The sequence below is a fragment of the Pseudomonas sp. 20P_3.2_Bac5 genome, from assembly GCF_025466035.1.
Lineage (GTDB): Bacteria > Pseudomonadota > Gammaproteobacteria > Pseudomonadales > Pseudomonadaceae > Aquipseudomonas.
In genome coordinates, this window is record NZ_JANLOA010000109.1 from 1 (window position 1) to 54,988 (window position 54,988).

At 63.7% G+C, this 54,988-nt stretch carries 55 protein-coding genes, 1 tRNA gene and 1 pseudogene (1 of these 57 cut by a window edge); 31 read left to right on the plus strand and 26 right to left on the minus strand.

Annotation, left to right across the window (positions count from 1 at the left end):
- Positions 1 to 96: 96 nt before the first annotated feature.
- The 5 genes from NTD88_RS20185 to NTD88_RS20205 form a co-directional block, all read right to left on the minus strand.
- Positions 97 to 2,802 carry a helix-turn-helix transcriptional regulator gene (locus NTD88_RS20185; protein WP_262155618.1) on the minus strand — a complete coding sequence of 902 codons (2,706 nt, stop codon included), beginning with the start codon at positions 2,800 to 2,802 and terminating at the stop codon, positions 97 to 99.
- A 264-nt stretch (positions 2,803 to 3,066) separates the two neighbouring features.
- Positions 3,067 to 4,431, minus strand: coding sequence for a DUF1329 domain-containing protein (locus NTD88_RS20190; protein ID WP_095158611.1), 1,365 nt, complete (start codon positions 4,429 to 4,431; stop codon positions 3,067 to 3,069).
- A 30-nt stretch (positions 4,432 to 4,461) separates the two neighbouring features.
- Positions 4,462 to 6,342, minus strand: a complete 1,881-nt coding sequence (locus tag NTD88_RS20195) for a DUF1302 domain-containing protein (protein ID WP_262155619.1) — start codon at positions 6,340 to 6,342, stop codon at positions 4,462 to 4,464.
- Positions 6,343 to 6,667: 325 nt separating this feature from the next.
- Positions 6,668 to 8,350 (minus strand): fatty acid--CoA ligase, encoded by a 1,683-nt coding sequence (locus NTD88_RS20200; protein WP_262155620.1) that lies wholly within the window; start codon positions 8,348 to 8,350, stop codon positions 6,668 to 6,670.
- 139 nt (positions 8,351 to 8,489) lie between these two features.
- Positions 8,490 to 9,119 carry a LysE family transporter gene (locus NTD88_RS20205; RefSeq protein ID WP_110971885.1) on the minus strand — a complete coding sequence of 210 codons (630 nt, stop codon included), beginning with the start codon at positions 9,117 to 9,119 and terminating at the stop codon, positions 8,490 to 8,492.
- A 158-nt stretch (positions 9,120 to 9,277) separates the two neighbouring features.
- Here NTD88_RS20205 and NTD88_RS20210 point away from each other — a divergent pair, with 158 nt between their 5' ends.
- From NTD88_RS20210 to NTD88_RS20230, 5 genes are all read left to right on the plus strand, one after another.
- Positions 9,278 to 9,853: an NAD(P)H-dependent oxidoreductase gene (locus NTD88_RS20210; RefSeq protein ID WP_262155621.1), complete on the plus strand. Its 576-nt coding sequence runs from the start codon at positions 9,278 to 9,280 to the stop codon at positions 9,851 to 9,853.
- Positions 9,854 to 9,864: 11 nt separating this feature from the next.
- Entirely contained in the window at positions 9,865 to 10,224 is a 360-nt protein-coding gene (locus NTD88_RS20215) for a MerR family transcriptional regulator (RefSeq protein WP_095158616.1), read from the plus strand.
- Positions 10,225 to 10,249: 25 nt separating this feature from the next.
- Positions 10,250 to 11,206 carry a 2-hydroxyacid dehydrogenase gene (locus NTD88_RS20220; protein WP_095158617.1) on the plus strand — a complete coding sequence of 319 codons (957 nt, stop codon included), beginning with the start codon at positions 10,250 to 10,252 and terminating at the stop codon, positions 11,204 to 11,206.
- Between the two features lie 51 nt (positions 11,207 to 11,257).
- On the plus strand, positions 11,258 to 12,256 hold the full coding sequence (locus NTD88_RS20225) for a class I SAM-dependent methyltransferase (protein WP_095158618.1): 999 nt from the start codon (positions 11,258 to 11,260) through the stop codon (positions 12,254 to 12,256).
- 248 nt (positions 12,257 to 12,504) lie between these two features.
- Complete coding sequence (locus NTD88_RS20230; protein ID WP_262155622.1) at positions 12,505 to 13,092, plus strand: TMEM165/GDT1 family protein; 588 nt, start codon at positions 12,505 to 12,507, stop codon at positions 13,090 to 13,092.
- A gap of 62 nt (positions 13,093 to 13,154) precedes the next feature.
- Here the strand turns inward: NTD88_RS20230 and NTD88_RS20235 are convergent, their stop codons facing one another.
- Entirely contained in the window at positions 13,155 to 13,973 is an 819-nt protein-coding gene (locus NTD88_RS20235; protein WP_095158620.1) for a M48 family metallopeptidase, read from the minus strand.
- 1,241 nt (positions 13,974 to 15,214) lie between these two features.
- Between NTD88_RS20235 and NTD88_RS29330 the strand changes: the two are divergent.
- Positions 15,215 to 15,415: pseudogene (locus tag NTD88_RS29330) on the plus strand (HAMP domain-containing protein); the annotation flags it as partial.
- A gap of 114 nt (positions 15,416 to 15,529) precedes the next feature.
- Positions 15,530 to 16,273 (plus strand): methyl-accepting chemotaxis protein, encoded by a 744-nt coding sequence (locus tag NTD88_RS29335; RefSeq protein ID WP_410017299.1) that lies wholly within the window; start codon positions 15,530 to 15,532, stop codon positions 16,271 to 16,273.
- A gap of 21 nt (positions 16,274 to 16,294) precedes the next feature.
- Here the strand turns inward: NTD88_RS29335 and NTD88_RS20245 are convergent, their stop codons facing one another.
- Genes NTD88_RS20245 through NTD88_RS20255 form a run of 3 tightly spaced genes read right to left on the minus strand, consistent with a single transcriptional unit; the run spans position 16,295 to position 17,369 of the window.
- The gene (locus NTD88_RS20245; RefSeq protein ID WP_095158622.1) at positions 16,295 to 16,915 is read right to left on the minus strand and encodes an SOS response-associated peptidase; all 621 of its coding nucleotides are present in this window, start codon (positions 16,913 to 16,915) and stop codon (positions 16,295 to 16,297) included.
- Positions 16,916 to 16,926: 11 nt separating this feature from the next.
- Positions 16,927 to 17,187, minus strand: a complete 261-nt coding sequence (locus NTD88_RS20250) for a putative signal transducing protein (RefSeq protein WP_095158623.1) — start codon at positions 17,185 to 17,187, stop codon at positions 16,927 to 16,929.
- Positions 17,187 to 17,369 (minus strand): CPXCG motif-containing cysteine-rich protein, encoded by a 183-nt coding sequence (locus NTD88_RS20255; protein ID WP_095158624.1) that lies wholly within the window; start codon positions 17,367 to 17,369, stop codon positions 17,187 to 17,189. The genes NTD88_RS20250 and NTD88_RS20255 overlap by 1 nt, the downstream gene beginning before the upstream one ends.
- 110 nt (positions 17,370 to 17,479) lie before the next feature.
- Between NTD88_RS20255 and NTD88_RS20260 the strand changes: the two genes are divergently transcribed.
- Positions 17,480 to 18,646 (plus strand): 1-acyl-sn-glycerol-3-phosphate acyltransferase, encoded by a 1,167-nt coding sequence (locus NTD88_RS20260; protein WP_095158625.1) that lies wholly within the window; start codon positions 17,480 to 17,482, stop codon positions 18,644 to 18,646.
- A gap of 45 nt (positions 18,647 to 18,691) precedes the next feature.
- Here NTD88_RS20260 and NTD88_RS20265 read toward each other — a convergent pair whose 3' ends face one another.
- Positions 18,692 to 18,952, minus strand: coding sequence for a hypothetical protein (locus tag NTD88_RS20265; RefSeq protein WP_095158626.1), 261 nt, complete (start codon positions 18,950 to 18,952; stop codon positions 18,692 to 18,694).
- Positions 18,953 to 19,115: 163 nt separating this feature from the next.
- Between NTD88_RS20265 and NTD88_RS20270 the strand changes: the two genes are divergently transcribed.
- Positions 19,116 to 19,322 (plus strand): hypothetical protein, encoded by a 207-nt coding sequence (locus NTD88_RS20270; protein WP_095158627.1) that lies wholly within the window; start codon positions 19,116 to 19,118, stop codon positions 19,320 to 19,322.
- Positions 19,323 to 19,427: 105 nt separating this feature from the next.
- Here the strand turns inward: NTD88_RS20270 and NTD88_RS20275 are convergent, their stop codons facing one another.
- Positions 19,428 to 20,012 carry a YajG family lipoprotein gene (locus NTD88_RS20275; protein ID WP_095158628.1) on the minus strand — a complete coding sequence of 195 codons (585 nt, stop codon included), beginning with the start codon at positions 20,010 to 20,012 and terminating at the stop codon, positions 19,428 to 19,430.
- 170 nt (positions 20,013 to 20,182) lie between these two features.
- Here NTD88_RS20275 and NTD88_RS20280 point away from each other — a divergent pair, with 170 nt between their 5' ends.
- On the plus strand, positions 20,183 to 20,416 hold the full coding sequence (locus NTD88_RS20280) for a hypothetical protein (RefSeq protein ID WP_095158725.1): 234 nt from the start codon (positions 20,183 to 20,185) through the stop codon (positions 20,414 to 20,416).
- A gap of 606 nt (positions 20,417 to 21,022) precedes the next feature.
- Positions 21,023 to 22,528, plus strand: a complete 1,506-nt coding sequence (gene mqo / locus NTD88_RS20285; protein ID WP_095158629.1) for a malate dehydrogenase (quinone) — start codon at positions 21,023 to 21,025, stop codon at positions 22,526 to 22,528.
- Between the two features lie 54 nt (positions 22,529 to 22,582).
- Here the strand turns inward: mqo and NTD88_RS20290 are convergent, their stop codons facing one another.
- The 4 genes from NTD88_RS20290 to NTD88_RS20305 form a co-directional block, all read right to left on the minus strand.
- Positions 22,583 to 22,873, minus strand: coding sequence for a PA4642 family protein (locus NTD88_RS20290; RefSeq protein ID WP_095158630.1), 291 nt, complete (start codon positions 22,871 to 22,873; stop codon positions 22,583 to 22,585).
- Between the two features lie 72 nt (positions 22,874 to 22,945).
- Complete coding sequence (locus NTD88_RS20295) at positions 22,946 to 23,416, minus strand: hypothetical protein (protein WP_095158631.1); 471 nt, start codon at positions 23,414 to 23,416, stop codon at positions 22,946 to 22,948.
- Positions 23,417 to 23,502: 86 nt separating this feature from the next.
- Positions 23,503 to 23,976: a WbuC family cupin fold metalloprotein gene (locus NTD88_RS20300; RefSeq protein WP_262155625.1), complete on the minus strand. Its 474-nt coding sequence runs from the start codon at positions 23,974 to 23,976 to the stop codon at positions 23,503 to 23,505.
- A 4-nt stretch (positions 23,977 to 23,980) separates the two neighbouring features.
- Complete coding sequence (locus NTD88_RS20305; RefSeq protein ID WP_095158633.1) at positions 23,981 to 24,538, minus strand: hypoxanthine-guanine phosphoribosyltransferase; 558 nt, start codon at positions 24,536 to 24,538, stop codon at positions 23,981 to 23,983.
- A 165-nt stretch (positions 24,539 to 24,703) separates the two neighbouring features.
- Between NTD88_RS20305 and upp the strand changes: the two genes are divergently transcribed.
- Both upp and NTD88_RS20315 read left to right on the plus strand, forming a co-directional pair.
- Positions 24,704 to 25,342, plus strand: coding sequence for a uracil phosphoribosyltransferase (gene upp / locus NTD88_RS20310; protein WP_095158634.1), 639 nt, complete (start codon positions 24,704 to 24,706; stop codon positions 25,340 to 25,342).
- Positions 25,343 to 25,344: 2 nt separating this feature from the next.
- Positions 25,345 to 26,619 (plus strand): uracil-xanthine permease family protein, encoded by a 1,275-nt coding sequence (locus tag NTD88_RS20315; RefSeq protein ID WP_095158635.1) that lies wholly within the window; start codon positions 25,345 to 25,347, stop codon positions 26,617 to 26,619.
- 257 nt (positions 26,620 to 26,876) lie between these two features.
- On the opposite strand, the gene hemH is transcribed toward NTD88_RS20315, so the two are convergent.
- Both hemH and NTD88_RS20325 read right to left on the minus strand, forming a co-directional pair.
- Positions 26,877 to 27,890, minus strand: a complete 1,014-nt coding sequence (hemH, locus tag NTD88_RS20320; protein ID WP_262155626.1) for a ferrochelatase — start codon at positions 27,888 to 27,890, stop codon at positions 26,877 to 26,879.
- 12 nt (positions 27,891 to 27,902) lie between these two features.
- The gene (locus NTD88_RS20325) at positions 27,903 to 28,805 is read right to left on the minus strand and encodes a TIGR01777 family oxidoreductase (protein ID WP_262155627.1); all 903 of its coding nucleotides are present in this window, start codon (positions 28,803 to 28,805) and stop codon (positions 27,903 to 27,905) included.
- 193 nt (positions 28,806 to 28,998) lie between these two features.
- Between NTD88_RS20325 and NTD88_RS20330 the strand changes: the two genes are divergently transcribed.
- From NTD88_RS20330 to NTD88_RS20350, 5 genes are all read left to right on the plus strand, one after another.
- Entirely contained in the window at positions 28,999 to 29,985 is a 987-nt protein-coding gene (locus tag NTD88_RS20330) for an NAD(P)/FAD-dependent oxidoreductase (RefSeq protein WP_095158638.1), read from the plus strand.
- A 109-nt stretch (positions 29,986 to 30,094) separates the two neighbouring features.
- Positions 30,095 to 31,051 carry a YbgA family protein gene (locus NTD88_RS20335; RefSeq protein WP_262155628.1) on the plus strand — a complete coding sequence of 319 codons (957 nt, stop codon included), beginning with the start codon at positions 30,095 to 30,097 and terminating at the stop codon, positions 31,049 to 31,051.
- On the plus strand, positions 31,041 to 31,940 hold the full coding sequence (locus tag NTD88_RS20340) for a MerR family transcriptional regulator (RefSeq protein ID WP_262155629.1): 900 nt from the start codon (positions 31,041 to 31,043) through the stop codon (positions 31,938 to 31,940). Before NTD88_RS20335 ends, NTD88_RS20340 begins: the two co-directional genes overlap by 11 nt.
- Positions 31,940 to 33,379 (plus strand): deoxyribodipyrimidine photo-lyase, encoded by a 1,440-nt coding sequence (gene phrB / locus NTD88_RS20345; protein ID WP_262155630.1) that lies wholly within the window; start codon positions 31,940 to 31,942, stop codon positions 33,377 to 33,379. The genes NTD88_RS20340 and phrB overlap by 1 nt, the downstream gene beginning before the upstream one ends.
- A complete protein-coding gene (locus NTD88_RS20350; protein ID WP_262155631.1) occupies positions 33,369 to 34,067 on the plus strand; it encodes an SDR family NAD(P)-dependent oxidoreductase in 699 nt (232 codons plus the stop codon). Before phrB ends, NTD88_RS20350 begins: the two co-directional genes overlap by 11 nt.
- 48 nt (positions 34,068 to 34,115) lie before the next feature.
- On the opposite strand, the gene NTD88_RS20355 is transcribed toward NTD88_RS20350, so the two are convergent.
- The 6 genes from NTD88_RS20355 to hemA all read right to left on the minus strand — a co-directional run bounded on the left by NTD88_RS20355 (position 34,116) and on the right by hemA (position 39,479).
- Positions 34,116 to 34,634, minus strand: a complete 519-nt coding sequence (locus NTD88_RS20355) for an acyloxyacyl hydrolase (protein WP_262129252.1) — start codon at positions 34,632 to 34,634, stop codon at positions 34,116 to 34,118.
- Between the two features lie 115 nt (positions 34,635 to 34,749).
- On the minus strand, positions 34,750 to 35,550 hold the full coding sequence (murI, locus tag NTD88_RS20360; RefSeq protein ID WP_262155632.1) for a glutamate racemase: 801 nt from the start codon (positions 35,548 to 35,550) through the stop codon (positions 34,750 to 34,752).
- On the minus strand, positions 35,543 to 36,298 hold the full coding sequence (locus tag NTD88_RS20365) for a molybdopterin-synthase adenylyltransferase MoeB (protein ID WP_262155633.1): 756 nt from the start codon (positions 36,296 to 36,298) through the stop codon (positions 35,543 to 35,545). The genes murI and NTD88_RS20365 overlap by 8 nt, the downstream gene beginning before the upstream one ends.
- Positions 36,292 to 37,122: a peptide chain release factor N(5)-glutamine methyltransferase gene (gene prmC / locus NTD88_RS20370; RefSeq protein ID WP_262155634.1), complete on the minus strand. Its 831-nt coding sequence runs from the start codon at positions 37,120 to 37,122 to the stop codon at positions 36,292 to 36,294. Before prmC ends, NTD88_RS20365 begins: the two co-directional genes overlap by 7 nt.
- Entirely contained in the window at positions 37,123 to 38,205 is a 1,083-nt protein-coding gene (prfA, locus tag NTD88_RS20375) for a peptide chain release factor 1 (RefSeq protein WP_095158647.1), read from the minus strand.
- Positions 38,202 to 39,479: a glutamyl-tRNA reductase gene (gene hemA, locus NTD88_RS20380; protein WP_262155635.1), complete on the minus strand. Its 1,278-nt coding sequence runs from the start codon at positions 39,477 to 39,479 to the stop codon at positions 38,202 to 38,204. Before hemA ends, prfA begins: the two co-directional genes overlap by 4 nt.
- Before the next feature lie 177 nt (positions 39,480 to 39,656).
- Between hemA and NTD88_RS20385 the strand changes: the two genes are divergently transcribed.
- The 8 genes from NTD88_RS20385 to ychF all read left to right on the plus strand — a co-directional run bounded on the left by NTD88_RS20385 (position 39,657) and on the right by ychF (position 46,470).
- Positions 39,657 to 41,384, plus strand: a complete 1,728-nt coding sequence (locus tag NTD88_RS20385) for a tetratricopeptide repeat protein (protein ID WP_262155636.1) — start codon at positions 39,657 to 39,659, stop codon at positions 41,382 to 41,384.
- A gap of 3 nt (positions 41,385 to 41,387) precedes the next feature.
- Complete coding sequence (gene lolB / locus NTD88_RS20390) at positions 41,388 to 42,005, plus strand: lipoprotein insertase outer membrane protein LolB (protein WP_095158650.1); 618 nt, start codon at positions 41,388 to 41,390, stop codon at positions 42,003 to 42,005.
- A gap of 1 nt (position 42,006) precedes the next feature.
- Positions 42,007 to 42,852, plus strand: a complete 846-nt coding sequence (gene ispE, locus NTD88_RS20395; RefSeq protein ID WP_262155637.1) for a 4-(cytidine 5'-diphospho)-2-C-methyl-D-erythritol kinase — start codon at positions 42,007 to 42,009, stop codon at positions 42,850 to 42,852.
- Positions 42,853 to 42,886: 34 nt separating this feature from the next.
- Positions 42,887 to 42,961 (plus strand) — tRNA-Gln (locus NTD88_RS20400).
- A gap of 48 nt (positions 42,962 to 43,009) precedes the next feature.
- The gene (locus tag NTD88_RS20405; protein WP_009405962.1) at positions 43,010 to 43,951 is read left to right on the plus strand and encodes a ribose-phosphate pyrophosphokinase; all 942 of its coding nucleotides are present in this window, start codon (positions 43,010 to 43,012) and stop codon (positions 43,949 to 43,951) included.
- Between the two features lie 139 nt (positions 43,952 to 44,090).
- Positions 44,091 to 44,687: a 50S ribosomal protein L25/general stress protein Ctc gene (locus NTD88_RS20410; protein ID WP_262129244.1), complete on the plus strand. Its 597-nt coding sequence runs from the start codon at positions 44,091 to 44,093 to the stop codon at positions 44,685 to 44,687.
- A 76-nt stretch (positions 44,688 to 44,763) separates the two neighbouring features.
- Positions 44,764 to 45,348 (plus strand): aminoacyl-tRNA hydrolase, encoded by a 585-nt coding sequence (gene pth, locus NTD88_RS20415; protein ID WP_095158653.1) that lies wholly within the window; start codon positions 44,764 to 44,766, stop codon positions 45,346 to 45,348.
- A gap of 21 nt (positions 45,349 to 45,369) precedes the next feature.
- Entirely contained in the window at positions 45,370 to 46,470 is a 1,101-nt protein-coding gene (gene ychF, locus NTD88_RS20420) for a redox-regulated ATPase YchF (RefSeq protein ID WP_095158654.1), read from the plus strand.
- Between the two features lie 72 nt (positions 46,471 to 46,542).
- Here ychF and NTD88_RS20425 read toward each other — a convergent pair whose 3' ends face one another.
- Positions 46,543 to 47,562, minus strand: coding sequence for an LLM class oxidoreductase (locus tag NTD88_RS20425; protein ID WP_262155638.1), 1,020 nt, complete (start codon positions 47,560 to 47,562; stop codon positions 46,543 to 46,545).
- Between the two features lie 14 nt (positions 47,563 to 47,576).
- A complete protein-coding gene (locus NTD88_RS20430) occupies positions 47,577 to 48,200 on the minus strand; it encodes a glutathione S-transferase family protein (protein ID WP_262155639.1) in 624 nt (207 codons plus the stop codon).
- A gap of 144 nt (positions 48,201 to 48,344) precedes the next feature.
- Here NTD88_RS20430 and gcvA point away from each other — a divergent pair, with 144 nt between their 5' ends.
- Both gcvA and NTD88_RS20440 read left to right on the plus strand, forming a co-directional pair.
- On the plus strand, positions 48,345 to 49,235 hold the full coding sequence (gene gcvA / locus NTD88_RS20435; protein ID WP_262155641.1) for a transcriptional regulator GcvA: 891 nt from the start codon (positions 48,345 to 48,347) through the stop codon (positions 49,233 to 49,235).
- A gap of 102 nt (positions 49,236 to 49,337) precedes the next feature.
- Positions 49,338 to 50,237, plus strand: coding sequence for a sterol desaturase family protein (locus NTD88_RS20440; protein WP_262155642.1), 900 nt, complete (start codon positions 49,338 to 49,340; stop codon positions 50,235 to 50,237).
- Here the strand turns inward: NTD88_RS20440 and NTD88_RS20445 are convergent.
- Complete coding sequence (locus NTD88_RS20445; protein WP_262155643.1) at positions 50,214 to 50,900, minus strand: helix-turn-helix domain-containing protein; 687 nt, start codon at positions 50,898 to 50,900, stop codon at positions 50,214 to 50,216. The two genes, NTD88_RS20440 and NTD88_RS20445, sit on opposite strands and share 24 nt — an antisense overlap.
- A 236-nt stretch (positions 50,901 to 51,136) precedes the next feature.
- Between NTD88_RS20445 and NTD88_RS20450 the strand changes: the two genes are divergently transcribed.
- From NTD88_RS20450 to NTD88_RS20460, 3 genes are all read left to right on the plus strand, one after another.
- Entirely contained in the window at positions 51,137 to 51,646 is a 510-nt protein-coding gene (locus tag NTD88_RS20450) for a sigma-70 family RNA polymerase sigma factor (RefSeq protein ID WP_262155644.1), read from the plus strand.
- The gene (locus tag NTD88_RS20455; RefSeq protein ID WP_262155645.1) at positions 51,643 to 52,602 is read left to right on the plus strand and encodes a FecR family protein; all 960 of its coding nucleotides are present in this window, start codon (positions 51,643 to 51,645) and stop codon (positions 52,600 to 52,602) included. The genes NTD88_RS20450 and NTD88_RS20455 overlap by 4 nt, the downstream gene beginning before the upstream one ends.
- Positions 52,603 to 52,704: 102 nt before the next feature.
- Positions 52,705 to 54,988, plus strand: the 5' portion of a protein-coding gene (locus NTD88_RS20460) for a TonB-dependent receptor (protein ID WP_262155647.1). It continues 485 nt past the right edge of the window; only the first 2,284 of its 2,769 coding nucleotides appear in the window; its start codon is at positions 52,705 to 52,707; its stop codon lies beyond the right edge, outside the window.

Below are 54,988 nucleotides of genomic sequence, written 5' to 3' on the forward strand. Positions count from 1 at the left end.
TTTTTGGGGTTTTGGGTTGATTGGACGTTCCTCGGTTAGGAGCGAGGTTGCCCGCGATGGGTCATGAAAGCAGCCCACTCACCCGAATATACCCTGTTACAAAAGTCCGAGCGACTTGGCCCGCGCCACCGCCTGGGTGCGGCGCTCGACGCCGAGTTTGCTGTTGATGTGGCTCGCGTGAGTCTTGACGGTATGCAGCGAGATGAACAGTTGCTCGCTGATTTCCTGGTTGGAACAGCCCTGGGCGATCAGCTTGAGTACCGCCTGTTCGCGGACGCTGAGGGTTTCGCCGCTGCCGTTGGCTTCCTGGTTGGGCAAGAAGCCCAGCAGGCTGACCTGGGCCGGGCTGGCCGGTTGCGTCTGGAGTTGTTCACGCAGCCAGTCGGGGTGTTCGTTGAGCAGACGCTGATAGGGTTGCAACACCCCGCCCCGCGCGGATTCGAGGCTCGACACCAGACGCTCGCGGGCACCAGACAGGTCGCCCTGAGCCAAGAGCAAACCCACCTGCTGGCACAGCGCGATAACGCAGAGCAATTGCCCGCCGCTGGCCTGACCACGGCTGACCAGCGCCTGCAGCCGTTGCCCGGACTGGGCCAGCCGTCCCTGCGCCTGCTCCAGCAGGGCTTGCTGCAATTCGATGTGCAACGGCAGCAGCGGATGGAACTCCGGCGCGGCCGCGGCTTGTTGCCCGCCATAGGTCTGGCTCAGGCGCAGTAGCCAGGATTCGGCCAGGTCGTTGCGCCCCTGGGCCAGCCAGAGTTCGCATTTGACCAGGGTAATCATCGCCAGATAGAAGATCGGCGGCACGTCCCAGATGTGCATCAGGCGCTCGGCCTCGGCCAGCTCGGCAAAGGCTTCGGCGAAGCGTCCTTCGCGACCGTCCAGGGTCGCCAGGGCGCAATGGCCGATCAGCACGCTGATATCGCGACAGGCCCGCGCCTCGATCAACCCGGCACGCAGGCGACTACGCCCGGCTTCGGGTTGCAGGCGACTGACCAGCAAGTAACCCTCGTAAAGCATCAACCGCGCGCGCACCGCATACAGCCGCTGCGCCGACAGACCGTGCAGGCGTTGCAGGCCCTGACGCACCTCCTCCATCGAACGCAGCGTCTCGCCGCGGGCATGCAGCACCCGCGCCCGGTCGTAATGGGCCAGGGCCTCGAACAACGGATTGCCGACCCGCTGCGCCAGCTCAAGGGCTTCGCGGTTCCAGCCCCGCGCGCGCCAGAAATCGGCATCGGCGATGGCCAGGTTGGACAGCGTCGACAGGCACATCAGGCGCTGCCCATAGCGTTTGTTCGGCAGGCTTTGCAGGGCCTGCTCGCAATAAGAGCGGGTGCGTTCGCGATCACCCCGGCCGCGGGCGATGATTCCGCTCAAGGCCAGCCACTGCGCGAGCATGGACTTCTGCGCGGTGGCCGAAGGCGCCGGCAGGAAGCGGCTGAGGTGGCTGGCCAGTTCCTCGGCGGCGTCCAGTTGGCAGGCCAGGCCCAGCGCCCAGCTGTACAGCACGATCAGCCGCGGCGTGCTGATCAGCAGGCTGTCGGGCAGGTCCATCTTCCAGCGCAGCAGCATGCCGACGTTCTGTTCGGCCAGCAGTTGTTCTTCAGAGAGGTTCTGCACCAGGTTGGCCGCCACATCCAGGTGCCCGGCCCGCAGCGCCTGCTCCACGGCTTCGTCCAGCAGACCCTGGCCGTGGAACCAGCGACAGGCGCGCAGGTGCAGGCTCGACAGCGGCAGGCTGGCCTGGCGGGTGCGCAGCAGGTCGGAGAACAGGTGGTGATAGCGGAACCAGTAACCGTGCTCGTCCAGCGGCACGAGGAAGACCTGGTGGGATTGCAGGTAACGCAGGATTTCGTCGCTGTCGTGGCTTTCCCGCAGGGCGTCGCACAGGTCGGCGCAGAAACGCTCCTGGCAGGCGGTGTCGTTAAGGAAGCTCTGGACCTCGGCCGGCAGGCAGTCGATGACTTCTTCCAGCAGGTAATCGCGGATCAGCCCTTCGCCGCCGTGCAAGGCCTGGGGCAACGGGCTGTCGGCACCGGACTCGGTGGCCGCCAGCAGCCAGAAACGCAGCCCGGCAACCCAGCCGTCGCTGCGCTGGATCAGGTTGTCCAGCGCCTGCCCGCGCACCGACGGGTGCTGGCCGAGCACGGCGAGGGATTCGTCGGGGGTCAGGCGCAGGTCCTGTTCGTTGAGTTCGAGCAATTGCCGCGACAGCCGCAGCCGCGCGAGGTGCCAGTCGGGACGCTGGCGGCTGGTGACCAGCAGCACCAGGCCAGGCGGCAGGTGATTGAGGAAGAATTGCAGGCAACGGTCCAGCACGGGCCCTTGGGCCAGGTGATAGTCATCCAGCACCAGCAGCACCGGGGACGTGCTCAGCAAATGCTCGGCCAGTTCATCGAGCAGGCCGTCGAGCCATTCCTCGAAGGCGAACGGCTGGTGGCGCTGGCGCATTTTCAGCAGGCCCAGTGCCTGGCCGCCGAGGCTCGGGCAGTACTGTTGCAGACCTTCGAGCAGGCGTTCGAGAAAACGCCCGGGATCATTGTCACGTCGGCTCAGCCCCAGCCACAGGCTGCGCCAATGCGGCGGCAGGCTTTGGCAGAACTCCACCGCCAACGAACTCTTGCCGAATCCTGCGGGTGCATTGACCAGCAACAGACGCCCACCCAGCCCGGCCTGCAAACGCTGGCAAAGGCGTGCCCGCGGCACATGCCCGTCGGGCAGCGGTGGCCGGTAGAAACGCCCTTCCAGAACCGACACGGTCTGTTGGGTGAACCCTTGCGTGCTGGACAGATCGGTCATGGCCGGCTCGTTTTAGTTGAAATCTTCGGCAACAGGGATTGGCGCAGACTAGCGGTTTAACCGGCACATTTGAAGGCGATTGCCGCAAGTACGGAAAAAAGACTACAACAAGAAGCAACAGAGACAACATTGACAGGGCGCAACGGACTACCAGGTTAGCGGTAAAAACGGCGGGGCCAGCGGAAATAGTCGATGGCTGCGACGGAAATCAAAACGCCCCGGCAAGCCGGGGCGTTCTGGGGATCACACGGAGGGTTTGAAGCGTTAACGCACGCCCGACTGACGCAGGGCGGCTGGCTGGAAGTCAGCCTTGCTGGCGGTGAAGCCGAAGTCGTAGGCCTTCTTCTCTTCGTTCTTCATGCCCAGCGCCAGGTAACGGCCCGATTGCAGGTCGTAGATGGCTTCCAGGGTGTACCACGGCACTTCCACGTTGTAGTAGTCCTGGGAGTGGGCCTCGGAGACGCGCCACAACTGGTCACGACCGTCGTACTGGTCGATCACCGCCGCTTGCCAGGTGTCTTCGTCGATGTAGAAGTCACGTTTGGCATAGATGTGGCGCTGGCCCGGTTTCAGGGTCGCGACCACATGCCAGACGCGGCGCAGCTCGTAGCGGGTCAGGTCCTGATTGATATGGCCCGCCTTGAGGATGTCGGCGTACTTCAGGGTTGGCGAGTCCAGCTTGTAGCTGTTGGAGGCGATGAACAGCTCTTTCTTGCCTTCCAGTTTCCAGTCGTAGCGGTCTGGCGCACCGTTGAACATGTCCAGGTTGTCGGAAGTCCGCAGACCGTCGGCAGCGGTACCCGGACCGTCATAGGACACCTGCGGCGCCTGGCGCACACGGCGCTGACCAGCGTTGTAGACCCACGCCTTGCGCGGTTCCTTGACCTGGTCGAGGGTCTCGTGGACCAGCAGCACGGTACCGGCCAGACGTGCCGGAGCAGTCACTTCCTGCTTGAAGTAGAACAGCACGTTGCCTGGCTCTTGCGGGTTGTAGTCCTTCATCTTGTCGCGGAAGACGAACTGGTCCTGGAAGTACACCAGGCTGTAGCTGCCGTTGGGCTGCGGCGTGGCCTGGGTCACCAGGCGGGTCACGCTGCCGCCACGGTAGCGGGTGATGTGGTTCCAGATCACCTCGACGCCGCTTTTCGGAATCGGGAAAGGCACGGCGGTATCGAAGTTTTCCAGGCCGTTGCCACCCCCTACCAGCGTGGTGGAGGTGGCGTTCTTCTTGATAGCGGCGAAAACGCTGTCCGGCACGGTAGAGCCGCGGTGGGTCGGGTACACCGGGATCTTGAAGGTCTCGGGGTAGCGCTTGAACATCGCGACCTGGCCAGGCGAGAGCTTGTCCTTGTACTGGTCGACGTTCTGCGCGGTGATGGTGAACTTGGGCTTTTCACTGCCGTAAGGGTCGGACAGGAAGCCCTTGGCGTCGACAGTACCGGCAGTCTTCGACAGCGGCTGCCAGGCCGTGATGGAACCGTCGGCGTTACCGGCCTTTTCCGCGCCCATCGGGGTCAGCGTCGAGCCCAGTTTGGCCGCTTCGTCGGCGGAAACGGCAGCCATTACGCTGGTCGCCAGCAGGGACAGGCCCAGCACGCCGGCTTTCAGCAAAGTCTTGGTGGTTTTCATTGTCATGTTCTTCTTCCTGAATCAATGCGCTTAGAAGTTCACGCCGAAGCTGAGGGCGACAAAGTCGCGGTCATCCACGGTGGTGTACTTGCCGTCGAAGAAGTTGGTGTACGACAGGCTGGCGGTGTAGGTGTTCTGGTATTCGGCATCCAGACCGAGGCTGACGGCCTTGCGACCTTCCTCGAAGTTGCCGCCAGGACCAGGCGAGTAGCCTTCCACGTCGTGGGACCAGGCCACGCTCGGTTTGAGGTTCACGCCGGCGAACACGTCCGGGTAGTCCCAGATGGCGCGGCCGCGGTAGCCCCAGGAGGTGCGAGTGGTGTAGCCGTCGTCTTCGCAATTGCGGTCGAGGTTGGCGGACGAGGCACCGTTGGCGGCACCACCGATGGTGCTGGTGTTGAGCACCACGCAGGTATTGCGGCCCGCGGTGGCTGGCAGAGGGCCTGGGCCGTATACCGGGTCACGGCCGTAACGGACCTTGCTGCTGCTTTCCAGCCCGCCGACCACGGTCACACCGACTTCACCCACCAGCGTCAGGCGGCTGGCGCCCATGACCTGGTCGAAGAAGTGCGTGAAGGTGGTTTGGAACTGAGTGACTTCCTTGCGGCGATAGCCGTGCAGGTCTTGGCCTGGAGTGCCTTTGAGCAACGAAGCGTTGCCCAGGCCGAAGGCCGGAGGCAGCGCGGTGACACCCGCGTAGAGAATGTCAGTGGTATTGAGCTGCACCGGAGCATTCGGGCGATAGCTGACTTCACCGCTCCACGCGGTACCGGTTGGCAGCGTGGTGGAGAAGCTCAGGCCGTAGAGGCGGATATCTTCCGGATACTCGACGAAGTACTTCGAGTTGCCCGCCACGATGATCGGTGCGGCGGTGCCCGCGCCGGCCGCAGCCGTGTAGGCCGCCTGAGGCGCGCCGGTGGCGCTGAAGATCGGCGCACGGCTGTGGTAGTTCATCGCGTACAGACCGAACTCGGTGTTCAACGGCTCGTACATGTAGCGCAGGGCTACACCGAACTGGCCGCTGTCGCGGGCATCACGGTCCGGGCCGCGAGCAACCTTCACGCCTTCGGCATTGACGTCGATGCCCAGGGCCCTGAAGGTCGCCTGCTGTACCGGGGTCAGCGCACGGTTGCTGGCCAGTACGCGCAAGTTGTCCGAGCAACCATCCGCGATCACGTCCGGCTGCGAGAAGAACGTTCCGCAGTTATCCACCACGGTCTGGTCCCACTCGAGCTGGTAGAAGGCTTCGGCCGACAGGTTGTCGGTCAGGCTCTGGGAGATGTAGAACATGTTGACCGGGATCAGGCCTTCCTTGATCTCCGAGCCAGGACGGCGGAACGCGGATACGTCAATCGGGTTGATAGCGTTGATACCGCTGCCGATGAAGGTACTTTCACCCCAGCTCACCACCTGCTTGCCGAGGCGAACGCTACCCGGCAGATCGGCGATGGAATAGTTGTGGTACACGAATGCGTCGAGAATCTGCGCGCCGGAGGACTTTGCGCCTTCCTTGCGGTTCGAGTCGCTGATGTCCTTGAACTCGCGGCCCTCATCCTTCAACTCGAAGTCATACCAGTACTTGCCCCGGACGAAGACGCCGGTGTCGCCGTACTTGAGTTCGAGGTCATGGATGCCCTTGAAGATCTTCGAGAAGGTCTCGCCCTTCTTGAAGTTCAGGTGACCGTCGTCGGAGGTCTGCGACAGACCCTTGCCGCCGTTGTTCACCCCGATCAGGTTCTTGTTCGGGTTGGCGGTGGACCAGCTCGCACCGACCGACAGCGACGAGTCGAAACTCCCCTCGATCTCACCGATGTTGAAACTGACGGCGAATGCTGGACTTGCAAGCGTAGAAGCGAGGCTGACGGCCAGGGGCAGTTTCGCCCGGCGCCAGAACAGATTTACTGATGTCATCGACGCTACTCCATGTACTTTATTTTTATGGCAGTGAGTCCTTCAATGAAACGGAGGCCGATCGGTCGCCAGACTGGCAGGGCGTATGTCGGTGCGCTGCATGCGCATTCCCCATTCCTCAAAATCCCCTGACCCGACTATAGCCAGCAGGTAGTAGTGCTTGATCCCTCTAAAGTGTGATTTGCACATCACACCCGCTCATGGCAGGGCCGGAGCGGGTGAGCTACAGGCTGGCTGGGCAAGAATGGCTGATATTTTCCATTTCACAAGGCAGCGGGGCCTCTGGAATGCGGCCCGCGTCAGTCAAGACGCGGGCCGGTGCGGCTTACAGGGTGGAAAGAAAAGCGCTGTTGCTGGCCTGCCACTCGACGATGTCGATGCGGATACGCTTCTTGTCGAGCTTGCCGACACTGGTCTTGGGAATTTCGGTAACAAGCGCGATCTGGCTGGGGATTGCCCACTTGTTGATGTGGCCCAGCTCGACAAACGGCTTCAAGTGTTCCTTCAATACCCGCGCATCGATGCTCGCTCCTTCCCGCACCACCAGCAGCGCGAACGGCCGCTCGCCCCACTGCGGATCGGCGATGCCCACCACGGCCACTTCGCGGACCGCCGGGTGGCGGCTGATCAGGTCTTCCAGGTCGAGTGACGATACCCACTCGCCGCCGGTCTTGATCACGTCCTTGATGCGGTCGCGGATGTCGATCACGCCCATGCTGTCGAGGGTTGCCACATCGCCGGTGTGCAGCCAGCCGCCGGCCCACAGCTCCTCGCTCTTGGCCTCTTCGCGGTAGTAACCCATGGTCAGCCACGGCGCACGCAGGACCAGTTCGCCCTGGGCTTCGCCATCGGCCGGGAGGAATCTGCCGTCGCCGTCGACGATCGCCGCTTCCACCAGCGGCACCGGCACGCCGGCCTTGATCCGATAGGTGACGCACTCGTCCTCGCTGCCGGCCAGCAGTTCTTCGTTGAGGTGGGCGCAGGCCACCAGCGGGCAGGTCTCGGACATGCCGTAGGCGGCGGTCAACTGGATGCCGCGGGCCTTGGCCGCCTCGTACAGCGCACGGTTCAGCGCGCTGCCGCCGATGATGATCTTCCAGCCGCCGAAGTCCTCGTTCTGCGCGCCCTTGGCGTTGAGCAGCATCTGCAGGATGGTCGGTACGCAGTGGGAGAAACTGACTTTCTCGTCGCGCCACAACTTGACCAACAGTTCCGGATCGTAACGCCCCGGGTACACCTGCTTGAGGCCGAGCATCGTCGCGACGTACGGAATGCCCCAGGCGTGAACGTGGAACATCGGCGTGATGGGCATGTAGACGTCGTCGGTGCCGAGCAGGCGGATGCTGTCGATGCTACCGGTAACAGTGGCCACCCCCATGGTGTGCAGCACCAGTTGGCGGTGGGTGAAGTAGACGCCCTTGGGGTTACCGGTGGTGCCGGTGGTGTAGAAGGTGGTGGCGACGGAATTTTCGTCGAAATCCGGGAAGTCGTAGTGCGGGCTGGCGGCGGCCAGCAGTTGCTCGTATTCGCCGACCAGGCCAGGCAGCTCGGCGGTTTTCTCGGGACCATCGGTGAGCAGGATGGTTTTTTCCACCGTGGTCAATTGCCCGGCAATCGCCTGGTAGAGCCCGACGAACTCGCTGTTGACCAGCACGAAGCGGTCGTCGGCGTGGTTCATGGTGTAGAGGATCTGCTCCGGCGACAGGCGCACGTTGATGGTGTGCACCACCGCGCCGATCATCGGAATGGCGAACATGCACTCCAGGTAGCGATGGCTGTCCCAGTCCATCACTGCCACGGTATCGCCGGCCTTGACCCCGGCTTCGGTGAGCACGTTGGCCAGGCGCGCAATGCGCTCGTTGAGGGTCAGGTAGCTGTAGCGCAACTGGTCGCGGTAGACGATCTCGCGGGTTTTCTCGTAGCGGCTGCCAGACATGAGCAGGCGCTTGATCAACAGCGGAAACTGATACGCACCCTCGGCGGGGGCGATGATACGGGTCTGCAACATGGGAGTCCCTTTTCTGGAGTTGCACGGGGCATGGACAAAGCTGTCCTTACTCTAGAACGGGCCAGCGGCGGTCAAATCAGCCAAAGGAATGATTTGACCGCCATTCGACCGAACGGTCATACCGTCCGGCCGCCTCTGTTCAGCGTATTTCGCTGAACGCGATCTTTATCCCGAGGGCGATCAGCACAGCGCCCATGGTGCGGTCGAACCAGTGCCCCATGCGGGCAAAGCCGGCGCGCACGCGGGCCTGGCTGAACAGCATCGCCACCAGGCAGAACCACAGGCCGGTGGCCAGCGCCAGGTACACGCCGTAACCGGCCTGGACCAACAGCGGTGTATGCGGGTTGATGACCACGGTGAACAACGACAGGAAAAACAGCGTCGCCTTGGGGTTCAGGCCATTGGTCATGAAACCGGCGACGAAGGCCGCGCGCGGTGTGCGTTCGACGGTGGAAACCTGGATCGCCTCGCCGCCCGCGCCAGCCGGCTTGGCGCGCAGGGCCTTGAAGCCGATGTACACGAGGTAGGCGGCGGCAGCCCATTTCAGCGCGTTGAACAGCATGATCGACTGCGACACGATCAGGCCGATGCCCAGCAGCGAATAGCCCACATGCAGGAAGATCGCCGTGCCCACGCCGAAGGCGGTCCAGGTCCCGGCACGGCGGCCGTGGGTCACGCTTTCGCGCACGACCACGGCGAAGTCCGGGCCGGGGCTGGCGACGGCCAGCAAGTGAATCAGCGCGACCGTGAGAAATTCTGCCCAATACATGAAAAGCGGCTCCTGGTAAAAATGAGGGGCGTACCTTAACGATTCATAACTTGTTACAACAGGTACAGTTGGGTGTGGTCTTCAGTGCCCTACAGGCTTGACCCTCCCCCAAGGGTCAACCCCTACCCTGCGCCCTTTTCCCAAGGGCCCCGCCACACATGACCCAACGCATCCTGATCATCCTCGGCCACCCCGCCTCCGACAGTTTCTGCGCCACCCTAGGCCAGCACTACTCCGACGCTGCGCGCGAGGCCGGCCACGACGTCCGCCTCCTCAAACTGGGCGACCTCGCTTTCGACCCGATCCTGCGCCTGGGCTACCGCCAGGAGCAGCCGCTGGAACCCGACCTGCTCGAAGCCCAAGAGCACATCACCTGGGCCCAACGCCTGGTGCTGGTCTACCCGGTCTGGTGGGGCGGCGTGCCGGCGCTGCTCAAAGGCTTCCTCGACCGGACCCTGCTGCCGGGTTTCGCCTTTCGCTACAAAAGCGGCTCGCCCTTCCCGGAAAAACTCCTGGCCGGGCGCACCGCCCACCTGCTGGTGACCCTGGACACTCCGCCCTGGTACTTTCGCTGGATCTACGGCGCGCCCGCCCTGCACCAGATGCGCCGCACCACCCTGGCCTTCTGTGGTATCCGCCCGGAAAAGACGCTAACGTTCGGCCCGGTTCTCCACTCCACGCCGCGGCGCCGCCAGTCCTGGCTACAGCAGGTCCGCGCCCTGGCCCTGCATTGAAAGGATGTTCGATGTACATCGGCGAAGCCGCCCGCCTCTCCGGCACCACCATCAAGTGCATCCGCCACTACGAAAGCATCGGCCTGCTGCCCCCGGCGAAACGCCAGGGCAAGTACCGCATCTATGACCCGCACGACGTAGAGCTGCTGGCGCTGATCAAATGCGCGCAGCGGCTCGGCTTTACCCTCCGCGAGATGCAGGCTCTAATGGCCGACGGACAGATTTCCCTCGAGCGCGCCCGCCAGGCCATCGCCGGCAAGAGCACGCAACTGCGCCAGCGGATCGACGACCTGCAACGGCAATTCGATGAATTGCAGGCGTTCGACGCCAATCTGCAGCAGATTACCGACACCTGCTTTCCCCCTCTCTAATCCGCCACCGATCCAGGAGCCCTTCATGACCCACGCCGTCTTTCTCGATCACAGCTCGCTGGACCTCGGTGATCTCGACCTGAGCGGTCTGCGCGACTGTTTCGACAGTTTCGACGTCCACCCCGCCACCGCCCCCGAGCAGGTCGCCGAGCGCCTGCGCGGTGCCGATGTGGTGATCAGCAACAAGGTGGTGCTGGACGCCGCCGCCCTCAAGGCCAGCCCGGACCTGAAGTTGATCCTGGTGGCCGCCACCGGCACCAACAACGTCGACCTGCAGGCCGCCCGCGCCCAGGGCATTGTGGTCAGCAACTGCCAGGGCTACGGCACGCCGTCAGTAGCCCAGCACACCCTGACGTTGCTGCTGGCACTGGCCACTCGCCTGCCGGACTACCAACAGGCGGTCGCCGCCGGCAAATGGGGCCAGGCCAAGCAGTTCTGCCTGCTGGATTTCCCTATCGTCGAGCTGGAAGGCAAGACCCTCGGCCTGCTCGGCCACGGCGAGCTGGGCAGCGCGGTCGGGCGACTGGCCGAGGCCTTCGGCATGCGCGTCCTGCTCGGCCAACTGCCCGGCCGCCCGCCGCGTGAAGATCGCCTGAGCCTGGACGAGTTGCTGCCCCAGGTCGACGCCCTGACCCTGCACTGCCCGCTCAACGACAGCACCCGCCACATGATCGGCGCGGCGCAACTGGCGTTGCTCAAGCCCGGCGCCTTTATCGTCAACACCGCCCGCGGCGGCCTGATCGACGAACAGGCGCTGGCCGACACCCTGCGCGCGGGCCATCTGGGCGGTGCGGCGACCGACGTGCTTTCGGTCGAGCCGCCCGTCAACGGCAACCCGCTGCTGGCGCCCGACATCCCGCGCCTGATCGTCACCCCGCACAGCGCCTGGGGCGCGGTGGAAGCGCGGCAGCGGATCGTCGAGCAGTTGAGCGAAAACGCTCGTGCGTTCCTGAGTGGCAGCCCACGGCGGGTGGTCAGCTAAGCCAAGGCGGGTTCTGTTAGACTTCGCCACTTTTTTCAGGAGCCGCCGTCCATGGACCCGCGCAGTGAAGTGTTGCTTCGTCAGGCCGATCTGTTCACAGGCCCGCTGTTGCTCGCCGGGTTGCCGGCCGACAGCCTGCTGGGCACCTTCAGCCAGGCACTGGGCTGGTCCTGGCATGCCGGCGACCAGGCAACGCTGGACGCCCGTTACAGCGGACGCAGCCACTACGGCGTCGACGTGCCGGAGGTGCCGTTCGACGGCGCCGTGCTGTTCCTGCCCAAGTCCCGTGACCTGGCCAACTACCTGCTCAACGCCCTCGCCTCGCGCCTGGGCGGCCGCGAGCTGTTTCTGGTCGGGGAAAAACGCGGCGGCATCGAGGCGGCGGCCAAGCAACTTCACGCCTTCGGCAAACCGCGCAAGCTCGACAGCGCCCGCCACTGCCAGTTGTGGCAGGTGACCGTGGAACACCCGCCCGTCGCGCAGCCGCTGGAAAGCCTCGCGGAACGCTTCGAACTGCCGCTGGCCGATGGCCCGTTGCAGATCGTCAGCCTGCCGGGCGTGTTCAGCCATGGCCGGCTGGACCGCGGCACTGCGCTGTTGCTGGAGCATCTGGACGGTCTGCCCTCGGGTCATGTGCTGGACTTCGGCTGCGGCGCCGGGGTGCTGGGCGCGACGATCAAACGACGTTATCCACAGAGCCGGGTCACCCTGCTCGACGTCGACGCCTTCGCCGTCGCCAGCAGCCGCCTGACCCTGGCGGCCAACGGTCTGGAAGGCGAGGTGATCAGCGGCGACGGGATCGACGCCGCACCTCGCGGACTGGACGTCATTCTGAGTAATCCGCCGTTCCACACCGGGGTCCACACCAATTACCAGGCCTCGGAAAACCTGCTGAAAAAATCCGCCGAACATCTGCAAAAAGGCGGCGAAATGCGGCTTGTCGCCAACAGCTTCCTGCGCTATCAGCCGCTTATCGAGGGCGCGCTGGGCAACTGCGAAGTGCGTGCTCAAGGCCAGGGATTCAAAATCTACCGGGCGTTGCGGTCGTAAAAACTTCGCTTGCCGAAACGGTTTTGCGAAGGCAGAATCCGCTCCGTCCTAGGGGAGTAGTCTCCCGCGAGCGCCCTGCTCGCCTGGTGCGACGTCAACATACTTGGTCCACAGACCATGGCGCGCACGACCCACGGTCCGCATAGACGGATCCAGGGTTTGACAAGACCTATGACACGCACACCTTACCCGGGGCGGGAAGGCTGTACGTGTCATAGCCGTGTCGACCCGCCCCCGTAGGAATCCTGATGCTGGAATCGTTGCTCGTCCCCACCGCAATCGTTGCGCTCGCTGAAATCGGCGACAAGACGCAGTTGCTGGCCCTCATTCTCGCCGCACGCTTTCGCAAGCCCTGGCCAATCATCGCCGGCATCGTCGCCGCAACCCTAGCCAACCACGCCGCTGCGGGTGCCGTCGGGGCCTGGTTCGGCAGCTTCTTCAGCGAAGCGACGTTGCACTGGATTCTGGCCGCGAGCTTCCTCGCTACCGCCTTGTGGACGCTGGTTCCGGACAAGATGGACGATGACGAAGCCAGCACCGCGCGGCGCTTCGGGCCGTTCCTGACCACGCTGATCGCGTTCTTCATCGCGGAAATCGGCGACAAGACCCAGGTCGCCACGGTGATGCTGGCGGCGCAGTATCCGCACCTGATCATGGTGATTATCGGCACCACCCTGGGCATGCTGATTGCCAACGTGCCGGTGGTGCTGGCGGGCAACTTCGCCGCCGAGAAACTGCCTCTGACCCTGATCCGCCGCCTGGCAGCGAGCGCCTTCGTGGTGCTGGCGTTGGTCGCGGTGTATTCGGCGATGAAGGTGAGTGGCTGGGTAGGCTGAGCCTGATCGGGTATTGCTGATGGCCAGATCGCCGGCAAGCCGGCGATCAGGCTTACAACCTCTTACTTCTTCGCCTGCTCATACAACGGCATCACCTTCGGAATCGCCGCCTGCAACGACGCGATGCGGCTGTCCGAAGCCGGGTGAGTGCTCATGAACTCCGGCGGCGAGTTGCCACCCGAAGCCTGGGCCATCTTGTTCCACAAGGTGATCGCGGCATTCGGGTTGTAGCCGGCACGGGCCGACAGTTCGAGGCCGATCAGGTCGGCTTCGTTCTCGTTGCCACGGCTGTTGGGCAAGGTCAGGCTGTACTGCACAACGGTATCAGCCAGGGCCAGGCTGTCTTCACCCAGCCCCAGCAAGGCGCCAGCGCCCTGGCGGGCAATCTGGATGCCATAGGCCTTGGACATCGCTTCACGACCATGCTCGCGCAGGGCGTGGGCGATTTCATGGCCCATCACCGCGGCGATTTCATCGTCGGTCAGTTTCAGTTTGTCGATCAGGCCGGTGTAGAAAATGATCTTGCCGCCAGGACCGCAGTTGGCGTTGAGCTCGTCGCTCTTGATCAGGTTCACTTCCCACTTCCACTGCGCAGCATCCGGGCGGAACTGCGGCGCCTGGGCAATCAGCCGGTCAGCGATGGCCTGCACACGTTTGGCCGCAGCGCTGGTCTTGTCCAGTTGGCCCTTGGTGGACGCTTCGCCCAGGGTCTGCTGATAAGACTGGGCGTACATCTGGTTGACCTCATCGGTCGACAGCATGCTGAACATATATTGCTTGCGTTCAACACCCACCGCTCCGCCGTTGGTGGTGTTCACCGCCTGGCAACCCGCCAGCAGCATCGAGGCGCTCAAGGCGCCAATAACAACCGATCTACGCATCAATAAAACTCCCTTCTAACGTGGGCCGTATCCTAGGCCGGCACGATTCATCGCGCCACAACCGTTAGCAAAGATTTCTGTCCGACAGTCTCATGATTTAGCGGCGGCACGCCGATAACACCGGGGCAAGGCGACTTTTCCCTGCGCTCGGAGCCTCTATGAAGTTCAAGTCGATCCAGTTTTCCGTTGCGGCCCTGGCGGGCGCCATCGTGTTGAGTATCGTCGCAGCCCTGGTGCTGTATGCGGTGTATTCCGGTGCAAAAACCCAGGAACTGGTGCAGAACCGCACGCAGCAGCAGTTCGATACATTGATAGAGCAGCGCCTGACCGCCCTGGCCCAGACCCAGGTCAGCCAGATTCTGCGTCGCCTTGAAGCCCCCCTGTTGATCGCTCGCGGCCTGGCCACCACCAACGCCCAGATCGGCCAGAAAAACGAAGCCGGCACCCCGCGCCTGCAGGTCCAGCGCGAAGAGCTGATCACCCTGCTGAAGCAGACGGTTGTGGATAACCCGCTGGTGCTGGGCGGTTACATCGCCTGGGAGCCGAACGCACTGGACCACGCCGACGCCAGCTTCATCGGCACCTCGATCAAGGGCATCGACCCCAGCAACGGTCGCTTTCAGCCCTGGTGGTACCGCAATACCGACGGCAGCATGGCCGTGGAAGCGCTGGTCGACCTGAGCAACAACACCCTGCTGTCCACCGGCGTGCGCGCCAGCGAGTACTACCTGTGCTCGCAAGAAAGCCGGCGCGCCTGCGTGATCGATCCCGCGCCTTACAAAGTGGGCGACAAGATGGTCATGCTCGCCTCCTTTATCGAACCGATCCTGGTGGACGGCAAATTCCAGGGCATCGTCGGCGCCGACCTCTCGGTGAACTTCATCCAGGACCTGCTCAAGGCCGCCGACAGCCAGCTTTACAACGGCGCGGGCGAACTGGCGCTGATCTCCAACAACGGCCGTCTGGTCGCCTACACCAAGGACGAAAACAAGTTCGGCGAGAAAGCCAGCGACGTCCTCGACGCCGCCGATGCCGCCGGCCTGTCCAAGCTCGGTGGCGACACACTGCGCTATGAAGTCGACCATGAAAACGGTCAGATCCGCCTGTTCCTGCCGTTCAGGATCGCCGACACCGACACCCACTGGACCCTGCTGCTGCAACTGCCCACCAGCGCGGTCATGGCCGAGTCGGAAAAACTGCAAAGCGAACTGAGCGAACAACGCCGCACCGACATTACCGGCATGACCCTGGTCGGCCTGGCCATCGCTGCCCTCGGCCTGCTGGTGATCTGGCTGCTGGCCCACGGCATCGCCCGTCCGCTGCGGCAGATGGTGGCCATGCTCGATGACATCGCTCAGGGCGAGGGCGACCTCACCCGCCGCCTGCACAGTGATCGTGCCGACGAACTGGGCTCGATCGCCAAGGGCTTCAATACCTTCCTCGGCAAGCTGCAATCGATGATCAGCCAGGTGGTCAGCTCGGTGCAGAAGGTCAGCGACTCGTCGGAGCACACCGCCGATATCGCCATTCGCACCAACCAGGGCGTGCACAAGCAGATGGCGGAGATCGACCTGGTCGCCACCGCGGTGCACGAAATGACCGCCACCGCCCAGGACGTGGCGCGCAACGCCACCCATGCCGCCCAGGCCGCGAGCAATGCCGACCAGGCCGCCAACCAGGGTCTGTCGATTGTCCGCGACACCTCGCAATCGATCACCGCCCTGGCCGAAGAGATCGGCCGCGCGGTTGGCGTGGTGCAGGCGCTGGCCCGCGACAGCGAGAACATCAACGCCATCCTGGTGGCGATCCGTGCCATTGCCGAGCAGACCAACCTGCTGGCGCTCAACGCCGCCATCGAGGCTGCGCGGGCGGGTGAGCAGGGCCGCGGCTTCGCCGTGGTCGCCGACGAGGTGCGCAACCTGGCGCAGAAGACCCAGCAGGCCACCGAAGAAATCCAGCAGATGATCCAGCAACTGCAGCAAGGCACCCGCGATGTGGTGCGGGTCATGGAAGAAAGCCAGGGCAAGACCGACGTCAGCGTGCAGCAGGCGGCGCGGGCGGCCGAGGCGCTGGAAAGCATCACGCGCGCGGTGTCGGTGATCAACGACATGAACACTCAGATCGCCAGTGCCGCCGAAGAGCAAAGCGCGGTGGCCGAGGACATCAACCGCAACGTGATCAACATCGGTCAGGTGGCCAACGAAGTGGCCGGTGGCGCCGACGAGTCCAGCACCGCCAGCGCCGAGCTGACCAAGCTGGCCGAGCAGCAGCGCCGGTTGATCAATCAGTTCCGGGTCTGAGAACGCGTCGGGCGCCGGGTATCAACCCGGCGTCAGGCATTCCGGGCCATTCAGCTTCGGATCGTTGACGAAGTTGGCCAGCACCCGCTCGCGCAAGGCGGCGGGCTGGCTGGCCAGCAGGCCCTGGAGTTCACCGACCGGGGTGTCCGGGTTGAGCCAGGCGGCCTGCCCGGCGGCATCGAGGATCAGTGGACGACGCTGGTTCATCGCCGCCTGGGTCACCACCGCGGTGCTCAGCCAGACCTGCTCCTGCACCGGATACGCTTCCCAGATCGCCGCGAAGAACAACGACGAACCCTCCCCTGGCGTCAGCCAGTACGGGCGCTTGCGCACCGCGCCGCGCCATTCGTAGAAACCGTTGGCCGGCAGCAGGCAGCGACGCTTGGCGAAGGCTTCACGGAACATCGGTTGTTCGGCGAGGGTTTCGGCGCGGGCATGGGCGGGGGTGCGGGTGAGGTCGGTCAGCCAGGGCGGGGTCAGGCCCCAGCGGGCGCGGGCCAGAGTCATCTGGCCGTCGTCCAGGCGCTGGATCAGTACCTGGGCGCCGGGAGAAATGTTCCATTGGGCCTGCTGGCCCTCAGGAAAGCCGGGCAACGCGGCAAAGGCCGGCGACCAGCGAAACAGCGCATAACGTCCACACATTCAGGCGAAACCTAGCAAATCAGAATTCCCGGAAGGTGATCCGGCTCGTCGCCAGGAAGTGGCTGGGCCGCATTGTACGCGGCGATCAGTTGCCGTGCGTACTCGGCCTGCTCGTCGGGCACCGCGAGGCCGAGCAGGCCGTGCACCGGCAACTCGCCAATGCCGCCCATCAGGTCGCGCCCGGCCAGGTACGCCTCGATGCCTTCGCTGCCGAGCATGCCGATCAGCACTTCGGCTTCCAGCAGGTTTTCCGGCTCGTAGATTCGCTGCATCAGTCGTCCTCGCGCTTTACGTCCAGCATCCATTCGTCACCATGGACCTGCAAAATGAACACGATCGGGCGGCAACACACCGCGCAGTCCTCGATGTAATGCTGGTCACCGCCGGAGAGATCGACGGTGGTTTCCACGGCTTCGCCGCAATAAGGACAATCGTAGATCGCAGTTTCCAGCATCGCGGCCTCCGCAGTGATTGTGCGTATAATTGCCGGTCTTGCGCCCCCTCAAGCCGGTATTTCTGGGCGCAGCCTTACCCTTTACCCTAGCCGTTTCACAACAAGAGAGCATGATGGGCGAATTCGATGCCATCCGACCCTACGACGACGCTGAGGTCCCTGCCGTTCTGGCACGCCTGCTCAGCGACCCGGCATTCCTGGATATCCTCACCCGCTTCCGCTTCCCGCGCATGGCCACAGGTTTCGGCTGGCTGCTCAAGCCGCTGATCGCTCGCCGTCTGCGCAAGGAATTCGCCGGCGTGACCTGCGTCTCGACCCTGCAGGACAAGGTCGAGTTCTACGTCGACCACACCATCGAGCGCGCCACCGACGGCGTCACCTATACCGGTGTGGAGCAATTCAAGTCGGGTACCGCCTACCTGTTCCTGGCCAACCACCGCGACATCGTGATGGACCCGGCGTTCGTCAACTACGCGGTCTACCACGCCGGCCTGCCGACCCCGCGCATCGCCATCGGCGACAACCTGCTGCAGAAGCCCTTCGTCAGCGACATGATGCGCCTGAACAAGAGCTTCATCGTGCACCGCTCCATCAGCGGCCGGCGCGAGAAGCTGGCGGCCTATCAACTGCTCTCGGCCTACATCAACCACTCGATTCGCAACGACGGCGCCTCGATCTGGATCGCCCAGGCCGAAGGCCGCGCCAAGGACGGCGACGATCGCACCGATTCGGCGATCCTCAAGATGTTCCACATGAGCCGCAAGAGCGAGCCGTTCGGCGAGGTGATCCAGTCGCTGAACCTGAGCCCGGTGTCGATCAGCTACGAATACGACCCGTGCGACCAGGCCAAGGCCCGTGAGCTGTACATCCGCGCCACCACCGGCAGCTACAGCAAGGCGCCGGGTGAGGATGACCTGAGCATCGCCCAGGGCATCACCGGCTACAAAGGGCGGGTGCACATCAACTTCGCGGCGCCAGTAACTGAGCTCTTCGACGACACCAAGCAATTGGCGGCGGAGATCGACCGGCAGATTCTCGCTGGCTACCGGCTGTTCCCGGCGCATTACCTGGCGTACGCGCAGTGGGCGGATGCGGACCCTGAGTTGCAGGTGCCGAAGGCGGCCGAACTGTTTGGCGCCGAAGAGCTGGCCAAGGCTCAGGCGGAGTGGCAGCGCCGGCTGGAAGCGTGCCCGCAAGAGCATCGTCCGTACCTGGTGTTGCAGTACGCGATGCCGGTGCGCAATCAGTATCGGGTCAAGGCCGGGTTGCCGCTGTAACGTTTCAGGGCCTCATGGCAAGCGCGCGATGAGGCCCTGAAGAGGTCAGATCCAGGTGCTGACCCAGGACAACAGCAGCGCCAGTGCCAGGAAAGCAAACCCCAGGCTGTAATAGAACCGGTTGACCCGCTGGGTCAGCAGGTCGATGGCTGCCTCGCCCGCCGGCAGGCTGGCCATGGCCCGTGAGGCGCGGCGCCGGGCGTTGTGCAGGAGCACGCCGCCAGGGCAGGTCAGCAGCAGGGCCAGCAGATTGATCAGTTTGGTCGGGTGGGCAGCGAACAAGCCCCAGAACATTTGCAGCGACATCGCCTTACCTCGAAAGAACCACGATTGCTTCGAAACGCGCGCATTCTACCCAAGCCGCCCGTCCCTGCCCGCCCTTTACGACCAATGACGATAAATTGCGCCGTCATACAGTCGTCATCCAGACAAGCCACCCTGTTGCCCTCCCAACGAACCGGAGCTTGTCATGCTGCACGCCGAAAACCAGGATCGCCTCTATCTGATTGCCCAGAGCGAGGAGCAGGAAGCGCTGATCGACGGTTTGGCCTTCAACGTCCAGGACCGCCAGTGGCTGGTCTACTGCGCCTTGGGCGGCCATCCCCACGATCATTTGCCGGAGGTCGACAGCCAGACCGGTATCAGCGTGCTCGACTTCTACGTCGACGCGGCCTGACCGCCGCCATGAAAAAGCCCGATGCCTGGCGACAGGCATCGGGCTTTTTGCGTTTGCTGTAGGAGCGAGCTTGCTCGCGAAGGGCTGCAAAGCAGCCCGATAGCGTTACTCGCCCAACACCTGACCGATGGTCGGATCCTTGAACAGGCGGGTCAGGGCGTCGCTGAGCACGTCGCTGACCAGTTTGGTATTGGTTTCCTGGTTCGGCGCCATGCCGAAACGCTGGTCCAGCGAAGCGCCGTAGCGGCCGCTGTAACGGCGGTTAGCGTTGTTTACGTCAGCCTTGAAGGTCGCGCCGATGGTGGCTTCGGTCACGTACAGGCCTTCTTTGGGCGACTGGTACTTGAGTTCGGCCAGGGTCACGGTCAACTGCGGCGCGTTGTAGGCGTTCGGCGTTGGGGTGAAGCCCAACAGGCGGACAGCGGCTTCAGCCTGGGCCTGCAGCTTGGGCAGGATGTCGTTGCCGGTGACGCTGATGGCGCTGGTTTCCGGGTACAGACCACCGCGGGTGCCGAGGGTCTGGGTACCGCGTCCGTCGACCACCCGCACCACCACCGGCTGGCCATGGCCAACGGGTGCGAGCTGGGCGGTGAGTTTCGGTTGCGGGCTGAGTTGTTGCGGACTGTGGGCACAACCCACCAGGGTCAGGCTGGTCACAGCGATCAAACCGAACAACAAACGTTGCAACATGCTCATCTCTCCTGGAATAGCGGCAAAGGCCGCCAGTATACCCAGCCCGTCGTGCGCCAGTCATCGGGCCTCTGGGGTTAGGACAGCGCTTTCATGCATCCAATTCCCTGTCATACGGACTTCATCATTGCCGACGTATGCTGGCGCCAGTTTCCTACCGGTACATCGCCATGCACAGCCTCTGGTCCCTGCTCTTCAAACGCCAGCCGCAACGCCACTTCGCGCGCCTCGACGCGCAGGGCCTGTGCCAGGCATTCAAATGCTGCGAACAGCTACCTGCCGGGTTCGGCTGGGTGGAAGTCAGCGAATCGCGCCTGCAATGGCTGAACCGTCCACTCCCCGGTAACGCGCGGGTCGTACAGCGTCCGCGCGGCAATCGACTGCAGCGCATGCTCGCCGCCTGACGGCCGAGCAAGAAAAGTCGTTAATAAAGGTCGTTTCTCCCGGCGACCTCGTTATAATCTGCCCCCGATTATAAGGACGTCTCCTGATCGGGCCCCGCAGTACCGCCAATGCCACGCATCGGCTTCCCCGCATCCGCCCACAGAGAGCCGCCCACACAGGTCTTGCGAAGCCGGTGTGCCCGCTTTTTTCTCGGCCCCCATGCTCTGCCTGAACCTGACGGACCTGCCCTGCACGGTCCATTTTTGAGGTTCACGACTCCAAAAGAGCGTGAAAAAACGGGTTTTCACAACTTCACAAGAGTGTGGCGAGCAATGAACAGTCTGGTATGTGCAAAAGCATCATCAGTGTCCCGAACAGCCCCAAGCAGCTGGCTACGGCCTTCATCCGTCATGGGTGACTGAGGCCGGTTTCATAGCGCACGACGGGCGCCTCGACCATAAGTCGAATTGCCGCACCGGCCGCAAAATGCGTTCATACGCATCTAACGAGCCTGGTTGGCAGTGTCCGTGAACGTTGGAAAGCTGCGAAGTATCGGATAGGGCAGTCTCGGAGTTCCGGGGTCCTATGCTGTCAATTAGGTGCTGAAGATTTTGGAGATGCGTTAAATGGCGCAGAACGAAACAGTCGATGTGGTACTGGTAGGGGCAGGCATCATGAGTGCCACCCTGGCCGTGCTGCTCAAGGAACTCGACCCGGCAATCAAGCTGGAAGTCGTCGAGTTGATGGATTCGGGTGCCGCGGAAAGTTCCAATCCGTGGAACAACGCAGGTACGGGCCATGCCGGGCTGTGTGAACTGAACTACACGCCTCAGGCCGCTGACGGCAGCATCGACATCAAGAAAGCGGTGCTGATCAACACCCAGTTCGAGGTTTCCCGTCAGTTCTGGGCGTACCTGAGCAAAAAAGGTGCGTTCAGCTCGCCACGGGCGTTCATCAACCCGGTGCCACACCTGAGCTACGTCGAGGGTGACAAAGGCGTCGCGTTCCTGAAGAAGCGCTTCGAGCTGCTCAAGCAGCATCACGCCTTCACCGAGATGGAATACACCGAAGACCAGGCGGTGATGAAGGAGTGGATGCCACTGATGATGCCGGGTCGCCCGGCGGACCAGAAGATCGCCGCTACCCGCGTGATCAAGGGCACCGACGTCAACTTCGGCGCGCTGACCAACAAACTGCTCAAGCACCTGGCCAACGCGCCGGATGCGCAGGTCAAGTACAGCAAGAAGGTCACTGGCCTGCGCCGTAACGGCAGCGGCTGGACCGTCAGCGTCAAGGACGTCAACAGCGGCAGCAGCCGTGATGTCGACGCCCGCTTCGTGTTCCTCGGCGCCGGTGGCGCGGCCCTGCCGCTGCTGCAAGCGTCCGGTATCCCGGAAAGCAAAGGCTTCGGCGGCTTCCCGGTCAGTGGCCAGTGGCTGCGCTGCGACAACCCGGAAATCGTCAAGCAACACCAGGCCAAGGTCTACAGCCAGGCCGCGGTCGGTGCTCCGCCGATGTCGGTTCCGCACCTCGACACCCGTGTGGTGGACGGCAAGAAATCCCTGCTGTTCGGCCCATACGCGGGCTTTACCACCAAGTTCCTCAAGTACGGTTCGTTCCTTGACCTGCCGCTGTCGGTGCGCATGGGCAACATCGGCCCGATGCTGGCCGTGGCCCGCGACAACATGGACCTGACCAAGTACCTGGTCAGCGAAGTGATGCAGTCGATGGAGCAGCGCCTGGACTCCCTGCGCCGCTTCTATCCGGAAGCGAAAGCCGAGGACTGGCGCCTGGAAGTCGCCGGCCAGCGCGTGCAGATCATCAAGAAAGACCCGAAAAAAGGCGGCGTTCTGCAGTTCGGTACCGAACTGGTGGCCGCACAGGACGGCACCCTCGCCGCCCTGCTGGGTGCCTCGCCAGGCGCTTCGGTGACAGTGTCGATCATGCTGGATCTGATCGAACGCTGCTTTGCCGACAAGGCCAAGGGCGAGTGGGCCGAGAAGCTCAAGGAAATCTTCCCCGCGCGGGAGAAAGTCCTGGCAGCCGACGCAGCCCTGTACCACAAGGTCAGCGCCTACAACGACGAGGCCCTGGGCCTGGTCGAAAGCAGCCCGGCGCCAAGCTACGCTTGAGTCGCGCTCATAAAAAAACGCCCTTCGGGGCGTTTTTTTTGCGCCGAAGATCGATCAGCCGCGGGCTTTCTCGATGATCTCGACGTATTCCGGCGCGTTGCGCTGGTCGGCGATCGCCTCGACGAAGGTCTTGCCGTGCTCGTCCTTGCCGTCCAGGTCGTAACCGGCTTCAACGAAGAAACCGACATAACGCTCGAAGTCGTCGATGCGCAGGCCACGGTAGCCCTTGATCAGCTTGTGGTGCGAAGGCGAGGTCACGCCATCGGCTGGCTCGTAAATGAGGAACGATTTGACGTAGTCATCGCTGATTTCGTCGCCAATCACCTGCTTCTTGTCTTTACGCATTACCGACTCCAACTGAACCATCAAGGACATTTTCCACGGGGCGGGCAGTTTACCCCCCGGCGGGCCCGGCGCTCAACGCGCGCGAAGGGTTCCGGTGTGCAGATCGGCCCAGATGTGGCCGTTGGGGTAGCTGAGGAATTGCACGTAGACGGTGTCGTTGCGCAGCAGGTCGAGGATCACCTGGTACTGCGCCGGCGCGTAATTCAGGGTCAGGGTGCGGGTGGCACTGTCGAAAGCCGGCTTTTTCAGGCTTTTGCCCTCGCCGTCGAAGCTGATCACCACCTGGGTGATGGTCGCGCCCTGGCTGAGCGGCTTGCCTTTCAGGCGCATGGTCAGCGACGAAGTGATCGGCAGCGGTTGCTGGTTGGACTGGCGCTGGTTACCGACGACCACCGAATAGCTGGTCACTTGCAGCAGTTGCTGGCTTTCGGGGTTTTCCCCGCGTACCGACTGCTCGTCCGGCGGCAGGAACTGGCCATGCATCGGCGCCGCAACGGCAGGCAGGCTCAGGAACAGGAGAAGCGGGAGAATCGTCGCACGCATGACAGGCTCCTTGGAGGGCCTGGCACTCTACCATGATGTGTCCGGTTGTCGCGGGGCGCAGGCGTTGCGCCAGGCCCCGCGGGCAATCAGTCGAACTGTGCGCGCATCCACGCCTGGTAGGCCGCGACTTCCGGCTCGCCTTCGCGCGGTGCCCAAGGGGCCATGTCGCCGTCGCTGACCGGGCGGTACGGGCCGGCCTTGCATTCGAACATCAGGGTGTCAGGTTCCATGACCACCAGGCCATGGAAAATGCCGGGCGCCAGATCAACCCCCAGGCAATCGCCGCCAGCCTGCATGATCCGCTTGTCCAGCACGTTGCCGGCCTCATCGAAAATCAGCACGCCCAGCTTGCCCTTGAGGACGATCAGGTTCTCGGCCTTGTCGGCCGCCTGGTGGCGGTGGGGCGGAACGTAGGTTTCCGGCTGCAGGCCGACCAGCATGCGGTGGCACGGATCTTCCATCTCATGGAAGTTGTGGTGCGCACGGGCCCTTGGGCTTTGCGCGGCCTTTTGTGCCACCTCGGCAAACAGCGACTGGTCCAGGTAGGAAGGCTTGGCCATGGTGTCAGAGTCCCTTGACGGCGTAGATGCCATTGGCGTTACGCCAGTAGCCCTTGTAATCCATGCCGTAGCCGAAGACATAGCGGTCGACGCAGCTCAGGCCAACGAAGTCGGCCTTGAGGTCCGGGCTGGCCTTGCGGTCGTGGTCCTTGTCGATCAGCACGGCGGTGTAGACGTTGCGCGCACCGGCATGACGGCAGAAATCCATGATGGCGCTGAGGGTGTGACCTTCGTCGAGGATGTCGTCGATGATCAGCACGTCGCGGTCGATGAACGAGACTTCCGGTTTGGCCTTCCAGAACAGGTCGCCGCCGCTGGTCTGGTTGCGGTAGCGGGTGGCGTGCAGGTAGGAGGATTCCAGCGGGAACGGCAGGTGGGTCAACAGTTTGCCGGCGAAGATCAGCCCGCCGTTCATGACACAGAACACCACCGGGTTGCTGTCGGCCAGGCGCTCGGTAATCTGCGCGCCGACCCGGGCGATGGCCGCCTCGACTGCGGCTTCATCGTGCAGGCAGTCGGCCTCGCGCATGACTTGACGGATGTGCTCGAGATCAGCGGACATGAAACTCTCCAGGGAGTCAGGATTTGGAAAAGCGGGCAAAGGTACGCATCCACACGCATCAGATCAAGCATTTCTGGACTAACGTCCAGTGTGGCTATAGGACACACACGGTCGAATAGATTAATCTAGCGCGGTTTTTTTGCCCGCATTCCGGAGCCCTTCCCCATGCCCATCCGTGAGATCCGCCATCCGCTGATCCGCCACAAGCTCGGCCTCATGCGCCGTGCCGATATCAGTACCAAGAATTTTCGCGAACTCGCCCAGGAAGTCGGCGCGCTCCTGACCTATGAAGCCACCAAGGACCTGCCGCTGGAAACCTATTCCATCGATGGCTGGTGCGGCGCCGTTGAAGTCGAGAAGATCGCCGGCAAGAAAATCACTGTAGTCCCGATCCTGCGCGCCGGCATCGGCATGCTCGAAGGCGTGCTCAGCCTGATCCCGGGCGCCAAAGTCAGCGCCGTAGGCGTGGCCCGCAACGAGGAAACCCTCGAAGCCCACACCTACCTGGAAAAGCTCGCGCCGGAAATCGACCAGCGCCTGGCCCTGATCATCGACCCGATGCTGGCCACCGGCGGTTCCATGGTCGCGACCATCGAGCTGCTCAAGCGCGCCGGTTGCAAGGATATCCGCGCCATGGTCCTGGTGGCCGCGCCGGAAGGCATCGCCGTGGTGGAAAAAGCCCACCCTGACGTGCAGCTCTTCACCGCCTCGATCGACCAGCGCCTGAACGAAGACGGCTACATCATTCCCGGCCTGGGCGATGCCGGTGACAAGATCTTCGGCACCAAGCAGAAGGACGCCTGAGCATGCAGGACGAGTTCAACGAACCGCTCTGGCGCCAGATCGTCTCCGGCGCACAAATGCTCTTCGTGGCCTTCGGCGCCCTGGTGCTGATGCCACTGATCACCGGCCTTGATCCCAACGTCGCACTGTTTACCGCAGGCCTCGGCACGCTGCTGTTCCAGATCGTCACCGGGCGCCAGGTGCCGGTGTTCCTGGCCTCCAGCTTCGCCTTCATCACCCCGATCATCCTCGCCAAGGGCCAGTTCGGCCTGGCCGAAACCATGGGCGGCGTCATGGCTGCGGGCTTCGTCTACACCTTCCTGGGCCTGGCGGTGAAGATCAAAGGCACCGGGTTCATCGACCGCCTGCTGCCACCGGTGGTGATCGGTCCGGTCATCATCTCCATCGGCCTGGCCATGGCGCCGATCGCGGCCAACATGGCCATGGGCAAGGCCGGCGACGGCACCGCCCTGATGCCGTACAGCACGGCGATGATGATCTCGATGCCGGCACTGCTGACCACCCTGATCGTCGCGGTCTTCGGCAAGGGCATCTTCCGCCTGGTGCCGATCATTGCCGGCGTGCTGGTGGGCTTCGGCCTGTCGTTCGCCTTCGGTGTGGTCGATGTCGCCAAGATCGCTGCTGCGCCATGGCTGGAACTGCCGAAGTTCACCGCGCCGGCGTTCAACTGGCAGGCCATCCTGTTCATCGTTCCGGTCGCCCTGGCGCCGGCGATCGAACATATCGGCGGCGTGATCGCGGTAGGCAGCGTGACCGGTCGCGATTACCTGAAGACCCCTGGCCTGCACCGCACCCTGCTGGGTGACGGCATTGCCACCACCACTGCCGGCCTGTTCGGCGGCCCGCCCAACACCACCTACGCCGAAGTGACTGGCGCGGTGATGCTGACCAAGAACTACAACCCGAAGATCATGACCTGGGCGGCGGTATTCGCCATTACCCTGGCCTTCATCGGCAAGTTCGGCGCGCTGTTGCAGAGCATTCCGGTGCCGGTGATGGGCGGCATTCTCTGCCTGCTGTTCGGCTCGATCGCAGCGGTCGGCATGAACACCATGATCCGCCACAAGATCGACCTGAGCGAAGCCCGCAACCTGGTGATCGTTTCGGTGACCCTGGTATTCGGTATCGGCGGTGTGCTGGTAGGTAGCGGTGACGGCCCGGATGACTGGGGCCTGAAAGGCATCGCGCTGTGCGCGGTGGTGGCTATCGCCCTGAACCTGCTGTTGCCGGGCAATGATGGCTGGAAGAACAAGGTGATGGATGATCATCTGCCCTGAGCGGGATGATTTTCACCTGTAAAAAAGGGGGCTCCAATGGAGCCCTCTTTTCATTTCTTCACGGGGTACTGTTCTGACTTCTGAAGCAACGCCGTTTTTGTGGGAGCTGGGTTGCCAGCGATGCGGTTCGGCGCTCCGACAACACGCGGCCCCTCGCGAGCAAGCTCGCTCCTACAGGTATACGTGTCACGCAACCGTGAGGGCTGAACAGCCCCAGGATTCCGTGAAGCCCCGCACTTTATCGCCGAAACACCGATTCAAGCCCGCTCGCACAACGTAACCAGCGCCTGCACCCATTGCGGGTGATCATTCAGACAAGGCACCAACTTCAACTCCTCCCCGCCCGCCTCGATGAACTGTTCGCGACCGCGGTCGCCAATTTCTTCGAGGGTCTCGATACAGTCGGCAACGAACGCCGGGCACATCACCAACAGCTTCTTCGCCCCGGCCTTGGCCAGTTCATCCAGCCGCGCCTCGGTGTAGGGCTCGATCCACTTCGCCTTGCCCAGCCGCGACTGGAAGGACACCGACCATTTGCCATCCGGCAAGCCCATCTTGCGCGCGAAGGCCTGGGCGGTCCGCAGGCACTGACCGCGATAACAGACGGCGAGCATTTCCGCCGAGGCCTCACGGCAGCAGTCGGCGTCCTGGAAGTTATGCGTACCAGTCGGGTCGAGCTTCTTCAGGTGCCGCTCCGGCAGCCCGTGGAAACTCAGCAGCAGGTGATCGAAATCCTGCTCCAGATAAGGCTTGGCGCTCGCCACCAGCGCATCGATGTACTCGGGCTGGTCATAGAACGGCTTCAACACGGTCATCTGCAACGGCAACTGCTGTTCGGCGATCACCTCATTCGCCTGGGCGATCACGGTGGTCACGGTGCTGTCGGCGAACTGCGGATACAGGGGCGCGAGGGTCACCTTGCGCACGCCTTGGGCAGCGAGTTTCTTCAGCACCGAGGGCAGCGACGGCTCGCCATAGCGCATGGCGATTTCCACCGGCCCGTGGTTCCAGTGCGGCGCCACGGCCTGTTGCAGGCGACGGGTCAGCACCACCAGCGGCGAGCCCTCGTCCCACCAGATCGATGCGTAGGCATGGGCGGACTGTTCCGGGCGCTTGATCAGGATCAGCGACACCAGCAGACGCCGCACCGGCCACGGCAAGTCGATCACGTAAGGGTCCATCAGGAACTGATTGAGGTAACGGCGCACATCGGCGACGGAGGTGGACGCCGGTGAACCCAGGTTGACCAGCAGCAAAGCATGATCGGTCATGCAACATCCTTTTCAGAGGCGGGGGGACAACTCATCCAGCGCCGATTGCACATCGTTGAAACGGAAGGTGAAGCCCGCCGCCAGCGCACGCACCGGGCGGGCACGCTGGCCACCGAGCAGCAAGGTCGACAGCTCGCCAAGCCCCGCTTTCAACACCAGCGCAGGCAGCGGCATGAACGCCGGCCGGTGCAGCGTGCGGCCCAGGCGCCGGGCGAACTCGCGGTTGCGGACAGGCTCCGGAGCGCAGGCATTATAAGGACCGCTGGCATCGTTGCGCTGCAAGAGAAAATCAATCAGGGCGATTTCGTCGTGGATATGAATCCACGGCATCCACTGCCGGCCATCGCCGATCGGCCCGCCCAGCCCAAGTTTGAAGGGCAGCCGCAGGCGCGACAAAAAGCCGCCCTCGCTGGCCAGGACCAACCCGGTGCGAAGCAGCACGACACGGATGCCCAGGGCTTCGGCGCGCTGCGCGGTTTCTTCCCAGGCGATGCACAACTGGCTGGCGAAGTCCTCTTTGACCGGGCGCGAAGACTCGGTCAATTCACGCTCGCCGCCATCGCCATACCAACCCACCGCGGAGCCGGAAATCATCACGGCCGGGCGCTGCTCACGGCGCTCCAGCCAGGCCAGCAGGTGTTCGGTCAGGGTGATCCGGCTGCCCCACAACTGCGCCCGCCGCGACACGGTCCAGGGCCGATCGGCGATCGGCGCGCCGGCCAGGTTGATGACCGCATCCAGCGGCCCGTCGCCGTAAGCCTCCAGCTCGCTGATGCCGCGAACGCCGGCACCGCAAAGCTGGCCAACCTGATCGGCACGACGGCTCCAGACCGTCAGTCGATGACCCTGGTCGAGCCAGTGGCGACACAGTTGCTGTCCAATCAGGCCGGTACCACCGGTCAGCAATATATTCATGGCCGTGTCCTCATGATGGCGCTCGCTGGTCTACTTTTAAAAGCAAGGCACTTTTTTGACCGTTCACTCTGGGATAAACATAGGCCAACCTGTTGCAACGAGCCGACCGATCTTATACAAAACCCTGGAGTTGTACAGGTTTGTCCGACAGCGTGGCTGTCTGTACCTACTAGAAGGTTCAAAGAGGCCCATCATGACCGTACCTATCGCCATCATCGGTGCCGGCATTGCCGGACTCTCTGCCGCCCAGGCCTTGCAGAAGGAAGGACTGACCGTCCACCTGTTCGACAAGGGGCACGGCAGCGGCGGACGTATGGCCAGCAAGCGCAGCGAAGCCGGGGCGCTGGACCTCGGTGCGCAATACTTCACCGCCCGCGACCGCCGTTTCGTCGAGCAGATCCAGCACTGGCAAGCCAAGGGCTGGGTCGCGGAGTGGAAGCCACAGCTCTACAACTACCGCGACGGCCAGTTGAGCCCTTCGCCGGACGAACAGACCCGCTGGGTCGGCACGCCGCGCATGAGCGCCATCACCCGCGGCCTGCTCAAGGACGTCACGGTAAACTTCAGTTGCCGCATCAGTGAAGTCTTCCGCGGCAAACAGTACTGGCACCTGCAAGACACCGAAGGCTGCAGCCACGGCCCGTTCAGCAAGGTCATCGTCGCCGTGCCTGCACCGCAGGCCGCGGCCTTGCTGGCCGCCACGCCGAAACTCGCCGCCGCCGCGGCCGGCGTGCAGATGGAGCCGACCTGGGCCATCGCCCTCGGCTTCGACACCCCGCTGGCCACGCCCATGCAGGGCTGCTTCGTGCAGGACTGCGCGCTCGACTGGCTGGCGCGCAACCGCAGCAAGCCGGGACGCGAGGAGCGCCTGGACACCTGGGTGCTGCACGCCACCTCGGCCTGGAGCAAACAGCACATCGACTTGCAGAAAGAGGCGGTGATCGAACAGTTGCTGGGCGATTTCGCCGAGCTGGTCGGCTGTGCGGTACCGGCACCGAGCTTCACCCTGGCGCACCGCTGGCTCTACGCACGCCCCGCCAGCAACCACGAATGGGGCGCTCTCGCCGATGCCGACCTGGGCCTCTACGCCTGCGGCGACTGGTGCTTGTCGGGCCGGGTCGAAGGTGCCTGGCTCAGTGGCCAGGAAGCCGCCCGCCGCCTGATCGAACACCTGGAATAACCTCTGCGGGCAACGCGCCTTCTACAGAAATATTGACTTGTACAACTTCCGGCTTATGCTGAGCGAAGTTGTACAGGTTTTTATCTTTGTACAAGAAAGGTTGCCGACCATGCCCGCTACCAAGCCCAAAATCGCCCTCAGTGCCTGCCTTGCCGGTGAAGAAGTCCGCTTCAATGGCGGTCACAAGGAATCGCGCCTGTGCACCGAAGCGCTGGCGGAGCATTTCGAGCTGGTGCCCATCTGCCCCGAAGTGGCGATCGGCCTGGGCACGCCCCGTGCCGCGATCCACCTTGCCGGCGATCCGGCCCAGCCTCGCGCCGTCAACAGCCGCGACGACACCATCGATGTTTCCGATGCGCTGATCCAGTACGCCGACCAGATGGCCGTCGAGCTGGACGATATCTGCGGCTACATCTTCATGCAGAAATCGCCGTCCTGCGGGCTGGAGCGCATCAAGGTCTACCAGGCCAACGGCTACCCCGCACGCGAGCGCGCCAGCGGCCTGTATGCCGCGCGTTTTCGCGAACTGCGCCCGGACCTGCCGCTGGAAGAAGAAGGCCGGCTGTGCGATCCGGTGCTGCGGGAAAACTTCATCATCCGCGTGCTGGCCTATGCCGACTGGCAACGCCTGTGCGCCGAGGGCCTGAGCCGTCACGCGCTGATCGCCTTCCACTCCCGCTATAAGTACCAATTGATGGCGCACAACCCCGAGCAATACAAAGTGCTCGGCAAGCTGCTGGGCAGCATGAGCCGCCAGGACGACCCGCAGCAGATCGGCCCGGCGTATTTCAGCCAGTTGATAGCCGCGCTGCGCCGCTGCGCCAACCGCGGCACCCACGGCAATGTGCTGATGCACCTGAGCGGTTACCTGCGGCGCTTCCTCGACGCCGGGGACAAGCAGGAAATCCGCCGCGTGATCGAGCAATACATGGCCGGGATCGTCCCGCTGGTGGTGCCGCTGACGCTGCTCAAGCACCACCTCAATCATCATCCCGATGCGTACTTGCTGAGCCAGGTCTACCTGCAGCCGCACCCGGAAAACCTGAGCCTGCGCAATGCCATCTGAACCGCTGCTGCCCATTCGCGAAATCTCACGGCTGACCGGCGTAAACCCGGTAACCCTGCGCGCCTGGGAGCGGCGTTATGGCCTGGTGGTGCCGCAGCGCACCAGCAAGGGCCACCGGCTGTACAGCAGCGATCAGGTGGAACGCATCCGCAGCATTCTGTCGTGGCTCAACCGTGGTGTAGCGGTCAGTCAGGTGCTGCCGCTGCTCGACAGCGACAAGTCGCCCGAGCAGAGCATTCCCGGAGACGACTGGCAGGCGCTGCGCACCCACCTCACCGAGTGCATCGCCCACCTCGCCGAGCGCCAGCTCGACCAGCAGTTCAACCAGGCCATGGCGCTCTACCCCGCCACCACCTTATGCGAACAATTGCTGTTGCCCCTGCTCGGCCACCTCGAAGCACGCTGGCAAACCCACCCTACCGCCCGCCTCGAACAGGGCTTCTTCCACAGTTGGCTGCGCAGCAAGCTGGGGCTTCGGGTGTACCACAACAACCGCCAGTGCAACGGCGCGCCGGCGATGCTGGTCAATGGCGGAGCCCTGCCATTCGATCCGCAGTTGTGGCTGTGCGCCTGGCTGGTGAGCGATGCCGGCTGCCCGGTGGAAGTGTTCGACAGCACCCTGCCCGCCCGCGACCTGGCACTGGGCGTCGAGCAACTGGGCGCGAGGGCAGTGCTGGTCAGTATCAATACCGCCCAGGACAGCGACCGACTGCAACGCACCCTCGCGCCGCTGAGCGTACCGAAACTCCTGTTCGGCGCCGCGGTCACTTTACACAAGCATGCGTTGCCGACAGATCCCGAATGGCACTTGCTCGACTCGCCCCTGGCGGCGTGCCGGTGCCTGCAAGACCTCAAGCCGCTTGCCACGGAAAAACACGGACCCGAATAATGCAATTGATCTGGCTGCGCAGCGACCTGCGCCTGCATGACAACACTGCCCTGGCCGCCGCGTGCGAGCGCGGCCCGTGCCTGGCGCTCTGGCTGGTCAGCCCGGCGCAGTGGAAGCGTCACGATGACGCCGCCTGCAAGGTGGACTTCTGGCTGCGCAATCTGGAGGCGCTGAAACAGGCGCTCGGCGAACTGAACATCCCGCTGCTTATTCGTGTAGCCGATGACTGGAAAGACGCACCCCGGGTGCTCCACGAGGTATGCCGGGAGCACGGCGTGCAGGATGTGCACGTCAACGAGGAATACGGGATCAACGAACAGCAGCGTGATCGCGACGTCGGCGAACACCTGCAACAGCATGGCATCGGCCTGCACAGCTACCTTGATCAGTTGCTGTTCAAACCGGGCACGGTGCTCACTCGCCAGGGCGGTTACTTCAAGGTCTTCACCCAGTTCCGCAAGCTCTGTTACCAGCGCCTGCACCACGGCCTGCCCGCCTTGCAGCCGTTGCCGCGCAAGCAGGCGAAGACTGCCATCGCCAGTGACGATGTCCCACGACATATCGAAAGCTTTCCCACTCCCGCAGCGTCGCTGCGCGAGCAGTGGCCGGCAGGCGAAGACCACGCCCGCGAGCGACTGGCCGGCTTCGTCGAAGACGACATGGCGGACTACACCGAACAACGCGACCTACCCGCCGTCGACGGCACCAGCCAACTGTCGCCCTACCTCGCCGCCGGGGTGATTTCCGTGCGCCAGTGCCTGCACGCCGCGATTGCCAACAACTACGGCGAGTTCGAAAGCGGCAATCCCGGCGCCGTTACCTGGGTCAACGAGTTGCTCTGGCGCGAGTTCTACAAACATGTGCTCGTCGGTTATCCGCGGGTTTCTCGCCACCGCGCCTTCCGCCCGGCGACCGAAGCGGTGAAATGGCGCGACGCCCCCGACGACCTTGCCGCCTGGCAGGAGGGCCGCACCGGCATCCCGATTGTCGATGCCGCCATGCGCCAATTGCTCGCCACCGGCTGGATGCACAACCGCCTGCGCATGGTGGTGGCGATGTTCCTGAGCAAGAACCTGCTGATCGACTGGCGCGAGGGCGAAGCTTTTTTCATGCGCCATCTGATAGACGGCGACCTGGCCGCAAACAACGGCGGTTGGCAGTGGAGTGCGTCCACGGGCACCGACGCTGCGCCGTATTTCCGGGTGTTCAACCCCGTCAGCCAATCCGAGCGCTTCGACAGCAAGGGCCGCTTCCTGCGACACTGGCTGCCGGAGTTGAAAGCGCTGGACGATAAGGATATCCACAGCCCCGGCGGGCTGTTCGGCGTGCAAGGTTATCCACAGCCCATCGTCGACCTTGGCCCAAGCCGCCAGCGCGCCATCGACGCTTTCCGACAACTGCCCAAAGAGCACAGCAACGAAGATGCCCTTGAATACTGAGGATCCGAAACGTATCTGGGTAACCGGCGCCAGCAGTGGTTTGGGCCATGCGTTGGCAGCACAGTTGCTCATGCTCGGTCACCATGTGGCGATCAGCGGCCGCGCGCCATTCGACCCCCTTCCCGACAGCCTCGCCCGGCACTGCCTGGTACTGGACGGTGACTTGAGCGATGCCGCGCAAGCCGAGCACATGAGCCGATGTATTCAGCAACGCTGGGGCGCGCTCGACACCCTGATCCTCAACGCAGGGACATGCGACTACCTCGACGCGGAGTCCAGCGGTACGGACATGTTCGAAGCACTGATCCAGAGCAACCTGTCTGCCAGCACCCAGTGCCTGCAAAGCGCCCTGCCGCTCTTGCAGGCGGGACAGACGGCCCACGTCGTGGCCATCCTGAGCAGCATCACCGCGCTCCAGCAACATGAGAGCAGCCAGTGGCCCTCGGCGCAGAACAGCCTGGGGCAGTGGTTCAGTGAGGTTCGCAGCGTGCTTTCGCCCAAGGAAATCGACCTCACGCTGGTCGCGCCGCAGAACCTGAAAAAGCCCGTCACCCTGGCCGTGGCACTGCCGCAGAACTGGGACGCGCAAAGCGCCGCACAAGCGATTATCCAGCGCTTGTCTCAGCGGATGCCTGAAATGGTTATGGAAGCGTTGTCGGTCAGCAGTCTGTGGCCGTTGCGGCGTTGACCGAAAATGAAACCGGGGCCGCAATGCGGCCCCGGTGTCGTGTAGCGGTCAGAGCGACATGCGGTAATGCAGGGCGAAACTCTCGGCACCATCGTTCGGCTGGCTGAGGCCCGCGTTGGAATAGTGGATCGCCCGAATCCCCACTTCATGCCCCCCGGCAAAGCGCAGGCCAAAGCCGATGCGGTCTTCGAACTGGAAGGACGAACCCAGTTTGTTGCTTTCAAGTTCGGTGTGAGCAAACGCCGCCACCCCGACGCCGGCCTCGATGTACGGCTTGACCGACTCGCCGGCGAATTCATAAACGAACACCGGCGCGAACGACAGGCTGTGGTTGTTCGACGTCTTGTCCCCGTCCCAGAAGGTGTAGCCGCCGTCCCAGTAGCCGGTCAGACGGCCGACACTGGTCTGCCACCAACTGGCATCCCAGTTGGATTGCACGCCGATGCGGTAGGTCATGGTGGAGTCGCTGGTCTGGCCGACAGCGAAGGTGATATCCGCGGCCTGTGCGGTGAAGGTGTGCCCCAGGGTTGCGGCTGCAACCACAGCCAAGCAAAGCAGTTTCTTCATGAGAAACGTCCTTTTAAATCCGTTTGTTGGTTTTTTTGTCTCATCAGACAACGTAGTAGAAATCAGCGCATGCAAAGGAGTTCACTGGATTTCGACGTTTTTTTTCCTACGTCGATTACCTATTGAAGCTTTGCACACAGTCAGATTTATTCCACAACAAAGGCAGGATGTTTCGCAGATGTTCGGGGTCGGCACTGGTCCAGAACTGTGTCTGGCGTGCAGGGCCAGACGCCAGGAGGTGGCGCTCGGCCAGCAGGCGCTGGAGTTGCCGGGCGACGGCGGCGCCGGTGTCGATGATCGCCACCGAGGCCGTGACCATCTCGCCCAGCAGCGGCTTGAGAAAGGGGTAATGGGTGCAACCGAGGATGATGGTGTCGCATCCGGCGGCCAGCAGCGGCTCGACATAGCCTTGCAAGAGCTGGCGCAGGGCCGGGCTGTCGAGGTCACCCGACTCGATCAATTCGACCAGCCCCGGGCAGGGCTGGGTCACCACCCGCACATCGGTGGCGAAGCGGTCGAGCAAGGCCGCGAACTTGGCGCTTTGCAAGGTGCCGGTGGTGGCCAGCACTCCGACCACGCCACTGCGGGTAGCCGCCGCGGCCGGCTTCACCGCCGGCTCCATGCCCACCAGCGGCCACTGCGGGAAACGCTCGCGAAGGTCGGCGGCGGCGGCAACGGTGGCGGTATTGCAGGCCAGGACCACGGCCTTGACGCCCTGCTCCTGGAAAAATTCGGCCACCTTGCGGCAGCGCTGGCGAATGAACTCCGGGGACTTCTCGCCATAGGGGATGTTGCCGCAATCCGCCACGTACAGCAGCGACTCGTTGGGCAGCAGCCGGCTGATTTCCGCCAGCACCGACAGGCCGCCGACACCGGAGTCGAACACGCCGACCGGCGCTGCCGAGGCCTCAGCCATGGGCTGTTCCACAGACGGCGCAACCCGGATCGCGCTTGACCCGCAACTCGCGGAAACGCGTGCCCAGCGCATCGATCAACAGCAGGCGTCCCACCAGCGGCTCGCCGAAGCCCGCAAGCAGCTTCAGTGCTTCGAGCGCCTGAAGACTGCCGACCAGCCCCACCAGCGGCCCGACCACACCGGCTTCGCTGCAGGTCAGTTCGGCATCGCTGCCGTGGCCGTAGAGGCAGTGGTAGCACGGACTTTCAGGGCGACGGGGATCGAACACCGACAATTGCCCTTCCAGACGGATCGCCGCTCCGCTTACCAGCGGCTTGCCGGCCTTGACGCACGCGGCGTTGACCGCTTCGCGGGTGGCGAAGTTATCCGAGCAGTCCAGCACCAGGTCCACGGCATCCACCGCTGCGGCCAGGGAATCTTCATCGAGCGCCTGGCGATGCGGCACCAGATTGATATCCGGGTTGATCGCGCGCAGCCGCGTCAGCGCCGAGTCCACCTTGGACTGACCGACCGAAGCGCTGTCATGGATGATCTGCCGTTGCAGGTTGGTCAGGTCAACCGTGTCGAAATCCGCCAGGTGCAGGGTGCCGACGCCTGCGGCCGCGAGGTACAGCGCCACCGGCGAACCGAGGCCGCCAAGGCCGACAATCAATACGCGGCTGTCCTTGAGGCGCAACTGGCCGTCGATATCGATCTGCGCCAGGAGGATCTGGCGGCTGTAACGCAGCAGCTCCTCGTCGGTCAGCACGACAGGCGCCCCAGGGTGATGCGTTCGTGGCCACCCAGGTCGAGGCGGCTTTCGATCTGTTCGAAGCCGTGCCGGGCGAGCAACTCGCGGACCGCGGCAGCCTGGTCGTAACCGTGCTCCAGCAGCAACCAGCCACCTGCCAGCAGGTGGGCCGGCGCCTCGGCGACGATCTGGCGCAGGTCGTCCAGGCCATCATCGCCCGCCACCAGCGCACTGCTGGGCTCGAAACGCACGTCGCCGGCGACCAGGTGCGGGTCTTCGGCGGCGATGTAGGGCGGGTTGCTGATGATCAACTGGAAACGCTGTTCGGCGAGTGCACTGAACCAGTGGCTGGTGAGCACTGTGACGTTGTCCAGTTGCAGGCGCTGGCGATTGCGCTCGGCCAGGGCCACGGCTTCCAGCACCCGGTCGACTGCGGTCACCTGCCATTGCCGCCGCTCGCTGGCCAGGGCCAGGGCGATGGCGCCGGTTCCGGTGCCAAGGTCGAGCACCCGTGCCGGCTCGGCGGGCAGCAATGCCAGGGCGGTTTCCACCAGCAGCTCGGTTTCCGGGCGCGGGATCAGGGTATGCGGCGCGACTTCCAGGTCCAGGTTCCAGAACCCTTGCTGGCCGAGAATATAGGCCACCGGCTCACCGGCGCGACGGCGCTGCAGGTAGCTGGCGAACGTCTGCGCCGCCTCGCTGCTGACGATGCGCTCCGGCCAGGTATGAAGGTAGCTGCGGGATTTGCCGATGGCGGCAGCCAGGAGCAGTTCGATATCCAGACGCGCGGTCGGCGAGTCGGGAAGCTCCGCGCCGCGAAGCAGGCTGGCAATGATGGTCATTTAGTCACCCAGTGCGGCCAGTTGATCGGCCTGGTATTCGGCCAGCAGCGGCTCGATGATCGCATCCACGCCACCCGCGAGCACTTCGTCCAGCGAGTAGAGCGTCAGGTTGATGCGGTGGTCGGTGACCCGACCCTGTGGATAGTTGTAGGTGCGGATGCGCTCGGAGCGGTCGCCGGAACCGACCAGCAGCTTGCGCTCGCTGGCGATGGCATTCTGCGCGGCGCTGGTCTGCATGTCGTTGAGCCGCGCCGACAGCCAGGACATGGCCCGCGCGCGGTTCTTGTGCTGCGAGCGCTCTTCCTGGCACTCGACCACTGTGCCGGTAGGCAAGTGGGTGATGCGGATCGCCGAGTCGGTCTTGTTCACGTGCTGACCACCGGCGCCCGAGGCGCGGTAGGTATCGACGCGCAGGTCGGCCGGGTTGATCTCGATCGCCGCTTGTTCATCAGGCTCGGGCAGCACCGCCACGGTGCAGGCCGAGGTGTGGATACGGCCCTGGGATTCGGTTTCCGGCACCCGCTGCACGCGGTGCGCGCCGGACTCGAACTTGAGCTTGCCGTAGACACTGTCGCCCTCGACGCGGGCGATGATTTCCTTGTAGCCGCCGTGCTCACCCTCGTTTTCCGAGAGGATTTCCAGGCGCCAGCCACGCCGCTCGGCGTAGCGCGAATACATGCGGAACAGGTCGCCGGAGAAGATCGCCGCCTCGTCGCCGCCGGTGCCGGCGCGGATTTCCAGGAACACGTTGCGGCCGTCGTTGGGGTCCTTGGGCAGCAGCAGGCGTTGCAACTGGGCTTCCAGTTCCTGCAGTTGCTCCTTGGCTTCACGAACTTCTTCGACAGCCATTTCCCGCATGTCGGGGTCGCTGTCCTTGAGCAGTGCCTGGGCCTGCTCGAGGTCGTCCTGCAACTTGCACCACTGGGCATACCCGGCAGCCACCGGTTCGACCTCGGCATACTCGCGGGAGTAGGCGCGGAAACGGGTCTGGTCGGAAATGACCTCGGCATCGCCCAGCAGGGCGGTCAGTTCCTCGAAGCGGTCCTGGAGGATTTCCAGTTTTCTGAGCAGCGACGCTTTCATTGCGGGGTTTTATCCGTGGAGCCCTCGTTGAGGGCAAAGAGTTCCTGGGCCATGGCCAACGCATCGTGGCGGCCTTCGGCGGAGAGCTTTTTCAGTTGCACGCTGGGCGCATGCAGCAGCTTGTTGGTCAGGCCGCGGGCCAGTTGCACCAGGACCTCCTCGGCGCTGGAACCGTTGGCCAGCAGGCGCTGGGCCTTTTGCAGTTCCTCGTCGCGCAGACGCTCGCTCTGCTGGCGGTACGCCTTGAGCACGTCCACCGCGGCCAGCGCGCGCAGGCGCGACATGAAGTCTTCGGCGCCCACCGCCACCAGTTCTTCTGCGGCCTGGGCGGCGCCTTGACGGCTCTTGAGGTTTTCCGCGACCACGTCGTGGAGGTCGTCGACCGTATAAAGGTAGACGTCATCCAGTTCGCCCACTTGCGGCTCGATATCCCGCGGCACGGCGATGTCGACCATGAAGATCGGCTTGTGCCGGCGCAGTTTCAGCGCACTTTCGACCGCGCCCTTGCCGAGGATCGGCAACTGGCTGGCGGTGGAGCTGATGACGATGTCGCTGTTGACCAGCTCTTGCGGAATGTCCGCCAGCAGCACCGCGTGGGCACCGAACTGCTCGGCCAGGATGCTGGCGCGCTCCAGCGTGCGGTTGGCCACGACAATCCGGCGTACGCCCTGCTCGTGCAGGTGCCGGGCGACCAGGGTGATGGTCTCGCCGGCGCCGATCAGCAGTGCCTGGCTGCGGCCCAGGTCACTGAAGATCTGCTTGGCCAGGCTGACTGCGGCGAAGGCCACCGACACCGGGTTCTCGCCGATGGCGGTATCGGTGCGCACCTGCTTGGCGGCGCTGAACGTGGCCTGGAACAGCCGGCCCAGCAGCGGGCCGATGGTGCCGGCCTCGCGAGCCACGGCGTAGGCGGACTTCATCTGGCCGAGGATCTGCGGCTCGCCCAGCACCAGCGAGTCGAGCCCGGAAGCCACGCGCATCATGTGCCGGACGGCCGCATGATCCTCGTGGATATAGGCACTGGCGCGCAGTTCATCGACGCTCAACTGGTGATAGTCGGCCAGCCAGCGCAGCACCTCATCGGCCGTCAGGTGGTCCTGCTCGATGTACAGTTCGCTGCGATTGCAGGTCGAAAGGATTGCGGCTTCCCGGCTGGTAGTCAGTCGGCAGAGCTGCTGCAAGGCTTCCACCATCTGCTCGGGGGTAAACGCCACGCGCTCGCGTACGTCTACCGAGGCAGTCTTATGATTGATACCGAGGGCAAGAAAGGCCATTCAAGGTCGCTGGTTGTGACGTGAAGCCGATAATTGTCCTACTTCGCTGGATTGAGAACAACCACCGCTCGCGATTGTCTCTAATACACTGTATCCACACCCCCCATCGCGAGTGGGTTTGCCATGACGCTTGTGTCATGATGGCCCGACCGCAGGTTAGTCGCCCAAAATCTCCTTATGAATAGATCTTCCGCGTTGCTCCTTGCCCTTGCCCTGCTCCAGGGTTGCCAGGCTTTGCCAGGTGCCCGGGACGCCACACCGCCCGCCGAGCAGCAGGTCGCGCCGACCGCCGCGCCCGAGCCGACGGTCTACGGCTCGTTCACCCAGGACACCCTCTATAGTCTGTTGGTCGCCGAGCTGGCGGGGCAGCGCAATCGCTTCGATATCGCCCTGGACAACTACGTGATCCAGGCCGAAAAGACCCAGGATCCGGCCATTTCCGAGCGCGCCTTCCGCATCGCCGAATACCTCGGTGCCGACCAGTCCGCGCTGGATACCTCGTTGATCTGGGCGAAAAACGATCCCGAAAACATCGACGCGCAGCGCGCCGCCGCGATCCAGCTTGCCCGCGCCGGGCGCTACGACGACTCCATGGTGTTCATGGAAAAGGTGCTGCAGGGCCAGGGCGACACGCATTTCGACTTCCTTGCCCTGTCCGCCGCCGAAACCGACCAGGACACCCGCGACGGCCTGCAAAAAAGTTTCGACCGCCTGCTGCAAAAATACCCGGACAACAGCCAGTTGGTGTTCGGCAAGGCCCTGCTGCTGCAACAGGACGGCAAGTCCCAGGCGGCCCTGAGCCTGCTTGAAGAACATCCGCCGCAAGACGACGAAATCGCTCCGGTGCTGCTCCGCGCCCGCTTGCTGCAAAGCCTCGACCGCGGCCCGGAAGCCCTGCCGCTGCTGCGCAAGACCATCGCCCGCCACCCCGACGACAAGCGCCTGCGCCTGACCTACGCGCGGATGCTGGTGGAACAGGACCGGGTCGACGACGCCAAGGTCGAGTTCGCCAGCCTGCTGCAGCAATACCCGGACGACGACGAACTGCGCTATTCCCTCGCGCTGGTCAGCCTCGAGGCCAAGGCCTACGACGAAGCCGCGACCTATCTCGAAGACCTGATTACCCGCGAAAGCCATGTCGATGCCGCGCACCTGAACCTGGGCCGCATCCGCGAGGAGCGCAACGACCTGGAAGGCGCGCTGGCCGAATACGCCCAGGTCGGCCCCGGCAACGATTACCTGGCGGCGCAATTGCGCCAGGCCGATATCCTCATCGCCAACGGCCGCGCAGACGAAGCCACGCGCCGCCTCGACGCCGCCCGCGAAGCCCAGCCCGATTACGCGATCCAGCTTTATCTGATCGAAGCCGAGACCCTGGGCAACAACGGAAAGGATGCACAGGCGCTGCGGGTGCTGGAAAAAGCCATCAAGCAGTACCCCGACGACCTCAACCTGCTCTACACCCGCGCCATGCTCGCCGAGAAACGCGACGATCTGTCGCAGATGGAAAAGGACCTGCGCAGCATCATCACCCGCGAACCGGAAAACGCCATGGCGCTCAACGCACTCGGCTACACCCTCGCCGACCGCACCACGCGCTACGGCGAAGCCAAGGACCTGATCGAAAAAGCCCACCGGATCAACCCGGACGACCCGGCCGTACTCGACAGCCTCGGCTGGGTGAACTACCGCCTGGGCAACCTCGACGAAGCCGAGCGCCTGCTGCGCCGGGCCCTCGAGCGCTTCCCCGACCATGAAGTCGCGGCGCACCTGGGCGAAGTGCTCTGGGCCAACGGCAAGCGTCGCGAGGCGCGCCAGGTCTGGGCCAAGGCCTTCGAAGCGCAACCCGACAGCACCATCCTGCGCAAGACCGTCCTGCGCCTGACCGGATCCGAGACTCTCTAAACCATGTTCTTGCGCCATCTCATTACGTTCAGCCTGATTGCCCTGCTCGCCGGTTGCACCGGCTTCGGATCCCGCGAAGCCGTCGAAGGCCAGGGCAGCCCGCAACTCTGGCGTGAGCACAAACAGCAGTTGAGCACCCTCGACGGCTGGCAGATCAACGGCAAAGTCGGCATTCGCGCACCGAAGGATTCCGGCAGCGGCACCCTGTTCTGGCTGCAACGCCAGGATTACTACGACATCCGCCTGTCCGGCCCGCTGGGTCGCGGCGCAGCCCGCCTGACCGGTCGTCCGGGCCAGGTAGTGCTGGAAGTCGCCAACCAGGGCCGTTTCGAAGCGCAATCGCCGGAAACCCTGCTGGCCGAACAACTGGGCTGGGAGTTGCCGGTGTCGCACCTGGTCTGGTGGGTCCGTGGCCTGCCCGCACCCGACAGCAAAAGCCGCCTGACCCTCGACGGCAACAGCCGCCTGGCCAGCCTCGAGCAGGATGGCTGGCAGGTGGAATACAGCAACTACACCCTGCAGAACGGTTACTGGCTGCCGGAACGCCTGAAGATGCATGGCCAGAACCTGGACGTGACGGTGGTCCTCAAGGAATGGCAACCGCGCCAACTGGGGCACTGACATGACCACGCTGACCCTGCCCGCCCCGGCCAAGCTCAACCTGATGCTGCACATTCTTGGCCGTCGCCCCGACGGTTATCACGAGCTGCAAACGCTTTTCCAGTTTCTCGACCACGGTGACGAACTGCGCTTCGCCGTGCGCGAAGACGGTGAAATCCACCTGCACACCGAGATCGACAACGTCCCCCACGACAGCAACCTGATCGTCCGGGCCGCGCGCAAGTTGCAGCAACTGACCGGCACTACATTGGGCGCCGACATCTGGCTGACCAAGGTGCTGCCCATGGGCGGCGGCATCGGCGGAGGCAGTTCGGATGCGGCGACCACGCTGCTGGGCCTGGACCACGTGTGGAAAACCGGCTGCAGCGAAGATCAACTGGCTGAACTGGGCTTGGGCCTGGGCGCCGACGTACCGGTTTTCGTCCGCGGACACGCAGCGTTCGCCGAGGGCGTGGGTGAAAAACTCACGCCGGTGGACCCTGAAGAGCCGTGGTATGTCGTGCTGGTCCCACAAGTGTCTGTAAGTACAGCAGAAATTTTTTCACACCCTTTGTTGACACGTGATTCAAAGCCCATTAAAGTGCGCCCCGTTCCCAAGGGAAACAGTCGTAATGACTGCCAAGCGGTAGTTGAGCAAAGTTACCCAGATGTACGTAACGCCTTGAATTTGCTAAACAAATTCACTGATGCAAGACTCACCGGAACTGGAAGTTGTGTGTTTGGGGCCTTCCCAGGCAAAGCTGAAGCTGATAAAGTTTTGGCCCTTCTTGCAGAGACCCAAACAGGGTTCGTGGCAAAGGGAAGCAACATATCAATGTTGCATCGCACGTTACGAAGTCTGCTCTAGGAATCGAGTACAAGGTACTCGCAGCAACAGATACAGGGGCGTCGCCAAGCGGTAAGGCAGCAGGTTTTGATCCTGCCATGCGTTGGTTCGAATCCAGCCGCCCCTGCCATTTTCCTTATACTCATCCAGGTATACCCTCAGCCTTCAGGTACTGCGCGTGTCCAAGATGATGGTCTTTACGGGGAACGCCAACCCCGATCTGGCTCGGCGCGTCGTGCGTCAGCTGCATATCCCATTGGGTGATGTTTCTGTCGGTAAGTTCTCCGACGGCGAAATCAGCACTGAGATTAATGAAAACGTCCGCGGTAAAGACGTCTTTATCATTCAGCCGACTTGCGCGCCAACCAACGATAATCTGATGGAACTGGTAGTGATGGCTGATGCCTTCCGCCGCTCCTCAGCGTCTCGAATCACTGCCGTGATTCCTTACTTCGGATATGCCCGCCAGGATCGCCGTCCGCGTTCGGCGCGTGTAGCTATCAGCGCCAAAGTTGTCGCTGACATGCTCACCGTCGTAGGTATCGACCGTGTTCTCACCGTCGACCTGCACGCTGACCAGATCCAGGGTTTCTTCGATATTCCGGTAGATAACATCTACGGCTCCCCCGTTCTGGTGGATGACATCGAAGACCAGCGTTTCGAAAACCTCATGATCGTTTCCCCGGACATCGGTGGTGTCGTGCGTGCACGTGCCGTCGCCAAGTCCCTGGGTGTCGATCTGGGGATCATCGACAAACGCCGCGAGAAGGCCAATCACTCCGAAGTGATGCATATCATCGGCGATGTCGAAGGACGCACCTGTATTCTCGTCGACGACATGGTCGACACCGCCGGCACCCTGTGCCATGCGGCCAAGGCCCTGAAAGAACACGGCGCTGCCAAGGTTTACGCCTATTGCACGCACCCTGTCCTCTCCGGTCGCGCGATCGAGAATATCGAGAATTCCGTGCTCGACGAGCTGGTGGTGACCAACACCATCCCGCTGTCCGCCGCAGCACAAGCCTGTGACCGTATCCGTCAACTGGATATCGCACCGGTAGTTGCCGAAGCGGTTCGCCGCATCAGCAATGAAGAATCGATCAGCGCGATGTTCCGCTGAGGGCTTGCCCTCGCGAACACCCCGTTGACGTAAAGCGCCCCGCCCCAACACCTGTTGTTGGGGCGGGGCTTTTTTGCCCACCCCGCTTTGGCGCTGGTCGCAAACGCCACTCGGGGGATGGCTACTCTGGAGATACAAAATGACTGATTTCACTCTGAACGCCCAAGCGCGTACCGACCTGGGGAAAGGTGCGAGCCGCCGCCTGCGTCGTCTCGCCGCCCAAGTTCCTGCCGTTGTATACGGTGGCGACAAAGCGCCTGCATCGATCGTAATGCTGGCTAAAGAAGTGGCCAAGCTGTTCGAAAACGAAGCTGCCTACAGCCACGTTATCGAGCTGAACATCGACGGCGTTAAAGAAAACGTCGTGGTCAAGGCCATGCAACGTCACCCAGCCAAGCAGTTCATCCTGCACGCCGACTTCGTTCGCGTTGTTGCTGGCCAGAAACTGACCGCCAAAGTACCGGTTCACTTCATCAACGAAGAAGCCCCGGTCAAGAAAGGCGGCGAAATCTCCCACGTAGTGGCCGAGATCGAAGTTTCCTGCGAAGCCAAAGACCTGCCTGAGTTCATCGAAGTCGACCTGGCCAACGCCGAAATCGGCACCATCATTCACCTGTCGGACCTGAAAGCTCCGAAAGGCGTTGAGTTCCAGGCTCTGACCCACGGTGATGACAAGGCTGTTGCCAACGTCCACGCCCCGCGCGTAGCACCTGAAGCAGAAGGCGCTGCCGAGTAATCCACTCGGTACGCCGGTGTTGACCGGGTTGCGGTGCTGACACCGCAACCCCCAACTCCAAGGAAGAGCCCCTGACGTGACAGCCATCCAGTTGATCGTCGGCCTGGGAAACCCGGGCCCCGAATACGAACAGACCCGGCATAACGCAGGGGCTCTTTTCGTTGAACGCATTGCCAGCGCCCAGCGTGTCAATCTGACTGCTGACCGCAAGTATTTCGGCCTGACGGCAAAATTCAGCCATCAGGGCAACGATGTTCGTCTGTTGATCCCGACCACCTACATGAACCGCAGCGGCCAGTCCGTTGCCGCACTGGCCAATTTTTTCCGTATCGAGCCAGATGCCATCCTGGTGGCCCACGACGAACTCGACCTGCCTCCGGGCGTCGCCAAACTCAAGAAAGGCGGCGGCCACGGCGGGCACAACGGCCTGCGCGACATCATCGCGCAGCTCGGCAACAAGAATGATTTTCACCGTCTGCGGCTTGGCATTGGCCACCCGGGTGATGCCAAGCTGGTGTCCAACTTCGTCCTGGGCAAGGCGCCGCGCGCCGAGCAGGAGAAGCTGGACGCCAGTATCGATTTTGCCCTCGGCGTGCTGCCGGACATCCTCGCCGGTGACTGGACGCGTGCGATGAGAGAGCTGCACAGCCAGAAGGCCTGACTTCACGAAGAGGGATTCACCATGGGATTCAATTGCGGCATCGTCGGCCTGCCCAACGTCGGCAAGTCCACCCTGTTCAACGCCTTGACCAAATCCGGTATCGCGGCGGAGAACTTCCCCTTCTGCACCATCGAGCCGAACAGCGGCATCGTGCCAATGCCCGATGCGCGCCTGGACGCTCTGGCTGCCATCGTCAAACCGCAGCGCATCCTGCCGACCACCATGGAATTCGTCGACATCGCCGGCCTGGTGGCGGGCGCGTCCAAGGGTGAAGGCCTGGGCAACAAGTTCCTCGCCAACATCCGCGAAACCGATGCCATCGCCCACGTCGTGCGCTGCTTCGAAGACGAGAACGTGATCCACGTTTCCAACAGCGTCGACCCCAAGCGCGACATCGAGATCATCGACCTGGAACTGATCTTCGCCGACCTCGACAGCTGCGAGAAGCAACTGCAGAAAGTCACCCGCAACGCCAAGGGCGGTGACAAGGAAGCACTGGCTCAGAAAGCCATCCTGGAAAAACTCATCCCCCACTTCACCGAAGGCAAGCCGGCGCGCAGCCTGATGAAGACCATGGGCGAAGACGAGAAAGCCGTGATCCGTGGCTTCCACCTGCTGACCAGCAAGCCGGTGATGTACATCGCCAACGTTGCTGAAGACGGCTTCGAGAACAACCCGCACCTGGACGTAGTCCGTGCCATCGCCGAAGAAGAAGGCGCGGTCGTGGTGCCGGTGTGCAACAAGATCGAAGCGGAAATCGCCGAGCTGGACGAAGGCGAAGAGAAGGACATGTTCCTCGAGGCCCTGGGCCTGGAAGAACCTGGCCTGAACCGCGTGATCCGCGCCGGTTACGGCCTGCTCAACCTGCAGACCTACTTCACCGCAGGCGTACAGGAAGTCCGTGCCTGGACCGTGCGCATCGGCGCCACCGCCCCGCAAGCGGCCGGCGTGATCCACACCGACTTCGAGAAAGGCTTCATCCGCGCCGAAGTGGTCGCCTACGACGACTTCATCCAGTACAAGGGTGAAAGCGGCGCGAAGGAAGCCGGCAAATGGCGTCTGGAAGGCAAGGACTACATCGTCAAGGACGGTGACGTGATGCACTTCCGCTTCAACGTCTAAGCGCTCCACCCGCATCACCCAAAACCCCTTGAGGCCAACCGCCTCAAGGGGTTTTTCATTTCCGGTGCCCCGTCACCACGGCACCGGCAACGCGGGCGGCCCCTGCAATGACGGGAAATGCGGCAACACGTCCTCGGCCAGTTCCTGGATCACCTCGGCCGCGGGGCGTTGCGAGAACTGGATGCCCAGCGCGGCGTGGTTCACCCCCGCCGCCTGCCAGCGCTCCAGCAGGGCGATCAGGCCATTGCGCCCGGTGCGCAGGACGAAGCCGCCGCGCAGCGGCGTCGGTGGATGGTCGGGGTCGTCCATCAGGTCCAGCCATTCATTGGTCATGTGCGGGCGAAAACCACCGTCCGGGATCCGCTCGCGCCACGCGCGGATCTTCTCGGCCAAGTGCTGCGGCCCGCGCACGGTGTGGGTCGCGTCCGGATAGGTCAGCCAGCCGTCGGCCTGCTCGGCGATCCAGTCCAGCGACTGGCCGGATGAACGGGTGACGATCAGCGGGACCGATCCGGTGGCCGGCTTTGGCAGCAACTGTGCGTCGCTGACGTGCCCCAGCGGCGAGTCCACCTCCAGCGTCCCCGCCGCCATGAGCTGACGGAAGTAACGCACCGACTGAGCGAAGCGCTCGCCGCGCCGGGCATGCTCCAGGCCATAGGCGGGAAATTCGATGGGCCGGTCACCCGAGGCGATACCCAGCACCAGTCGTCCACCGGACAACTGGTCGATGGTTGCGCTGGCCTTGGCCAGGTCGATCGGATGGCGCAGCGAGAAAATGATGCTGCCGGTGGCCAGCGCGACATTCCGCGTGCGGGCGGCGAGAAAGGCCAGGTAGGTGAACGGATCGAACACCTGCCCGGCGTCGCCGAAGTGCGGATCGAACAGCGGGATATCACGGACCCACACCGCGGCGAACCCGAGCCGGTCGATCGCGCTCACCCGTTCCGCCTGGCCGGCGAGGACGCTCATGTCGCCCTCGTAGAATCGCAGCGGCAGGAAGATCCCGAGGGTCAGGCGGTCCGGGGCGAACATGCGCCGATAGCCGGGATGGCCGTGGAACGCGGAATATGGCGCGCCTTTGAAGCGACTCATGCCCTCTCCCCCACTCATGCGCCGGTCGCCACGGCGGGCAGCGTCACGCCTTTCTGTGCCGCCGGCCGCGCCGCGACGCGCTCATGCCAGGCGCTCAGGTGACGGTACTGGCTGAAATCGAAGTCGATGATCCGGGCGATATGGCTCCAGCCGAACTGGGCGATATCGGCGATGGAGTAGCTGTCGCCCGCCAGCCAGGGGTGCGCGGCCAGGCGTTGATCGAGGACGGCGAAAGCATCGGCGGTCAGCCGCCGGAAACGCTCGATGGCGGCGGGCACCGGCTGCTCGGCGAACACTTCGAAATGAACACGCTGGCCCATGATCGGCCCGACGCTGGAGGCATGAAACTGCAGCCACTTGATCGCCTCCCAGCGTCCTTGCAGGTCTCGCGGCAGCAATTGCCCGGTCTTCTCGGCGAGGTACAACAGGATCGCGGCGGACTCGAACAACGTCACGCCGGTGTCGTCGTCGACCAGCACCGGGATGCGCCCGTGGGGATTGAGCGCCAGGAATTCCGGCAGGCGGTGCTCCCCGGTGTCGATGCGAATGTGGTGCAGGCGATACGGCAGGCCCAGTTCTTCCAGGGCGATGCTGGCCTTGAAACCATTGGGCGAGCTGTCGGAGTAGAGGTGGATCATCAACGGGCTCCTTGCGGGTGATGCCGACTTTCTCCTTGAGAAAGCCTGGCTAAACCAGAACAATCCGGCTCAGCCCATGGTCGCCTCGTCTGTGCACAGACAGAAACGATTTGATCTTCACTCACTCTTTAGGCCAGCTAAACCTTGAATCCTGTCTTTCCACTGCTCGCACTGCGCGCATTCGCCGAAGTCGGTCGCCACGGCAGCATCAAGCATGCCGCCGCCGCGCTGGGGGTCACCTCGGGTGCGGTGAGCCAGCAGATCCGTCACCTGGAAGAACGTGTCGGCCTGCCGCTGTTCGTGCGCAGCCGTCTGCGCATGGAACTGACCGAGGCCGGTGCGCGGGTTTTTCCGACGCTGCTGATGGCCTTCGACCAGATCGAACAGGCCCTGCACCTCCTCGAAGCCAGCCGCGCACGCCGCACCCTGACGATCAGCACCGTGCCCTCCTTTGCCGCCTCCTGGCTGGTGCCGCGGCTGGGGCGCTTCAACGCTCGCCATGCGGACATCGAAGTCCGCGTCGAAGCGTCGGCGGGGTTGGTGGATCTTCAGCGTGACCGGGTCGATGTCGCCATCCGTCATGGCCTCGGCGACTATCCCGGACTGCTGTCGGAGCACCTGATGGCCCCGGTGCTGTTGCCGGTCGCCAGCCCCGCGTTGCTGGCGTCGGGCCCGCCGCTGCGGGAGCCGGCCGACTGCCTCGACTATCCGCTGCTTCAGGACTCCGACCGCGCCGACTGGGCGCTGTGGCTCACGGCGCATGGCGCGGCCGAAGACCCGCGGGCCGAGCGCGGCACGGCGTTCGACGATGATTATTTGTTGATTCGCGCCGCCGCCGCCGGACAGGGATTGGCCCTGGTGCCGCAGGAATATGCGCGGGAGGAAATTGCCGAAGGCCGCCTCGCGCTGGCCCTGGATAAACCCTGGCCGGCGCGCTTCGCGTACTACCTGGTGATGCTGCCCGAGGCCGGGCAGCGGGAGGAAGTGGCGGCGTTCGTGGCGTGGATCCGGGAAGAGGCACACGCGGCGCACTGACCCGGAAACGCCTTGAGCAACGACCGTCATGCGCCGTTTGTTCAAGCGCGGCCAGGCGCACCTGGCCGAGACTCGCGGCTCCACTTTTCAAGGAGCAGCGAGATGCGCAGCCTGTACGGTCCAGTGTTTTTCTTCGGTTTCATCGGCGCCGGCGTGTACCTCGTCACACGCGGCGCGAGCCCCGGCTGGCTGCTGTTGTTGCTGGTGGCGGCGATCGCCGTGAGCGCACGGTGCGAGCAGCTATGGCCGTATCGCCCGCACTGGAACACACCGCAGAACGACAGCCGCCGGGACGCCATTCACGCCGCCGTCAATGAAAGCCTCAACGTGATGAGCGTCGCGGCCATTCCACTGATCGCCATGCTGCTGCCCGATGTCGGGATCTGGCCGAGCCACTGGCCGGTCGGTGGGCAATTGCTGCTGGCGCTGCCCATCGCGGATCTGGGCATCACCCTCGTGCACTTCGCCAGCCACCGTTGCGCGCCGTTGTGGCGGTTGCATGCGGTGCATCACAGCGTCACCCGGCTCTATGGTTTCAACGGGCTGATGAAGCACCCGCTGCACCAGTTGCTCGAAGCCCTGGGCGGGACGCTGCCGTTGCTGCTGTGCGGGTTGCCGCAAGAGGTGACGGCGCTGCTGGCGTTCAGCATTTCCATCCAGTTGCTGCTGCAACACAGCAACGTCGACATGCGCATCGGCGCGCTGCGCCATGTGTTCGCCTGGGCGCCCGTGCACCGCCTGCATCACTTGAAGTACGGGACCAACGGCGATGTGAACTTCGCGCTGTTCTTCAGCGTGTGGGATCGCCTGCTGGGCACCGCCCTGCATTTGCCGGATTACGCGCTGGCCAACGATGACCTGGGAATCGGCGACCATCCCGACTACCCGGTGGCCTACTGGGCGCAACTGCGCCAGCCGTTCACCGGCGCCCAGGCGACGCATCCGCCCGCACCCTTGCCCGCCAGTCTGCGCGATGCGCTAGCCGATCACGTGCAGGCGTAGATGGCGCACGCTGTGATCGGCGCGAATGCCGAAATGGCGGCGGACACAGCGCGACAAATGCGCGGAATCGGAGAAGCCGGCAGTCGCCGCCGCCGTGGTCAGGCTGCTACCCGACAAGGCGAGTTGCAAGGCGAAACGCAAGCGCTGCCACAACACCAGCCGGCGCACGGACGCGCCCAGTTGCCCGTTGAACAACCGCTCCAGTTGGCTGATGGAAAGCGCCGCCTCGTTGGCCAACACGGAGGCCGGCAACGTGTCGGCGTCGAGCAGGCGAATGCGCTGCAACGCTTTCGATAACCGGGGCTGCAAGGGACGGCGGGGAAGGTTGTTCAGCATTTCGATCAACTGACTGGGGTCGGCCCCGGCCTGTTCGCAAGCGTGCCGCAGTGCCGGCAATTCGAACGCCAGCGGCTCGGCGAACAGGCTGATCAGCGGTTGCTCGGTGAGGATCGCGTGCTGTCGGCCCGACTCGATCGGCACCACGGCGCCGCGCTCGAGCGTGCCGTCGACCAGCGCCTCGACGCTGCCTTCACAAGCGATCAGCACCTGATGGGGATAGTGCGCGTGGTCATCGGTGTGGCCTGCCCGGCCAGCGATCAGGCAGTAGTCGGTTGCCAGCCAGAGGTCGCCTTGCCAGCGCGGGTCCGGTTGCTGTTGTTGCACGGGTTCCTCCGAGTTTTTTCTGAAAAGTCGCCAAACAGCGGCGCGCGCTTCTTATTCAAAAACGGCATTTACTTCGCCGTTTTTATTCTTTCACCCCTCAGTACCATTCGTTCATAGTCCGCCCACTGTCGACGCCAAACTGACAGGGCGCACCGTCACGAAAGGACGCCGAGATCGAATCGCTGGCCGAACACCTTACACAGGGGCAAGGCAGCAGCTTCTTTTGCGTGAAAGACATGACTGCTTCAAGCGCGGAAAATCGGGAACGAATCGGGCAACTGTTCAAACTCAATTACCAGTGGCTATGCGCGCGCGTCCGTGCGCGCATGGACTGCCCACACAATGCGGAAGACATCGCCGCGGAAACCTTCGCCCGGGTACTGACCATGCCCGATCCTGCCGCCTTTCGCGAGCCCCGGGCATTGTTGAGCACCATCGCCCAGCGGCTGATCTATGAAGGCTGGCGGCGTCGCGACCTGTCGCGCGCCTATCTTCAGGCCATGCAGAACATCCCCGAAGTCTTTCATCCCTCGCCGGAAGAACAAATGATGCTGATTGAAAGCCTGATGGCAATCGACCAGTTGCTCGACGGGCTTAACCGCCAGGCCAAAGCGGTGTTCATCCTCAACCAGATCGAGGGCCTGCCGTATTCGAAGATCTGTGAGCGGCTGGGGATTTCCCTCGGCACCGTCCACGGCTACATGGCCCAGGCACTGCGTTGCTGTTACCAGGTATTCGAGTCATGAAGCATGCACCTGACCGGGCCTTCAAAGACCCGATCGCCGAAGAGGCCATCCTGTGGATGGTGCGCTTGCAGTCCGGCGAAGTCAGCCCCGGCGAGCACCAGGCGTTCGAAGCGTGGCGCGCTACCGACAGCCGCCACGCCGACGCCTTCAAGCGCATCCAGAACGGGCTCGATACTGCGCAAGGCTCGCCGCTGCGCGGGCGCCCGAGTGCGCCGCTACTCCACGCCATCAACGCGCCGTCCGGGCGCCGCACGTTCTTGCGCAACAGCCTGGCACTCGGTGGCCTGGCCCTGTCGGTCGGCTTGCTGGGCCGAGCGGTACAGTGGTCCTCGTCCAATGACCTGCAAACCGGCACGGCCGAGCGCCGCAACTGGCAGTTGGCCGACGGCAGCCGCCTGCAACTCAATGCCCGCAGCCGGGTGTCCACTGCGTTCGTCGACAATCAGCGCCAGTTGCAACTGCACCAGGGCGAGCTGGTGCTTGATGTCGCCAAGGACGCCCACATACCGTTTGTCCTGCGCACGGCTCAAGGCGTGATCAGGAGCAACGGCGGGCGCCTGATGGTTCGCCAAAACCCCGATGCGACGCGCATTGCCACCCTCGACGGGCCGCTGCGCCTGATGCCCGAGCGCGGCGCGGTGGTCACCATCGAGCCGCGCCGCAGCGTGCTGTTCGACGACACGGCCATCGTCCATCAGCAGCCGATGATGAGAGGCGAAGCGGCCTGGCTGGATGGCTGGCTGGAAGCGCGCAACCAGCCGCTGGCCGAGGTTGTCGAGACGATCCGCAGCTACCGCCCGGGCATCGTCAGGCTCGACAGCAGCCTTGCCGACCTGACCGTCAGCGGCCTGTACCCACTGGACAACAGCGATCAATCCCTGGAGATGCTCGAACAGCAACTGCCCATCAGGGTGCGGCGCTTCAGCGCGTACTGGATCAGCATCGAGCGCGCCTGAGCCGGTTCTATCGATAAGCCAAAACGATCTAGGGCAAAAATGAAAATTCACTGAAGCAGTTGCTCATGGAGGATTACATCTCCGTGAATAGTGAAATTCGAAATGCCGAAACAGACCCGCAACTTCGCCCTTGCCCCCCTCGCCTATGCGCTGATGCTGAGCCTCGCGGCAGTGCCGGAATTCGCTGCTGCCGAAGACAGCGCCAAAGCCGATCAGCACCGCGAGTACTTCGCCATTGATGCGGGCCCGCTCGCCGACACGCTGCTGACGATCTCTCACCAGACCCGCACCCCGATCTCCTTCGACCAGGCCTCGCTGGAAGGCTTGAACAGCCCGGCCATCCGCGGCGACCTCAGCCGCGACCAGGCCATCGAACGAGCCCTGCGCGACACCGGCCTGCAGGCCAACTACACGCCCAGCGGCGCCATCGTCATCAGCCTGGCCGGGGCGAAGCGTGCAGCGGCGCAACCGGTCAAAGCCCCCCGGGCGCACAGTGCGTCGCCGGCGGCGCAATCCGATACGACGCTGGCCACCGTGGTGACGCTCGGCACCCGGCGCCAGGACGTCACGGCGCTGAAAAGCCTGGCCCCCGTGGAACTGATCTCCCCCGAGCAAATCCAGAACACGGGTGCCGTCACGCTCAACCAGGCGCTGACCCAACTGGTGCCGTCGTTCAACTTTCCGCAGGGCCAGAACGCCTCCAAAGGCACCAGCGCGGTGCGCGCCGCCTCACTGCGCGGGCTGAGCCCCGCCTACACGCTGATCCTCGTCAACGGCAAACGCCGCAACCCCACCGGGCGCCTGTCAGGCGTCGATCCGTGGGGCGCCGATCAACTGGTGGAGCTGAACAACATTCCCATCAGCGCCATCGAGCGAGTGGAAGTCCTGCGTGATGGTGCATCGGCCCAGTACGGCTCGGATGCCATCGCCGGCGTTCTCAACATCGTGCTCAAGGAGCGCGACAGTGGCGGCGCCCTGCAGAGCCGCTATGGCCAGTACAAAAAGGGTGACGGCGAAACCCGCAACGCCAGCGGCTGGTGGGGCACCAGCCTGCCGGGCGACGGCTTCCTCACCCTCAGCGCCGATGGCCTGAGCAACAACCCGGTGGACCGCAGCGGCGTCGACCACCAGTACGTCAACGCCGGCCCGGCAGGCGACCTGAGGACTGGGCGCTGGGGCCAAGGCGGACGCGAACAGGGCTCGCTGCTGGCCAACGCCGAGCTGGGGCTGAACGACCAGGCCAGGCTCTACACCACGCTCAACTACGGCTACTCGAACAACATCAACGATGTGAACCCCAACTACGCAAGCTCGCGAGACAACATCAAGGCGATCTATCCCAACGGCTTTCAGCCGCGGGTATCGGAAAAGCGCTATGACCAGTCAGCGGTCGCCGGCCTGAAATACACCGACGACCTGCTCGGCAACTTCGACCTGTCGGTGTCCTACGGCAAGAACGAGGTCAAGGGTTACCTGGAAAACAGCCTCAGCCCGAGTTACGGCCTGGCCTCGGCGACGCACTTCTACCGCGGCGCCAGCGAGAGCAAGACCACCAACCTGGCGCTCGACTGGGACCACGACCTGGACTTCAGTTGGGCACCGTCGCCCTGGACCCTGTCGGGCGGCCTCGCCTACCGGCATGAAAACTTCGCCATCAACGAGATCGGCGACGAGCAATCCTGGGACTACGGCGGCGGGCTGATCCCCGCGGGACAACTGGGTGCCGGGCAGCGTGCGCGGTTTGGCGCCGTGGACATCGCCGGCATCAACCCGGACGACCTCGGCAGCCTGTCGCGCAACGTCTACGGGCTCTACGCGGGCCTCGAAGGTCACCTGACCGAAAAGCTCGAACTGGGCACCGCCTTGCGTGCGGAAAACTATTCGGACTTTGGCGATACGGTCAACGGCAAGCTCTCGGCGCGCTACACCTTCACGCCTGAGTTTGCCGTGCGCTCCACCTTCAGCACCGGCTACCGGGCCCCGAGCCTGGGCCAACTGTCGACCCAGACCACCACCTACACCGGTAACTGGAGCTTCGACGGCGGCGCGGCCGCGCCAGGTCGCACCCGCCTGTTTCGCCCTGGCGACAGCGCCGTGTCGGCCTTCGGTGCCAAGGCGCTGGACGCGGTAAAAGCCAAGAACCTGTCGCTCGGCTTCGTCTGGACACCGACCGATCGCACGTCCCTGACCATCGATGCCTACCGCATCGACATCGACGGCAACATCCTCGCGACCTCGACGCTGCAAGACCCCGCCAACAACAGCTCCACCGCCGTGCGCGACATCCTCGCCCAGGCCGGCCTGAGCGCCTTTACCGGCGCCTCGTTCTACACCAACGGTTATGACACCAAGACCCGCGGCGTCGATGCCCAACTCAAGCATCGCC

What these genes read in the sequence shown, in the direction of transcription:
- NTD88_RS20185 (WP_262155618.1), bottom strand. Translation starts at nt 2,802, where the DNA reads ATGACCGATCTGTCCAGCACGCAAGGGTTCACCCAACAGACCGTGTCG.
- NTD88_RS20190 (WP_095158611.1), bottom strand. Translation starts at nt 4,431, where the DNA reads ATGAAAACCACCAAGACTTTGCTGAAAGCCGGCGTGCTGGGCCTGTCC.
- NTD88_RS20195 (WP_262155619.1), bottom strand. Translation starts at nt 6,342, where the DNA reads ATGACATCAGTAAATCTGTTCTGGCGCCGGGCGAAACTGCCCCTGGCC.
- NTD88_RS20200 (WP_262155620.1), bottom strand. Translation starts at nt 8,350, where the DNA reads ATGTTGCAGACCCGTATCATCGCCCCCGCCGAGGGTGCGTATCAGTTT.
- NTD88_RS20205 (WP_110971885.1), bottom strand. Translation starts at nt 9,119, where the DNA reads ATGTATTGGGCAGAATTTCTCACGGTCGCGCTGATTCACTTGCTGGCC.
- NTD88_RS20210 (WP_262155621.1), top strand. Translation starts at nt 9,278, where the DNA reads ATGACCCAACGCATCCTGATCATCCTCGGCCACCCCGCCTCCGACAGT.
- NTD88_RS20215 (WP_095158616.1), top strand. Translation starts at nt 9,865, where the DNA reads ATGTACATCGGCGAAGCCGCCCGCCTCTCCGGCACCACCATCAAGTGC.
- NTD88_RS20220 (WP_095158617.1), top strand. Translation starts at nt 10,250, where the DNA reads ATGACCCACGCCGTCTTTCTCGATCACAGCTCGCTGGACCTCGGTGAT.
- NTD88_RS20225 (WP_095158618.1), top strand. Translation starts at nt 11,258, where the DNA reads ATGGACCCGCGCAGTGAAGTGTTGCTTCGTCAGGCCGATCTGTTCACA.
- NTD88_RS20230 (WP_262155622.1), top strand. Translation starts at nt 12,505, where the DNA reads ATGCTGGAATCGTTGCTCGTCCCCACCGCAATCGTTGCGCTCGCTGAA.
- NTD88_RS20235 (WP_095158620.1), bottom strand. Translation starts at nt 13,973, where the DNA reads ATGCGTAGATCGGTTGTTATTGGCGCCTTGAGCGCCTCGATGCTGCTG.
- NTD88_RS29335 (WP_410017299.1), top strand. Translation starts at nt 15,530, where the DNA reads ATGGCGGAGATCGACCTGGTCGCCACCGCGGTGCACGAAATGACCGCC.
- NTD88_RS20245 (WP_095158622.1), bottom strand. Translation starts at nt 16,915, where the DNA reads ATGTGTGGACGTTATGCGCTGTTTCGCTGGTCGCCGGCCTTTGCCGCG.
- NTD88_RS20250 (WP_095158623.1), bottom strand. Translation starts at nt 17,187, where the DNA reads ATGCAGCGAATCTACGAGCCGGAAAACCTGCTGGAAGCCGAAGTGCTG.
- NTD88_RS20255 (WP_095158624.1), bottom strand. Translation starts at nt 17,369, where the DNA reads ATGCTGGAAACTGCGATCTACGATTGTCCTTATTGCGGCGAAGCCGTG.
- NTD88_RS20260 (WP_095158625.1), top strand. Translation starts at nt 17,480, where the DNA reads ATGATGGGCGAATTCGATGCCATCCGACCCTACGACGACGCTGAGGTC.
- NTD88_RS20265 (WP_095158626.1), bottom strand. Translation starts at nt 18,952, where the DNA reads ATGTCGCTGCAAATGTTCTGGGGCTTGTTCGCTGCCCACCCGACCAAA.
- NTD88_RS20270 (WP_095158627.1), top strand. Translation starts at nt 19,116, where the DNA reads ATGCTGCACGCCGAAAACCAGGATCGCCTCTATCTGATTGCCCAGAGC.
- NTD88_RS20275 (WP_095158628.1), bottom strand. Translation starts at nt 20,012, where the DNA reads ATGTTGCAACGTTTGTTGTTCGGTTTGATCGCTGTGACCAGCCTGACC.
- NTD88_RS20280 (WP_095158725.1), top strand. Translation starts at nt 20,183, where the DNA reads ATGCACAGCCTCTGGTCCCTGCTCTTCAAACGCCAGCCGCAACGCCAC.
- mqo (WP_095158629.1), top strand. Translation starts at nt 21,023, where the DNA reads ATGGCGCAGAACGAAACAGTCGATGTGGTACTGGTAGGGGCAGGCATC.
- NTD88_RS20290 (WP_095158630.1), bottom strand. Translation starts at nt 22,873, where the DNA reads ATGCGTAAAGACAAGAAGCAGGTGATTGGCGACGAAATCAGCGATGAC.
- NTD88_RS20295 (WP_095158631.1), bottom strand. Translation starts at nt 23,416, where the DNA reads ATGCGTGCGACGATTCTCCCGCTTCTCCTGTTCCTGAGCCTGCCTGCC.
- NTD88_RS20300 (WP_262155625.1), bottom strand. Translation starts at nt 23,976, where the DNA reads ATGGCCAAGCCTTCCTACCTGGACCAGTCGCTGTTTGCCGAGGTGGCA.
- NTD88_RS20305 (WP_095158633.1), bottom strand. Translation starts at nt 24,538, where the DNA reads ATGTCCGCTGATCTCGAGCACATCCGTCAAGTCATGCGCGAGGCCGAC.
- upp (WP_095158634.1), top strand. Translation starts at nt 24,704, where the DNA reads ATGCCCATCCGTGAGATCCGCCATCCGCTGATCCGCCACAAGCTCGGC.
- NTD88_RS20315 (WP_095158635.1), top strand. Translation starts at nt 25,345, where the DNA reads ATGCAGGACGAGTTCAACGAACCGCTCTGGCGCCAGATCGTCTCCGGC.
- hemH (WP_262155626.1), bottom strand. Translation starts at nt 27,890, where the DNA reads ATGACCGATCATGCTTTGCTGCTGGTCAACCTGGGTTCACCGGCGTCC.
- NTD88_RS20325 (WP_262155627.1), bottom strand. Translation starts at nt 28,805, where the DNA reads ATGAATATATTGCTGACCGGTGGTACCGGCCTGATTGGACAGCAACTG.
- NTD88_RS20330 (WP_095158638.1), top strand. Translation starts at nt 28,999, where the DNA reads ATGACCGTACCTATCGCCATCATCGGTGCCGGCATTGCCGGACTCTCT.
- NTD88_RS20335 (WP_262155628.1), top strand. Translation starts at nt 30,095, where the DNA reads ATGCCCGCTACCAAGCCCAAAATCGCCCTCAGTGCCTGCCTTGCCGGT.
- NTD88_RS20340 (WP_262155629.1), top strand. Translation starts at nt 31,041, where the DNA reads ATGCCATCTGAACCGCTGCTGCCCATTCGCGAAATCTCACGGCTGACC.
- phrB (WP_262155630.1), top strand. Translation starts at nt 31,940, where the DNA reads ATGCAATTGATCTGGCTGCGCAGCGACCTGCGCCTGCATGACAACACT.
- NTD88_RS20355 (WP_262129252.1), bottom strand. Translation starts at nt 34,634, where the DNA reads ATGAAGAAACTGCTTTGCTTGGCTGTGGTTGCAGCCGCAACCCTGGGG.
- murI (WP_262155632.1), bottom strand. Translation starts at nt 35,550, where the DNA reads ATGGCTGAGGCCTCGGCAGCGCCGGTCGGCGTGTTCGACTCCGGTGTC.
- prmC (WP_262155634.1), bottom strand. Translation starts at nt 37,122, where the DNA reads ATGACCATCATTGCCAGCCTGCTTCGCGGCGCGGAGCTTCCCGACTCG.
- prfA (WP_095158647.1), bottom strand. Translation starts at nt 38,205, where the DNA reads ATGAAAGCGTCGCTGCTCAGAAAACTGGAAATCCTCCAGGACCGCTTC.
- hemA (WP_262155635.1), bottom strand. Translation starts at nt 39,479, where the DNA reads ATGGCCTTTCTTGCCCTCGGTATCAATCATAAGACTGCCTCGGTAGAC.
- NTD88_RS20385 (WP_262155636.1), top strand. Translation starts at nt 39,657, where the DNA reads ATGAATAGATCTTCCGCGTTGCTCCTTGCCCTTGCCCTGCTCCAGGGT.
- lolB (WP_095158650.1), top strand. Translation starts at nt 41,388, where the DNA reads ATGTTCTTGCGCCATCTCATTACGTTCAGCCTGATTGCCCTGCTCGCC.
- ispE (WP_262155637.1), top strand. Translation starts at nt 42,007, where the DNA reads ATGACCACGCTGACCCTGCCCGCCCCGGCCAAGCTCAACCTGATGCTG.
- NTD88_RS20410 (WP_262129244.1), top strand. Translation starts at nt 44,091, where the DNA reads ATGACTGATTTCACTCTGAACGCCCAAGCGCGTACCGACCTGGGGAAA.
- ychF (WP_095158654.1), top strand. Translation starts at nt 45,370, where the DNA reads ATGGGATTCAATTGCGGCATCGTCGGCCTGCCCAACGTCGGCAAGTCC.
- NTD88_RS20425 (WP_262155638.1), bottom strand. Translation starts at nt 47,562, where the DNA reads ATGAGTCGCTTCAAAGGCGCGCCATATTCCGCGTTCCACGGCCATCCC.
- NTD88_RS20430 (WP_262155639.1), bottom strand. Translation starts at nt 48,200, where the DNA reads ATGATCCACCTCTACTCCGACAGCTCGCCCAATGGTTTCAAGGCCAGC.
- NTD88_RS20440 (WP_262155642.1), top strand. Translation starts at nt 49,338, where the DNA reads ATGCGCAGCCTGTACGGTCCAGTGTTTTTCTTCGGTTTCATCGGCGCC.
- NTD88_RS20450 (WP_262155644.1), top strand. Translation starts at nt 51,137, where the DNA reads ATGACTGCTTCAAGCGCGGAAAATCGGGAACGAATCGGGCAACTGTTC.
- NTD88_RS20455 (WP_262155645.1), top strand. Translation starts at nt 51,643, where the DNA reads ATGAAGCATGCACCTGACCGGGCCTTCAAAGACCCGATCGCCGAAGAG.